The sequence below is a fragment of the Phaeobacter sp. S60 genome, assembly GCF_000826845.1.
GTDB lineage: Bacteria > Pseudomonadota > Alphaproteobacteria > Rhodobacterales > Rhodobacteraceae > Phaeobacter > Phaeobacter piscinae.
Genome location: NZ_JSWJ01000003.1, coordinates 1 through 56,434, shown reverse-complemented (window position 1 = coordinate 56,434; position 56,434 = coordinate 1). Strand labels below are relative to the sequence as shown.

At 59.8% G+C, this 56,434-nt stretch carries 55 protein-coding genes (1 of these 55 cut by a window edge); 32 read left to right on the top strand and 23 right to left on the bottom strand.

The window, feature by feature from the left end:
* The 4 genes from OO25_RS01820 to selD form a co-directional block, all read left to right on the top strand.
* Positions 1-303, top strand: partial view of a Na+/H+ antiporter subunit E gene (locus OO25_RS01820; protein ID WP_014879732.1) — the 3' portion only. It extends 195 nt beyond the left edge of the window; the window shows 303 of its 498 coding nt (coding positions 196-498); its start codon lies off the left edge, out of view; the stop codon is at positions 301-303.
* Positions 300-569 carry a K+/H+ antiporter subunit F gene (locus tag OO25_RS01815; RefSeq protein WP_014874349.1) on the top strand — a complete coding sequence of 90 codons (270 nt, stop codon included), beginning with the start codon at positions 300-302 and terminating at the stop codon, positions 567-569. Before OO25_RS01820 ends, OO25_RS01815 begins: the two co-directional genes overlap by 4 nt.
* Positions 570-578: 9 nt before the next feature.
* On the top strand, positions 579-959 hold the full coding sequence (locus tag OO25_RS01810) for a Na+/H+ antiporter subunit G (RefSeq protein WP_040173140.1): 381 nt from the start codon (positions 579-581) through the stop codon (positions 957-959).
* 89 nt (positions 960-1,048) lie between these two features.
* Positions 1,049-3,208: a selenide, water dikinase SelD gene (gene selD, locus OO25_RS01805; protein WP_040178199.1), complete on the top strand. Its 2,160-nt coding sequence runs from the start codon at positions 1,049-1,051 to the stop codon at positions 3,206-3,208.
* Between the two features lie 36 nt (positions 3,209-3,244).
* On the opposite strand, the gene mnmH is transcribed toward selD, so the two are convergent.
* Positions 3,245-4,306: a tRNA 2-selenouridine(34) synthase MnmH gene (mnmH, locus tag OO25_RS01800; protein ID WP_040178198.1), complete on the bottom strand. Its 1,062-nt coding sequence runs from the start codon at positions 4,304-4,306 to the stop codon at positions 3,245-3,247.
* 166 nt (positions 4,307-4,472) lie between these two features.
* Here mnmH and OO25_RS01795 point away from each other — a divergent pair, with 166 nt between their 5' ends.
* Positions 4,473-4,964, top strand: a complete 492-nt coding sequence (locus OO25_RS01795; RefSeq protein ID WP_040173130.1) for a MarR family winged helix-turn-helix transcriptional regulator — start codon at positions 4,473-4,475, stop codon at positions 4,962-4,964.
* Between the two features lie 101 nt (positions 4,965-5,065).
* Here OO25_RS01795 and OO25_RS01790 read toward each other — a convergent pair whose 3' ends face one another.
* On the bottom strand, positions 5,066-5,374 hold the full coding sequence (locus OO25_RS01790) for a DUF1992 domain-containing protein (protein ID WP_040178707.1): 309 nt from the start codon (positions 5,372-5,374) through the stop codon (positions 5,066-5,068).
* Positions 5,375-5,473: 99 nt separating this feature from the next.
* A complete protein-coding gene (locus OO25_RS01785; protein WP_040178197.1) occupies positions 5,474-7,051 on the bottom strand; it encodes a bifunctional UDP-sugar hydrolase/5'-nucleotidase in 1,578 nt (525 codons plus the stop codon).
* 152 nt (positions 7,052-7,203) lie between these two features.
* Here OO25_RS01785 and OO25_RS01780 point away from each other — a divergent pair, with 152 nt between their 5' ends.
* From OO25_RS01780 to arsC, 3 genes are read left to right on the top strand one after another with little or no spacing between them, the layout of a single operon-like run.
* A complete protein-coding gene (locus OO25_RS01780; protein WP_040178196.1) occupies positions 7,204-7,542 on the top strand; it encodes a DUF952 domain-containing protein in 339 nt (112 codons plus the stop codon).
* Positions 7,539-8,597, top strand: coding sequence for a quinone-dependent dihydroorotate dehydrogenase (locus tag OO25_RS01775; protein WP_040178195.1), 1,059 nt, complete (start codon positions 7,539-7,541; stop codon positions 8,595-8,597). The genes OO25_RS01780 and OO25_RS01775 overlap by 4 nt, the downstream gene beginning before the upstream one ends.
* On the top strand, positions 8,594-8,935 hold the full coding sequence (gene arsC / locus OO25_RS01770) for an arsenate reductase (glutaredoxin) (protein ID WP_040178193.1): 342 nt from the start codon (positions 8,594-8,596) through the stop codon (positions 8,933-8,935). The genes OO25_RS01775 and arsC overlap by 4 nt, the downstream gene beginning before the upstream one ends.
* Positions 8,936-8,969: 34 nt before the next feature.
* On the opposite strand, the gene OO25_RS01765 is transcribed toward arsC, so the two are convergent.
* From OO25_RS01765 to OO25_RS01755, 3 genes are read right to left on the bottom strand one after another with little or no spacing between them, the layout of a single operon-like run.
* Positions 8,970-10,301, bottom strand: a complete 1,332-nt coding sequence (locus OO25_RS01765; RefSeq protein WP_040178192.1) for an MATE family efflux transporter — start codon at positions 10,299-10,301, stop codon at positions 8,970-8,972.
* Between the two features lie 6 nt (positions 10,302-10,307).
* Positions 10,308-10,874, bottom strand: coding sequence for a PaaI family thioesterase (locus OO25_RS01760; RefSeq protein WP_040178191.1), 567 nt, complete (start codon positions 10,872-10,874; stop codon positions 10,308-10,310).
* Complete coding sequence (locus tag OO25_RS01755; RefSeq protein ID WP_040178706.1) at positions 10,871-11,293, bottom strand: PaaI family thioesterase; 423 nt, start codon at positions 11,291-11,293, stop codon at positions 10,871-10,873. The genes OO25_RS01760 and OO25_RS01755 overlap by 4 nt, the downstream gene beginning before the upstream one ends.
* A 116-nt stretch (positions 11,294-11,409) precedes the next feature.
* Between OO25_RS01755 and OO25_RS01750 the strand changes: the two genes are divergently transcribed.
* The 8 genes from OO25_RS01750 to OO25_RS01715 all read left to right on the top strand — a co-directional run bounded on the left by OO25_RS01750 (position 11,410) and on the right by OO25_RS01715 (position 20,358).
* Positions 11,410-11,787: a MerR family DNA-binding transcriptional regulator gene (locus OO25_RS01750; RefSeq protein ID WP_024097600.1), complete on the top strand. Its 378-nt coding sequence runs from the start codon at positions 11,410-11,412 to the stop codon at positions 11,785-11,787.
* Positions 11,788-12,161: 374 nt separating this feature from the next.
* Complete coding sequence (locus OO25_RS01745) at positions 12,162-12,563, top strand: MerR family DNA-binding transcriptional regulator (protein ID WP_014874336.1); 402 nt, start codon at positions 12,162-12,164, stop codon at positions 12,561-12,563.
* An 80-nt stretch (positions 12,564-12,643) separates the two neighbouring features.
* Entirely contained in the window at positions 12,644-14,425 is a 1,782-nt protein-coding gene (locus tag OO25_RS01740; protein ID WP_040173115.1) for an acyl-CoA dehydrogenase C-terminal domain-containing protein, read from the top strand.
* A 135-nt stretch (positions 14,426-14,560) separates the two neighbouring features.
* Entirely contained in the window at positions 14,561-14,773 is a 213-nt protein-coding gene (locus tag OO25_RS01735; protein WP_014874334.1) for a hypothetical protein, read from the top strand.
* Between the two features lie 66 nt (positions 14,774-14,839).
* Positions 14,840-15,991: an acyl-CoA dehydrogenase family protein gene (locus OO25_RS01730; protein WP_040178189.1), complete on the top strand. Its 1,152-nt coding sequence runs from the start codon at positions 14,840-14,842 to the stop codon at positions 15,989-15,991.
* 281 nt (positions 15,992-16,272) lie between these two features.
* Positions 16,273-16,911 carry a glutathione S-transferase family protein gene (locus tag OO25_RS01725; protein ID WP_040178187.1) on the top strand — a complete coding sequence of 213 codons (639 nt, stop codon included), beginning with the start codon at positions 16,273-16,275 and terminating at the stop codon, positions 16,909-16,911.
* 10 nt (positions 16,912-16,921) lie between these two features.
* Positions 16,922-18,133, top strand: a complete 1,212-nt coding sequence (locus OO25_RS01720) for an acetyl-CoA C-acetyltransferase (protein ID WP_040173105.1) — start codon at positions 16,922-16,924, stop codon at positions 18,131-18,133.
* Positions 18,134-18,156: 23 nt separating this feature from the next.
* Positions 18,157-20,358: a 3-hydroxyacyl-CoA dehydrogenase NAD-binding domain-containing protein gene (locus OO25_RS01715; RefSeq protein WP_040178186.1), complete on the top strand. Its 2,202-nt coding sequence runs from the start codon at positions 18,157-18,159 to the stop codon at positions 20,356-20,358.
* Positions 20,359-20,509: 151 nt separating this feature from the next.
* On the opposite strand, the gene OO25_RS01710 is transcribed toward OO25_RS01715, so the two are convergent.
* Complete coding sequence (locus tag OO25_RS01710; protein WP_040178185.1) at positions 20,510-21,199, bottom strand: Hint domain-containing protein; 690 nt, start codon at positions 21,197-21,199, stop codon at positions 20,510-20,512.
* 164 nt (positions 21,200-21,363) lie between these two features.
* Positions 21,364-22,029, bottom strand: coding sequence for a sulfotransferase family 2 domain-containing protein (locus tag OO25_RS01705; RefSeq protein ID WP_040178183.1), 666 nt, complete (start codon positions 22,027-22,029; stop codon positions 21,364-21,366).
* A gap of 169 nt (positions 22,030-22,198) precedes the next feature.
* Here OO25_RS01705 and OO25_RS01700 point away from each other — a divergent pair, with 169 nt between their 5' ends.
* Together OO25_RS01700 and OO25_RS01695 are read left to right on the top strand one after the other, a co-directional pair.
* Positions 22,199-23,827, top strand: a complete 1,629-nt coding sequence (locus tag OO25_RS01700; protein WP_040178705.1) for an AMP-binding protein — start codon at positions 22,199-22,201, stop codon at positions 23,825-23,827.
* A gap of 113 nt (positions 23,828-23,940) precedes the next feature.
* Positions 23,941-24,951, top strand: coding sequence for a hypothetical protein (locus tag OO25_RS01695; RefSeq protein WP_040173091.1), 1,011 nt, complete (start codon positions 23,941-23,943; stop codon positions 24,949-24,951).
* Between the two features lie 88 nt (positions 24,952-25,039).
* On the opposite strand, the gene OO25_RS01690 is transcribed toward OO25_RS01695, so the two are convergent.
* From OO25_RS01690 to OO25_RS01665, 6 genes are all read right to left on the bottom strand, one after another.
* A complete protein-coding gene (locus OO25_RS01690; protein ID WP_040178182.1) occupies positions 25,040-26,353 on the bottom strand; it encodes an SPOR domain-containing protein in 1,314 nt (437 codons plus the stop codon).
* Between the two features lie 207 nt (positions 26,354-26,560).
* Positions 26,561-27,193, bottom strand: coding sequence for a uracil phosphoribosyltransferase (upp, locus tag OO25_RS01685; RefSeq protein ID WP_040173087.1), 633 nt, complete (start codon positions 27,191-27,193; stop codon positions 26,561-26,563).
* Positions 27,194-27,334: 141 nt separating this feature from the next.
* Positions 27,335-28,555, bottom strand: coding sequence for a phosphopentomutase (locus tag OO25_RS01680; RefSeq protein WP_040178181.1), 1,221 nt, complete (start codon positions 28,553-28,555; stop codon positions 27,335-27,337).
* The gene (locus OO25_RS01675; RefSeq protein ID WP_040178180.1) at positions 28,555-29,865 is read right to left on the bottom strand and encodes a thymidine phosphorylase; all 1,311 of its coding nucleotides are present in this window, start codon (positions 29,863-29,865) and stop codon (positions 28,555-28,557) included. The genes OO25_RS01680 and OO25_RS01675 overlap by 1 nt, the downstream gene beginning before the upstream one ends.
* A 3-nt stretch (positions 29,866-29,868) precedes the next feature.
* The gene (locus OO25_RS01670; protein ID WP_040178179.1) at positions 29,869-30,261 is read right to left on the bottom strand and encodes a cytidine deaminase; all 393 of its coding nucleotides are present in this window, start codon (positions 30,259-30,261) and stop codon (positions 29,869-29,871) included.
* Between the two features lie 139 nt (positions 30,262-30,400).
* Positions 30,401-31,498, bottom strand: coding sequence for a cupin domain-containing protein (locus tag OO25_RS01665; protein WP_040178178.1), 1,098 nt, complete (start codon positions 31,496-31,498; stop codon positions 30,401-30,403).
* A gap of 151 nt (positions 31,499-31,649) precedes the next feature.
* On the opposite strand from OO25_RS01665, the gene OO25_RS01660 reads away from it, so the two are divergent.
* The 3 genes from OO25_RS01660 (at position 31,650) to OO25_RS01650 (ending at position 37,727) form a co-directional block, all read left to right on the top strand.
* A complete protein-coding gene (locus tag OO25_RS01660) occupies positions 31,650-33,938 on the top strand; it encodes an NADP-dependent malic enzyme (RefSeq protein ID WP_040173076.1) in 2,289 nt (762 codons plus the stop codon).
* A 312-nt stretch (positions 33,939-34,250) separates the two neighbouring features.
* Positions 34,251-36,140 (top strand): propionate-CoA ligase PrpE, encoded by a 1,890-nt coding sequence (gene prpE / locus OO25_RS01655; protein ID WP_040173074.1) that lies wholly within the window; start codon positions 34,251-34,253, stop codon positions 36,138-36,140.
* A gap of 144 nt (positions 36,141-36,284) precedes the next feature.
* A complete protein-coding gene (locus OO25_RS01650; protein ID WP_040178176.1) occupies positions 36,285-37,727 on the top strand; it encodes an amidase family protein in 1,443 nt (480 codons plus the stop codon).
* 358 nt (positions 37,728-38,085) lie between these two features.
* On the opposite strand, the gene OO25_RS01645 is transcribed toward OO25_RS01650, so the two are convergent.
* The gene (locus OO25_RS01645) at positions 38,086-38,847 is read right to left on the bottom strand and encodes an NAD kinase (protein ID WP_082035072.1); all 762 of its coding nucleotides are present in this window, start codon (positions 38,845-38,847) and stop codon (positions 38,086-38,088) included.
* 170 nt (positions 38,848-39,017) lie between these two features.
* On the opposite strand from OO25_RS01645, the gene glyA reads away from it, so the two are divergent.
* Positions 39,018-40,316 (top strand): serine hydroxymethyltransferase, encoded by a 1,299-nt coding sequence (glyA, locus tag OO25_RS01640; RefSeq protein WP_040178175.1) that lies wholly within the window; start codon positions 39,018-39,020, stop codon positions 40,314-40,316.
* Positions 40,317-40,394: 78 nt separating this feature from the next.
* On the opposite strand, the gene OO25_RS01635 is transcribed toward glyA, so the two are convergent.
* The 4 genes from OO25_RS01635 to OO25_RS01620 all read right to left on the bottom strand — a co-directional run bounded on the left by OO25_RS01635 (position 40,395) and on the right by OO25_RS01620 (position 42,552).
* The gene (locus OO25_RS01635) at positions 40,395-40,679 is read right to left on the bottom strand and encodes a hypothetical protein (protein WP_014874314.1); all 285 of its coding nucleotides are present in this window, start codon (positions 40,677-40,679) and stop codon (positions 40,395-40,397) included.
* Positions 40,680-40,756: 77 nt separating this feature from the next.
* The gene (locus OO25_RS01630; protein WP_040178704.1) at positions 40,757-41,434 is read right to left on the bottom strand and encodes a PspA/IM30 family protein; all 678 of its coding nucleotides are present in this window, start codon (positions 41,432-41,434) and stop codon (positions 40,757-40,759) included.
* A gap of 91 nt (positions 41,435-41,525) precedes the next feature.
* Positions 41,526-42,113: a TetR/AcrR family transcriptional regulator gene (locus OO25_RS01625; RefSeq protein WP_040178174.1), complete on the bottom strand. Its 588-nt coding sequence runs from the start codon at positions 42,111-42,113 to the stop codon at positions 41,526-41,528.
* 73 nt (positions 42,114-42,186) lie between these two features.
* Complete coding sequence (locus OO25_RS01620) at positions 42,187-42,552, bottom strand: hypothetical protein (protein ID WP_040178173.1); 366 nt, start codon at positions 42,550-42,552, stop codon at positions 42,187-42,189.
* 144 nt (positions 42,553-42,696) lie between these two features.
* Here OO25_RS01620 and OO25_RS01615 point away from each other — a divergent pair, with 144 nt between their 5' ends.
* The gene (locus OO25_RS01615) at positions 42,697-43,455 is read left to right on the top strand and encodes an alpha/beta fold hydrolase (protein ID WP_040178172.1); all 759 of its coding nucleotides are present in this window, start codon (positions 42,697-42,699) and stop codon (positions 43,453-43,455) included.
* 29 nt (positions 43,456-43,484) lie between these two features.
* Here OO25_RS01615 and OO25_RS01610 read toward each other — a convergent pair whose 3' ends face one another.
* Both OO25_RS01610 and OO25_RS01600 read right to left on the bottom strand, forming a co-directional pair.
* Positions 43,485-43,667: a hypothetical protein gene (locus OO25_RS01610; RefSeq protein ID WP_014874309.1), complete on the bottom strand. Its 183-nt coding sequence runs from the start codon at positions 43,665-43,667 to the stop codon at positions 43,485-43,487.
* A gap of 286 nt (positions 43,668-43,953) precedes the next feature.
* The gene (locus OO25_RS01600) at positions 43,954-45,327 is read right to left on the bottom strand and encodes a PAS domain-containing methyl-accepting chemotaxis protein (RefSeq protein ID WP_040178170.1); all 1,374 of its coding nucleotides are present in this window, start codon (positions 45,325-45,327) and stop codon (positions 43,954-43,956) included.
* Between the two features lie 455 nt (positions 45,328-45,782).
* Here OO25_RS01600 and OO25_RS01595 point away from each other — a divergent pair, with 455 nt between their 5' ends.
* The gene (locus OO25_RS01595) at positions 45,783-48,311 is read left to right on the top strand and encodes an ATP-binding protein (RefSeq protein WP_040178169.1); all 2,529 of its coding nucleotides are present in this window, start codon (positions 45,783-45,785) and stop codon (positions 48,309-48,311) included.
* Positions 48,312-48,341: 30 nt separating this feature from the next.
* Here the strand turns inward: OO25_RS01595 and OO25_RS01590 are convergent, their stop codons facing one another.
* Positions 48,342-49,322 (bottom strand): glycosyltransferase family 2 protein, encoded by a 981-nt coding sequence (locus OO25_RS01590; RefSeq protein WP_040178168.1) that lies wholly within the window; start codon positions 49,320-49,322, stop codon positions 48,342-48,344.
* Positions 49,323-49,876: 554 nt separating this feature from the next.
* Here OO25_RS01590 and OO25_RS01585 point away from each other — a divergent pair.
* Together OO25_RS01585 and OO25_RS01580 are read left to right on the top strand one after the other, a co-directional pair.
* Entirely contained in the window at positions 49,877-50,527 is a 651-nt protein-coding gene (locus OO25_RS01585) for an SOS response-associated peptidase (RefSeq protein ID WP_242406963.1), read from the top strand.
* Positions 50,528-50,936: 409 nt separating this feature from the next.
* On the top strand, positions 50,937-51,425 hold the full coding sequence (locus OO25_RS01580; protein WP_040178165.1) for a hypothetical protein: 489 nt from the start codon (positions 50,937-50,939) through the stop codon (positions 51,423-51,425).
* Between the two features lie 182 nt (positions 51,426-51,607).
* Here the strand turns inward: OO25_RS01580 and OO25_RS01575 are convergent, their stop codons facing one another.
* Positions 51,608-52,045 carry a helix-turn-helix domain-containing protein gene (locus OO25_RS01575; RefSeq protein ID WP_040178163.1) on the bottom strand — a complete coding sequence of 146 codons (438 nt, stop codon included), beginning with the start codon at positions 52,043-52,045 and terminating at the stop codon, positions 51,608-51,610.
* Between the two features lie 76 nt (positions 52,046-52,121).
* Between OO25_RS01575 and OO25_RS01570 the strand changes: the two genes are divergently transcribed.
* The 6 genes from OO25_RS01570 to OO25_RS01545 are packed head-to-tail and all read left to right on the top strand — an operon-like array spanning position 52,122 to position 56,226.
* Positions 52,122-52,511: a mercuric transporter MerT family protein gene (locus OO25_RS01570; protein ID WP_040178703.1), complete on the top strand. Its 390-nt coding sequence runs from the start codon at positions 52,122-52,124 to the stop codon at positions 52,509-52,511.
* 14 nt (positions 52,512-52,525) lie between these two features.
* Positions 52,526-52,822: a heavy-metal-associated domain-containing protein gene (locus OO25_RS01565; RefSeq protein WP_040178162.1), complete on the top strand. Its 297-nt coding sequence runs from the start codon at positions 52,526-52,528 to the stop codon at positions 52,820-52,822.
* On the top strand, positions 52,819-53,055 hold the full coding sequence (gene merF, locus OO25_RS01560; protein WP_242406962.1) for a mercury resistance system transport protein MerF: 237 nt from the start codon (positions 52,819-52,821) through the stop codon (positions 53,053-53,055). The genes OO25_RS01565 and merF overlap by 4 nt, the downstream gene beginning before the upstream one ends.
* On the top strand, positions 53,052-54,467 hold the full coding sequence (gene merA / locus OO25_RS01555) for a mercury(II) reductase (RefSeq protein ID WP_040178161.1): 1,416 nt from the start codon (positions 53,052-53,054) through the stop codon (positions 54,465-54,467). The genes merF and merA overlap by 4 nt, the downstream gene beginning before the upstream one ends.
* Before the next feature lie 4 nt (positions 54,468-54,471).
* On the top strand, positions 54,472-54,834 hold the full coding sequence (locus tag OO25_RS01550; RefSeq protein ID WP_040178160.1) for a hypothetical protein: 363 nt from the start codon (positions 54,472-54,474) through the stop codon (positions 54,832-54,834).
* A 45-nt stretch (positions 54,835-54,879) separates the two neighbouring features.
* A complete protein-coding gene (locus OO25_RS01545) occupies positions 54,880-56,226 on the top strand; it encodes an NAD(P)/FAD-dependent oxidoreductase (RefSeq protein ID WP_040178159.1) in 1,347 nt (448 codons plus the stop codon).
* Positions 56,227-56,434 lie beyond the last annotated feature (208 nt).

The following is a 56,434-nucleotide window of genomic DNA, read 5'->3' as shown; positions in this document are numbered from 1 at the left end:
TATGTCCTCATCGTGCTTTACGATATTGTGGTTGCCAATCTGGTGGTCGCCAAAATCGTGCTGTTCAAACCCAATTCCCGCCGTCACCCCAATTGGGTGACTGTGCCGCTGGAGCTGCGCACACCTGAGGCAATCACGGTATTGGCCGCAACAATCACAATGACCCCGGGCACCGTATCGGCGGACCTTTCGGCCGAGGGCCATGCGCTGCTGGTGCATTGCCTGGATGCGCCCGATCCGGAGGCGGTGCGCGACGACATCAAAGACCGCTACGAACGTCGCCTGAAGGAGATTTTCGAATGATCGAAACTGCTGCAATTTTTGCGTTCGTCTGCTTTGCATTGTCGCTGCTGATGAACCTCTGGAAGGTCGTCTCGGCCGAGGATGTTGCTGACCGGATCCTTGCTCTGGACACCATGTTCATCAACGCGATCGCGCTTATGGTGCTTTATGGCTTGGCGCTTGGGACTGAGATCTTCTTTGAGGCGGCAATGATCATCGCCATGCTGGGATTTGTCTCCACTGTGGCCTATGCGCGGTTCATCCTGCGCGGCAATATCATCGAGTGAGGAGAGACCATGGACCAATTCTTTGACATTGTCATTGCCGGGTTTCTCGTGATCGGCGGGGTGTTCGGCATCGTCGGCTCCTTTGGCCTGCTGAAACTCAACGACCGCATGTCGCGGCTGCATGCGCCAACGAAGGCAACAACGCTGGGCGTCGGCGGTGTGCTGCTGGCCTCAATGACCCATGCAGCGGTTTATGAGCACCACCTGTCGGTGCATGAACTCATGATCACGCTGTTCCTGTTCCTGACCGCCCCGATCACGGCAAATTTCATTGCCAAGGTGCATATCCACCGCCATGACACACCAGACAGCCTGCCGGACGCGGGCGAGGACAAGATCTGGGCAACCCATAAGAAGCCCGAGAACGAGGTGATCGGGCCTGAGGTCTGACCAAACACCCCCCGCCCCTTTCGGCGGGGGTCTTTCATCCGGGACGCAGCCTGTCCGGGTGACCCTGCGCAGCCCGGTGGACGACAACAATGCATGCAGCCCCCCTCCCCCTGACCAAAGACGTGGTGTTGATCGGCGGCGGGCACACGCATGCGCTGGTGCAGCGCAAATGGGGAATGCGCCCCCTGGCAGGCGCGCGTTTGACCGTGATCAACCCCGGCCCCACCGCGCCCTACTCCGGGATGCTGCCCGGCTTCGTCGCCGGGCACTATGATCGGGGCGCGCTGGACATTGATCTGGTGAAGCTGGCGCGCTTCGCAGGGGCGCGGCTTATTCTCGGGGCTGCGGAACACATCGATACACACGCCCGACAGGTACATGTCGCAGGCCGCCCGCCTATTGCCTACGACGTTGCAGCGATCAATCTCGGCATCACGTCCGCGATGCCGGACATGGCCGGTTTCAAGGACCACGCGATCCCGGCCAAGCCGCTGGGCCGCTTTGCCGCCAGCTGGGCTACATATCTGGAGGGAAATGGCCCGGCCCATGTTGCGGTGATCGGCGGTGGCGTGGCCGGGGTGGAACTGATCCTCGCCATGGCCCATGCCCTGCGCGCCCGCAGGCGACTGGCCCAGGCCACGCTGATTGACCGTGGCACCATCCTTGATGACGCAGGCAGCAAAGCTCAGGCCCGGCTGCGAAAAGCGCTGCATGATTTGGGTGTTACCGTGATTGAGCAGGCTACGATCACACAGATTGAAGCCGCCCATGTGGTGCTGGATGATGGCCGGGCCATCCGCTCCGATTTCACAACAGGCGCGGCGGGCGCGCGCCCGTATGCCTGGCTTTCCAATAGCGGTTTGGGCCTGCACCATGGTTTTGTCCGCGTGGACAGCGCCCTGCAAACCAGCCAGACAGGTGTCTTTGCCAGCGGCGACTGCGCCCACTTCAGCACGGATCCGCGCCCCAAGGCCGGGGTTTACGCGGTGCGTCAGGCGCCGGTGCTTTACCACAATCTGCGTGCCAGCCTGACCAAGGATCCGCTGCGCCAGTATCAACCGCAAAAGGACTATCTGAAACTGATCTCCATGGGCGACAAGAGTGCCGTGGGCGAACGGTTCGGCCAGACCTTCTCCGGCAGTTGGATCTGGCGGTGGAAAGACCACATTGATCAGACCTTCATGGCGCAGTTCCGCGACCTTCCGCAGATGGAAACCCCGGATTTGCCCCCGGAACACACCCATGACCTGCCCGAGGTACTTGGAGAAAAGCCGATGTGCGGTGGCTGCGGCGCGAAGGTTGGCGCTCGCGCGCTGAAGGCCACGCTCAGTTCAGCGCCAGAGGTGCGGCGCGCGGATATCACGCCCCTGCCCGGTGATGATGCAGCGCTGTTGATGACTGGTGGGCAGCAACAGGTTCTCAGCACCGATCACCTGCGGGCTTTTACTGCGGACCCTGTTGTGATGGCGCGGATCGCGGCGGTGCATGCGCTTGGCGATATCTGGGCCATGGGCGCCGCGCCGCAAGCCGCAACCGCCAATCTGATCCTGCCGAAACTGTCACCGGAGCTGCAGGCCCGGACCCTGCATGAAATCATGGTCGCCGCCGGTGAGATCATCCGCGACGCGGGGGCCGATATCGTTGGCGGCCACACCTCTGTCGGGGATGAGCTGACCATCGGGTTTAGTGTCACCGGGCTCTGTCACAGGCAGCCCATCACCCTGGCCGGCGCGCAGCCCGGAGATGCGCTGATCCTGACCAAACCGCTTGGCACCGGTGTGATCATGGCCGCTGAAATGACCGGGGCTGCTGATGGCGTGGTCGTGGCGGGGGCCCTGACCTCCATGAGCCAGCCGCAAGGTCGGGCTGCTGAGCTGCTGTGCGGTGCCCATGCGATGACGGATGTGACCGGGTTCGGGTTGCTGGGGCATCTCCTTGGGATATGTGAGGCATCCAAGCTCGGCGCTGAGCTTCGTCTTGATGCGATCCCCTATCTGCCCGGTGCGGCTGCCCTGTCGGCACGGGGGATCCGGTCCTCTCTGTTTGCGGAAAACGCCGCCCAGTTGCCGGAGATTTCCACCGGTGGCGTGCAGGATCTGTTGTTTGATCCGCAAACGGCCGGCGGCCTGCTGGCTGCGCTCCCCGTGAGGCAGGCAGAAGCCCTGTTGCCGCAACTGCGCACCCATGCCCCAAATGCCACCATCATCGGCCATATGTCAGATAAGGCAGGCGCGATTACCCTCGCCTAAGGTGGGTGTAGCGTTGCAGACCTCCGGCACGGGAGGTTATCCAAGCGACAATTGATCAAGTTCACCAAGCAGATCTGCGGCCAGCCGGTCCAGATCAGCCTCCCCAAGATCCCCGGCCCGAAGTGTCGCGACAACATCGGCACCAATGCTCCGGCGCGCAGTCTGATAGGCCGGATCGTAATGCTGCACCATCAACGCCTCCGTCAGCGCTGGTTTGTCGCCTGCATCAATCAACTGCAACCAGCCATCAACCACAGCGTTGGAGCGATGCGCCCGCAACCCATCCAACCGGACACGCAGCATGTCACCATTGGACAGGATGTCGTCGTACCCCGCCAACAGGTAGCGGCAGCGCGCAGCAATGGAGGCCTCAATCTCAATTCTCGGGGCGCGTTTCATTCCTGACCACAGTCGCGGCGGAATGATCCGCGCACCAATTTTGCTGGATTCTGCCTCCACCAGTACAGGGCGATCCGGTGTCATCCGCGCCAACTGGCCAGCTATTTCAGACTCGAACGCCTTCTGGCTCGGCTGCGGCGTCGGGTGATCGCCCAGCAGTGAGCCGCGATGATGCGCCAGCCCTTCCAGATCCAAAACCTGCCCACCAAGGGACTGAACCCGTTTCAGAATGTCGGTTTTCGCGGTGCCAGTATAGCCATCAAGCGCCACAAAACGATGCGGCAGTTCGGTAGTATATAGATAGTCATTCACCAGGCGGCGGTAACTTTGATAGCCGCCCTCAACCACATCGGCGCGCCAACCGATCTGTTGCAGCAACCAGGTAAAGCTGCCCGAGCGCTGACCACCCCGCCAGCAATAGACCAGTGGCCGCCAGGAACCGGAATGATGGCTTAGCCGCTGTTCAACATGATCAGCGGCATTGCGAAACACTTTGGCCGCACCCACTTTGCGCGCCAAAAACGGGTTTTGCTGAACGTAGATCGTTCCGACTTCAGCGCGTTCTTCATTGTCCAGAACCGGCAGGTTGATGGCACCCGGCCAGTGATCCTCGGCAAATTCGGCGGGACTCCGCACGTCAATGACACAATCGTAGTCCTGTTCAAGTATTTCGGATAGCGATGTAAAACGAATGGTCATATCCGATGATCTACAGCGCCACGGACGTAAGGAAAAGTCGCATTCCCTTCGCCCTGTAAACATTTTATTATGGTTCGAAGATTCGTTTGAAATTCTATCTTTTGTTCCACCGCACCCGGCCCTGCCGGATGTGCACGGGATCCTTTTGTCCAACGGGAGGTAGGACATGCCAGAGCCACCGGTAGATACCTTGCAGTTCCCGGGCCATCTGATCCGGCGATTGCACCAAATATCTGTAGCGCTGTTTGCGGACCATATGGCACGCAATGACATAGACCTGACCCCGGTTCAGTTTGCCGCTATCGAAGCCGTGGCCCATGAACCCGGTGTAGATCAGGCGACGATTGCCGCCCGCATAGCCTATGATCGGGCGACGCTTGGCAAGGTGATTGACAGGCTGGAAGCCAAGGCGCTGATCCAGCGCGATGTCTCAACGACGGATCGGCGCGCTCGGGTGGTGACGCTGACCGACAGCGGGCATTCTCTGCTGCGCCGCGCCCTGCCGATTGTTGAGGAATTGCAGACCGATATTCTGACCGGCCTCAGCCCCGCCGAGCAGGTGCAGATGACCACACTACTGACGAAGGCTACGCAGGTCGGCGACCGTTTGCGCCGCGCACCGCACCGGGCGCCGGCAGCCCCGCTGAAAGACGACTAACTAAACTCCCATAACGCCCAAGGGGCCGAATAATATCGGCAAATTACGAACGACTGGATGGCCCGACCGGCCCCTACCAGCAAATATCCACCGATGGAGCGTTATTTTCCATAAGCCTTACGTGCCAGATCAATACGGGCCTCAAGCATGGACATCTCTTTCATGATGTCCTGACGCTTTGTCCGGTCGCCTGTGTCGATCAGCTGCTGTCGCAGATCGGACAGCGTCCGGGACAAGCTGACAAATTCCGGCACCCCGCCACTCTCCTGAACCAAGCGATTGACCAGCGCGTTCTCCGGGTCATCGACGTGGCGCAACGGCTTGCCTGCCCCTGACAAATTGTCAAAAGCGCCATCGGCCTCCGCCTTCTCGATGCGGGCATTGATAAGGTCAATCAGCGGGTGGTCCATAACCGTCTTATGCCCCAACAAAGGCAAAAAACAAAGACCGCGCCAGATATATGGCGCGGTCCAGTTTACTTTGATAAGCAGCGCTGCCGCTGCCGTCACTCACTTCTGGCTGATGCGGCCGTCGGTGTAGGGTTTATAGGGCGAATTTTCGACCAGATATTCTGCCATCACGTCAGCCAGATCCGGGCCGAAGTCATAGGCGTTCTTGTCGTCACCCGCGAAGACCTTGTAACCGTCGCCGCCATTGCGAACGTAGTTGTTGGTGACAACCACATAGGTCTTGGCCGGATCAATCGGTGCGAAACTGTCACCTTCGCCAACCATGACATCCTGAATGCGGCCCTCATTAGGGGCAACCGTGGGATCCCAGGTGAACTTCAGACCAGCGACCTGCGGGAAGCGGCCCTTGATCTCTTCAACCTGACTTACCCCGTTCTCCAGCGCCGCAATCACCTCCTCACCGGTGATTTCAAAGGTCGAGAGCGTGTTCTGGAACGGCAGCACCGTCAGGACCTCGCCCATGGTGACCTCACCGGGTTCCAGGCTGGCGCGGATCCCGCCAGAGTTGGCGATGGCGATGCTGACACCCTGATCCTTCACCCGGTCAAGCATGGCATCAGCCACCAGATTGCCCATCTGACATTCCTGAACGCGGCAATTGTTGCGGTCGCCGTCAACCGCTTCTGCGCTCTCTGCAACAACCTTGTTGCGGATCTCATCCAGCGGTTTGGCCAGCTCAGCAATACGGGCAACGGTGCCTTCGTCCTCAGTAACGGTACCGTCCATAATCAGCGGCTCACCCACCGCCTCAATGACATTTCCGGCATCGTCGAAGGTCACGTTCAGTTCGCCCAGGAACTTGCCATAGGCATAGGCCTGCACGATGGCCACGTCATTCACCATGGTCGGATATGGGCCTGCCGCCTTGTCCGAGGTGTTGGAGAGATATGTATTGCTGTGGCCGCCGACGATTACATCAACCCCCGTGGTACCGGCCGCGACCCGCTGATCAACTGCATAGCCCGAATGGCTGAGCACGATGATCTTGTTCACGCCCTCGGCTGTCAGCCTATCGACTTCGCCCTGCACCGCATCTACCGGATTGGTAAAGGTGATGTTCTTGCCCGGGCTGGCCAGATCAGGCGTATCTTCAGGGGTGAGACCAATGAGACCAATCTTCTCACCACCGCGCTCGATCACGGTGGATTTCTTCAGCACATCCGCCAGTGCCGGCTCACCGCTGACATCCGCATTGGACATCAGAACCGGGAACTGAACAGAGTCCATAAAGCCGCGCAGCACCTCAGGCCCATCGTCGAACTCATGGTTGCCAACGGTCATACCGTCATAGCCCAGTTTGTTCATCATCTCGGCGGCAACTTTGCCCTTGTAGTAGGTATAATAGAGCGACCCCTGAAACTGGTCGCCCCCATCCACAAGAATGCTGTTGTTGCTGCGCGCGCGCGCATCTGCAAGCGCGGTCACCAGACGCGCGGATCCACCAAAGCACTTGCCTTCGGCATTGTCGCCTTCGCGGCAGCCGCTGTCATATTTGCTGATCGGCTCAAACCGCGAGTGGAAGTCATTGGTGTGCAGAATGGTCAGCTTGTAATCCGCTGCGGCGACCCCCGCCGTCAGGCCAAGCGCGGCAACAGACGTCAAAAAACGCGTCATCATGAAAACATACTCCCTTATTGTTCTATTGGGCGAATGGTGCGGGGAAACGCGGGCGCAGTCAAAGGGGAAAAATCCACCACCCCACTGCCCTTGCGTCAACAGGCACCATATTCGGCCTTGATTCAGCCGGACACGCAGGGCATCACCGCGCCATGCTGATCTATAAAATCTTCCGCACCGACGAATGGACCACCCTGCAGACAGAGGGCGAGACCCTCGGCGCCCCGATCGATCTCAGCGATGGCTACATTCATTTCTCCACCGCCAGCCAATCGCAGGAAACAGCGGCCAAACATTTCGCAGGCGCTGACGGACTGTGGCTGATCGCGGTAGAGGCCGATCACCTTGGCGATGACCTGCGCTGGGAGGTCTCGCGCGGCGGGGCCGAGTTCCCGCATCTCTATCGCAAGATGACCATGGAGGACGTGCTCTGGGCCAAGCCGCTGCCGCTGGTCGATGGCACCCATCAATTCCCGGAGGACATGGCGTGAGCCTGACCGAACGTCTCGCCCTTGCGGCGCTGCACCGCTGTGATCCAGAGGCCGCCCATGGCCTGTCGATCAAGGCGCTGAAAATGGGACTGACGCCAACGCCTGGCCCGGTCACATCTGCGCGGCTTACGACGCGGATCGCGGGCCTTGATCTGCCCAACCCGGTTGGGTTGGCTGCCGGCTTTGACAAAAACGCAGAGGCGCTGCGCCCGCTCAGCCAGGCCGGTTTCGGGTTCATTGAAGTGGGGGCCGCCACCCCCCGGCCCCAACCCGGCAACCCCAAGCCCCGCCTGTTCCGCCTGACCGAAGATCAGGCCGCGATCAACCGGTTCGGCTTCAACAATGAGGGCATGACCGTGATCGGCCAGCGCCTCGCGGCCCGTCCACAGGATGCTGTGATCGGCCTCAACCTTGGCGCCAACAAGGACAGCAGCGACCGCGCGGCAGATTTTGCCAAGGTGCTGGCCCATTGCGGCGCGCATCTGGATTTCGCCACGGTCAATGTCTCCTCTCCCAACACCGAAAAACTGCGCGACCTTCAGGGCAAGGCGGCGCTCTCGGCCCTGCTCAACGGCGTGATCGAGACCCGCGACGGGTTGGATCGGCGGGTGCCTGTGTTCCTGAAAATCGCCCCGGATCTTGATCGCGCCGGGATCGAAGATATCGCCGAAGTCGTTGTTGAAACCGGGATTGATGCGGTTATTGCCACCAACACCACGCTTGAGCGGACAGGGCTCAGCAGCGCCCATCGCGGCGAAGCGGGCGGGCTGTCTGGTGCGCCACTGTTTGAGAAATCCACCCGTGTTCTGGCGCAGCTGTCCGAGTTGCTGGATGGTCGTGTGCCGCTGGTGGGCGTTGGCGGCATCTCCAATGCCGAGCAGGCCTATGCCAAGATCTGCGCTGGCGCCTCGGCAGTGCAATTCTATACCGCCATGGTCTATGCAGGGCTGTCTCTGGCCGGTGACATCGCGCGGGGGCTGGATCAGCTGCTGGCGCGAGACGGGTTCTCCAACGTCGCTGAGGCCGTTGGCAGTAAAAGAGGAGACTGGCTATGATCACCTATTGGCACAACCCGCGCTGCTCCAAATCCCGTGCGGGCCTTGCCCTGCTGGAAGAACGCGGCGCGACGGTGACCGTGCGGCTTTATCTCAATGATGCCCCGTCAGAGGCTGAGCTGACTGCGGTTCAGGCCAAGCTTGGTGTTCGCGCAATCGATATGATGCGCAAGGGTGAGAAGATCTTCAAAGAGCTGAACCTCAGCACGACCGATGACGACACGCGCCTGGTTGCAGCGATGGCGGCCCACCCGATCCTGATTGAGCGTCCCATCGCAATCACCGAGGAAACCGCAATCATCGGTCGTCCAACCGAGAGTCTCACTGCGCTCCTCTGACCACCTGTTGGAGTTGTGAGAAAGGCCCGCCGCGCTAGCTGCCGACCTGCGCCTCCAGTCGTGGATAGCGCAGACCAAGCGTGGTGCCGCGCGCCAAATTCAGCACCATCAGCGCCGCCCAGAGCCCGTGGTTGCCCAGTGTTGGCACCAGAACAACAAGCGCAACGACGTAGATTGCCACTGATTGCAGCATCGCGATCCGCATATCTCGGGTCCAGGTGGCACCGATGTAAATGCCGTCAAACATATAGCTGGCGACGCTGATCAGCGGCAGGATGGCCGCCCAGATCAAATAATCACGCCCCGCCGCGCGCACCTCCTCAGACGTGGACATCACGTCAATCAGCCACCCACCGCCAAGCCAGAAGAGCAGCCCCAGCGCAATTGCGCCGCCAACGCCCCATTGGCTGGCCACAACCGCCGCGCGCCGCAGCTGCATCCGCGCCTTGGCCCCCACTGCGCTGCCGACCAGCGCCTCTGCGGAGAAGGCAAAACCGTCTAGCGCGAAGGCGGTGATTTCAACAAATTGCAGCAGCACCTGATTGGCCGCCAGCGTGACATCGCCCAGATCGGCCCCAATGAACAGGAAGGTGGTGAAAGATCCGGTCAGCAAGACAGAGCGGACCATGATGTCGCCATTCACCTGCATCATACGCTTGAGGCGAACCGGATCAAAGACCCGCGCCCAGTTGCGCCACTGACGTCCCGCAAAGGCATCACGACACAGCCAAAGCCCCAGCGCAAGGCCGCTCCACTCCGCAATAAGGGTCGCGGCGGCGACACCCTCAACGCCCCAGCCAAGGCTCAGCACAAACCACAGATCCAGAAGGATATTGAGGCCATTCATCCAGATCTGGAGCACAAAGACCCCGCGCGTCCGCTCCACCGCGATCAACCAGCCGGTCACCGCATAAAGCGCAATGGTCGCCGGTGCGCCCCAAATCCGGATTTCCAGATAGGCCCGCGCCAGCCCTTCGACCTCGGCACTGGCTGGCGCCAGCGCAAAGGCGCCCCAGAACACAGCAGCCTGTCCGACGATAAATACGGCGCCCGCAGCGAAGGCCAGTAGGATGCCCCGGGTCAGCAGCGCGCCTGTCTCGGCCCAGTCGCCAGCACCGCGCGCCTGCGCAGCGAGCCCTGTGGTGCCCATCCGTAGAAATCCGAAGATCCAGTAGATCGTCGCCAGAATGACCGCCCCGATGCCAACCGCGCCAATTGGCGCCGCCTGCCCCATCTGGCCAACCACGCCGGTATCCACCGCGCCCAGGATCGGGACGGTGGCATTCGACAGCACGATCGGCAGCGCGATTTTCAACACGCGCTTATGGGTGATCGGCTTGGCCCCTTCGGCGGCAACGCTTGTCATCTGTGCCTAGGCCTTATCGCCCGGCGCAGCATCCGCCACAAATTCCGGCGAGGCCGAGGAGTGCGTGGCCGCCTCCTGCGGCATCAGAAAGTGGCCCGTTGCCTGAGCAAAAAGCTTGTCCCGGTGATCCTGCCAAGCCGCCACATGGACCGAGGCATAGCGACGACCAGACCGCGACACCGTGGCCCGTGCATAGGCATCCCTCGGCAGGCCAGACCGCAGGTAGTCCACAGTGAAATCAATGGTCTTGGGCTGGCGCGGCAGCTTACCAGCGGCCAATTCCTCAACATCAAGACTGCCGCTTTCGATCCGCTCCCAGAGGTTAGCCCAGGTCAGCGTCATGACCGCTGTCATCTCCAGAAACGCGGCTGTCACGCCACCGTGAATGGCAGGCAGAAATGGGTTCCCAATCAGTTTGTGGTCAAAATTCAACTGGGCCGTCAGCTCATCCCCTCGGCGGTCAAATGTGATGTTGAGAAAGCGCGCATAGGGCACGGACGCCACAAGGGCGGCGAGCGCTGCATCGCGCCGCTGTTTCACCACTTGGACGGGTTCGGGACGGGGGCGGCTCAAAACTTGCTCTCCACTGTAAAGGCGCCAACAGCGGTCGCGACCGGGTTTGCCTCGTCCTCGTCCATGGCGGTGGCGCGCACAAAGGCGACATTGCGGGTCATGTGATGACAGGTGGCACGGGTCAGGATCCGTTGTCCGGGAGTTGCCGCGCGCATGTAATCAATGCGCAGATCAATGGTCGCAGTCCCCCCTGGCCCCGAAGGATGGCACATCACCGCAGCGCCGCAACAGGTATCCATCAGCGCCGATACAGCCCCCCCATGAATAACTCCAGTTTCCGGATCCCCAATCAGCTTCTCATCATAAGGCATGATAATCTCGGCGGTGCCCTCCCCCAGTTCCGTCAACCTCATCCCCAGCTCCTGCGCGTGAGGAATGGCTTCTATGAACTGTCGCGCAAATCGCGTCTTGTCGACCATGAGGCCCCCTGTTGTTTTGATTTCCTCTTTATCAGCCATACCTTGGCCGAAGAGCAAGCCCAGCGGTTGAACCCCCTGTCGGTTGCGCTTAGTTTGCGGGTAAGGGAGAATTGAGAATGACCGAACAGAAATTGTCATTCAAGGAGATGTGCAGCGAATTCGACGTGACCCCGCGCACGCTTCGCTACTATGAGTACATCGAATTGTTGCAGCCCGACCGTGAAGGTCGATCCCGCTTTTATGGCGCCCGTGAGCGCGCCCGGATGAAGCTGATCATGCGTGGACGTAAGTTCGGCTTTCAGCTGGAAGAGATCCGCCAATGGCTGCTGATCTATGAGAATGAGGGCGATGAGGCGCAAAACCGCGCGTTTGTCGAAATGGCCGACCGCCAGATGGGGGAGCTGCGCAAGCAGCGCGAGCAGCTGGACGAGGCCCTGCAGGAGCTTCACGACCTGCGCGCCACGACGCTGAGCCTGCTGTCGCAGGACGCCTGACCGTTGCCCCTGTTGGGGAACCTATCATCGGCTTACCACCCGAAACGCCCCGCCAGTTTGGGGGGGCGCTTTGTGATTCTACCCAAATCACCCCACGATTTTTGCGATCGCAGCGCGGCGACTTCAGTCAAATTAATCGAACATAGTAGACGCAAAATCCGCGCCGATTATGCCGGTAAAACTTCAAAATACCCCTATTTCACAGGGCAACCCGTTGCGGCACAAACGAGATAACGCTGCGTCACCCTACCGGATCCTACGTCACCTCCCGAAGTGACGCAGCGTTCAACTTACGTCAACGTCAACTAACTGTTGTAAACGCCGGGCAAGCTGCTCACCTTAGTCTCACAACCCAGCAGTTATGAGTTACGACGATGACCGATGAAACCAAGACCATCCGCCAGATGTGCGATGAGTTCGGCGTAACGCCGCGCACATTGCGGTTTTACGAAGCCAAAGAGCTGTTGTTTCCAATCCGCGAGGGTCAGAAACGCCTCTTCACCAAACGCGACCAGGCCCGGCTGAAGCTGATCCTGCGCGGCAAACGGTTTGGCTTCAGCCTCGAGGAAATCCGGCAACTTCTGAACCTCTATCATATGGGCGACCAGCAGCTGACACAGCTGACCCGCACCTATGACATCGCCTGCGAGCGTCTCGCCGATATGGAGCGCCAGCGCGATGAGCTGAACGAGGCGATTGACGACTTGAAAGAGCAACTGCGTTGGGGGGATCGCGTGATCGCCTCAATGACCGCCAAACAAGAAGCCGCGGAATAGATCCCGGCCCCATGCTTGCCTGTCCCGGTTGCGGGAGAGGCGATCCAGACAGACACCGCAGAACCACAGCGAGGACCGCGATGCCCAGTTATACCGCCCCGATCAAAGACACCCAGTTCATTCTGCACAATGTTCTGAAGATCTCTGAAAAAGCCATCCCCGGCTACGACGAGCTGGATGCCGATTTCACCAACGCCGTTCTGGAAGAGGCCGGCAAGATCTCCAGCGAAGTGCTGCACCCGCTGAACACCGTAGGTGACACCGAGGGCTGCCGCTTGGAAAACGGCGTGGTCTATACCCCCACCGGGTTCAAGGCCGCGTTTGAGCAAGTGAAGGAAGGCGGCTGGACCGGTCTCGACATGCCGGAGCAATACGGTGGCCAGAACATGCCCTATATCATGGGTACCGCCGTAGGCGAGATGTTCTCTGCCGCGAACCAGGCCTTCACCATGTATCAGGGTCTGACCCACGGGGCGGCGTCCGCAATCCTCGCTCATGGCACCGACGCGCAGAAAGACACCTACCTGCCGAAGATGGTTTCCTGCGAGTGGACAGGCACCATGAACCTGACCGAACCGCACTGCGGCACCGATCTGGGCCTGATGCGCACCAAGGCAGAACCGCAGGATGACGGCAGCTTCAAGATCACCGGCCAGAAGATTTTCATCTCCTCCGGCGATCACGACATGGCCGACAACATCATCCATCTGGTGCTGGCCAAGATCCCCGGCGGCCCCGAGGGCATCAAGGGCGTATCGCTGTTCATCGTTCCGAAATTCATCGTGAAGGACGATGGCTCGCTCGGCGATCGCAACGGCGTGTCGGTCGGTAAGATCGAAGAAAAGATGGGGATCCACGGCAACTCAACTTGTGTGATGAACTACGACAGCGCCACCGGCTACCTGCTCGGCAGCGAGCACAAGGGCATGCGCGCCATGTTCACCATGATGAACGAAGCCCGCCTCGGCGTGGGCATGCAAGGTCTGGCACAGGCCGAGGCCGCGTATCAAAATGCCCTGGAATACGCCAAGGACCGTCTGCAGGGGCGCGATGTCACCGGCGTGAAAAACCCGGATGGCCCGGCTGACCCGCTGATCGTGCACCCGGACATTCGCCGCAACCTGATGGATCAGAAAAGCTTCGCAGAAGGCGCCCGTGCCTTCATCCTTTGGGGCGCGCAGATGATCGACCAGGCGCACCGCGCCGAGGACAAGGACGCAGACGGGCTGATCTCGCTGCTCACACCAGTGATCAAAGGCTTCCTCACCGATCTGGGCTACGATATGACCGTTCAGGCCCAGCAGATCTACGGTGGCCACGGCTATATCGAAGAATGGGGTATGTCCCAGTACACCCGCGATGCCCGTATCGCGATGATCTATGAGGGCGCCAATGGCGTTCAGGCACTGGATCTGGTTGGCCGTAAGCTGGCACAGGACGGTGGCAAGCACGTCATGGCCTTCTTCGAGATGGTCAAAGGTTTCTGCAAGGAAAACGGCGATATCTCCGAGGCTTACAGCAAGGAGTTCATTGAACCTCTGAAAGCAGCGTCGAAGGATCTGCAGGCCGCTGGCATGTATTTCATGCAAAACGGCATGACCAATCCGAACAACGCGCTCTCCGGCTCTTATGACTTTATGCATATGTTTGGCCATGTCTGCCTCGGTCTGATGTGGGCTGAGATGGCGAAAGCCGCGCAGGCTGAGCTTGACGCCGGGTCTTCTGACGCCGCGTTCTACGAGACAAAAATCGCGACCGGGCGCTATTACATGGCACGCCGACTGCCTGCGACCGCGCTGCACCTCAGCCGCATTCAGACCGGTGGCGACACCGTTATGGCGCTGGACGCAGACCAGTTCTGAGCCGCGATTTACGCAGATCGGAGCCCTTTTGTCACAGGGGGCTCCGTGACCTGCCCCGGTTTTCTGACATCGGGGCCGACATAACAGACTGGCGCTCCGGACACGTTTCGGTGTGCCGCAATCGGAGGAGAGACCATGCCCAAACGCTTTCGCCTCACACGCCGCTTGCCGGTCGCTATGACCGAAGACGGCTACCGCCGGTTGCGAAAATTCTCGCAGGAGGCTGGCCTCGACGAAGGTGAGGCCCTGTCCTTTCTATTTGAGAATTTCGACAGCGTGACAGACAGCGACAACCTCACCCACCGGCTGCGGCTCTTCAATGCCGAGCTTGAGGACCGCAAACGATAGGTGGGCACGCGCCACCAGCAGACAACAGATGCCACAAGGCACGATACAGACACCAAGGGGAGCCCCATGAGCGCAGAGCAACACTCCAGCTGGATGACCGACGAGCACCAGATGCTGGCTGATATGACAGCGCAGTTCATCACGCGTGAATGGGCGCCAAAATTCGAGACCTGGCGCAAGCAGGGGATGATGGATCGCTCCACTTGGAATGAAGCCGGCGCGCTTGGCCTGCTCTGCCCCTCCGTACCGGAAGAATACGGCGGTGTCGGTGGTGATTTCGGCCATGAGGCCGCGATCCTGATCGAAGGCAGCCGCGCCAATCTCGCCAGCTGGGGACACGGCATCCACTCAGGCATCGTCGCGCATTACGTGTTGGCTTATGGCACCGAAGAGCAAAAAAAGCGCTGGCTCCCCAAGATGATCACCGGCGAGCTGGTCGGCGCCTTGGCAATGACAGAACCCTCCACCGGGTCGGATGTTCAGCGCATCAAGACCAAGGCCGTCAAAGACGGCAACGCCTATCGGCTGAGCGGTCAGAAAACCTTCATCACCAACGGCCAGCACGCCAACCTGATCCTGGTTGCCGCGAAAACCGACCCCTCGCAAGGATCCAAAGGCATCTCTCTGGTGGCTGTGGAAACCGATGGCGCTGATGGGTTCAGCCGTGGCCGCAACCTCGACAAGGTGGGCCTCCATGCCGCCGATACATCGGAACTGTTCTTTGACAATGTGGAAATCGCGCCAGAGAATATTCTGGGCGGGTCCGAGGGCCAGGGCTTCTACCAGATGATGCAGCAGCTGCCTCAGGAACGGCTGATCATTGCCTGTGGCGCAGTTGGCGCGATGGAAGGCGCCGTGGAACGCACCATCGCCTATTGCAAGGAGCGCGAAGCCTTCGGCGGTCCGCTCACCCAGTTTCAGAACACCCGGTTCAAGCTGGTCGAGTGCCAGACCAAAACCAAGGTCGCGCGGGCCTTCTTGGACGAATGTATGGTCGAACATCTCCAGGGCAAGCTGACCGTCGAGAAGGCCGCGATGGCGAAATTCTGGATCACGGACACACAGGGCGATGTGCTTGATGAGTGTGTTCAGCTGCACGGTGGCTATGGCTTTATGCAGGAGTATGCTGTGGCGGAGATGTGGGCAGATGCCCGCGTCCAGCGGATCTATGGCGGCACCAATGAAATCATGAAGGAACTGATTGCGAGGTCCCTGTGACACGGCAAACGGCAGGCCATACTGACAGTGCCGGATGCCTCCGGCGGGAGTATTTGGGGAAAGGTGACAGGATGAGACGCGCCTCCCCCCGAGCTCTCCGCCTAATGGGTCGGCGCGCCGTCACCTTTCACGAGCATCGGCTCTCCAGCCTGTCCCGCACTGCCATCGTCGCGTCACCACTGTTAACGCGGAGTGAACACTCCGTCATCTTTCCACAAATACTCCACGGGGGTGTGGGGGTGTGAAACCCCCACGCGCTCCGGCAACAGGAAGGACATGTCATGAGCATCAAACTCCATTGTTTTGGTGAGAGCGGCCATTCCTACAAGGCCGCGCTGGCGCTTGAACTCAGCGGGATCGCTTGGGAGCCGGTCTTTGTCGATTTCTTCAGCGGCACCACACGCGGCGAGGCCTTTCGCAGCGACGTAAATGACATGGGAGAATGCCCGGTTCTGGTCGACGGAGATCTGACGCTCAGCCAGTCTGGTGTGATCCAGCAGTATCTGTCAGATACCTATGGCAAATTCGGAGGCAAGACACCGGAAGAGGCGCGCGAGATATTGCGCTGGCAGCTGTGGGACAATCACAAACTGTCCTCCAACGCCGGGCTCTGCCGCTTCCTGATGAATTTCCTGCCCGCAGATAAACGCCCGCAGGAGGTAATCGCCTTCCTGCAAGGTCGGCTGAAGGCGGCTTATGCGATCCTGGACAAACACCTTGAGGGACGCAGCTGGATCGTGGGCGACGGCCTCACCAACGCCGATCTGACCTGCTGTTCTTATCTCTATTACCCAGAACCCTTCGGCTTCGAACGAGCCGAGTGGCCGAATATCGACGCTTGGCTGTCACGGCTGAGCGCACAACCGGGCTGGAAAGCCCCCTACGATCTAATGCCCGGCAACCCGTCGGACCGAGCCTGAGGAGACTGATATGACCGAAGCCTATATCTATGACGCCGTGCGCACGCCGCGCGGCAAGGGTCGCAAGGATGGGTCCTTGCATGAAGTGACAGCCGCGCGGCTGTCGGCAGTGGCTCTCAACGCTCTGAAAGACCGCAACAACCTCGAAGGTCACGCGGTTGAGGATGTGATCTGGGGCAATGTCACCCAAGTCGGTGAGCAAGGCGCCTGCCTGGCGCGAACCGCTGTTCTGGCGTCTGACTTGGATGAATCGATCCCCGGCGTTTCCATCAACCGCTTCTGCGCCTCCGGTCTGGAAGCGGTGAACATGGCCGCCAACCAGGTCCGCGGTCGCGCCGGTCACGCCTATATCGCGGGTGGCGTGGAATCCATGAGCCGCGTGCCTATGGGCATGGACGGTGGTGCCATCGCAGTTGATCCTGCTATCGCAATCGACAACTATTTCGTCCCACAGGGGATTTCAGCGGATATCATTGCCACCGAATACGGGTTCTCGCGTGATGACGCTGATGCAATGGCAATGGAATCCCAGCGCCGCGCCAAGGCTGCATGGGACGACAACCGGTTTGCTGGCAGCGTCGTACCTGTGCGTGACATCAACGGGCTGACCATCCTGGACCACGACGAATACATGCGCCCCGGCACCGATATGCAGTCGCTGGGCGGTCTGAACCCTGCGTTCCAGATGATGGGTGAGCAGATGCCCGGCTTCGACAAGATCGCAATGCTGAAGTATCCACATCTGGAGCGGATCAATCACATTCACCACGCCGGCAACTCCTCCGGTATCGTGGATGGCGCCGCTGCCGTGTTGATTGGCGACAAGGAATTCGGCGAGGCGATGGGCCTGAAGCCGCGCGCGCGCATCAAAGCAACAGCCAAGATCGGCACCGACCCCACCATCATGTTGACCGGTCCCGTGCCTGTTACGGAGAAAATCCTGCGCGACAATGGCATGGCAATTGGCGATATCGACCTGTTTGAGGTCAATGAGGCCTTTGCCAGTGTTGTGATGCGGTTTGAGCAGGCCTTTGGCGTGGACCACGACAAGGTGAACGTCAACGGAGGCTCCATCGCAATGGGCCACCCGCTGGGGGCCACCGGTGCGATGATCCTCGGCGCGCTGCTGGATGAGCTGGAGCGCAGCGACCGTGAAACCGGTCTGGCAACGCTCTGCATCGGGTCCGGCATGGGCGCGGCCACCATCATTGAACGCGTGTAACCCAGGCGGCAGGAGAAGAAGATATGTCTGATTTCACAATGAAAAAAGACGCCGACGGCGTCGCCATCATCACCTGGGACTGCCCCGGCAAGACTATGAACGTGCTCAACGGCCAAGCCATGATCGACCTCGACGGTCTGGTCGATGACGCGCTGGCCGATGACGCGGTCAAGGGCATCGTGATCACCTCTGGCAAGAAAGACTTTGCCGGTGGCATGGACCTTAATGTGCTGGCCAAGATGAAAGAAGATGCCGGTGACGAGCCCGCGCGGGGCCTGTTCGAAGGTATCATGAAAATGCACGAAGGTCTGCGCAAGATCGAGCGGGCCGGCATGGATCCCAAGACCAACAAGGGTGGCAAGCCGGTTGCAGCAGCCCTGCCCGGCACTGCCGTTGGCATCGGTCTGGAACTGCCGCTGTCCACGCATCGCATCTTTGCCGCCGACAATCCAAAGGCCAAGATCGGCCTGCCGGAGATCATGGTTGGCATTTTCCCCGGTGCTGGTGGCACCACCCGTCTGGTGCGCAAGATGGGCGCCATGGCAGCGGCTCCCTTCCTGCTGGAAGGCAAGCTGGTTGACCCCAAGAAAGCCAAGGGCGCTGGCATCATCGACGAGGTTGTCGAAGATCCGCTGGCCGCTGCGCGCGCCTGGGTTCTGGAGGCGAAAGACGCCGATATCGTCAAACCCTGGGATGCGAAGGGCTACAAGATGCCCGGTGGCGCGCCCTATCATCCTGCGGGCTTCATGACCTTCCTTGGTGCCGCTGCGATGGTGCATGGCAAGACCTTCGGCGCCTTCCCGGCGGCCAAGGCCCTGCTGAGTGCCGTCTACGAGGGCGCGCTCGTGCCCTTTGACACCGCGCTGAAGATCGAGGCGCGCTGGTTCACCCATGTGCTGATGAACCCCTCCTCCGAGGCGATGATCCGCTCGCTCTTCCTCAACAAGGAAGCGCTGGAAAAAGGCGCCGTGCGTCCTGCGGGCATCGAGGATCAGTCCGTGAAGAAAATCGGCGTTCTGGGTGCTGGCATGATGGGGGCAGGCATCGCGCTGGTCTCCGCTCAGGCGGGCATGGAGGTTGTGCTGGTTGACCGTGATCAGGACGCCGCCGACAAGGGCAAGGCCTATACCGAGAGCTATCTCGATAAGGGCATCAAGCGCGGCAAAGTCACCGCCGAGAAGAAAGAGGCGATGCTGTCACGTATCACCGCAACCCCGGATCTGGACACGCTCAAAGGCTGTGATCTGATCATTGAGGCGGTGTTTGAAGATCCCGGCGTCAAAGCCGAGATGACCAAAAAGGTCGAGGCGATCATCCCTGAGGATTGCATCTTCGCCTCCAACACCTCGACCCTGCCGATCACGGATCTGGCGGAGGCCTCGGTGCGCCCGGAACAGTTTATCGGCATTCACTTCTTCTCGCCGGTGGAAAAAATGTTCCTGGTGGAGATCATCAAAGGTGAGAAAACCGGTGACCGCGCGGTGGCCAAGGCGCTGGATTATGTGCGTCAGATCCGCAAGACACCGATCGTGGTCAATGATGCCCGGTTCTTCTACTGCAACCGCTGCATCATCCCTTACGTAAACGAAGGCGCACGGATGATCACCGAGGGCGTCGCCCCGGCGCTGATCGACAATGCTGCACGTCAGCTGGGCTTCCCCGTTGGGCCAATCCAACTGACCGATGAGACCTCGATCGATCTGGGCGCCAAAATTGCGCGCGCCACCAAGGCGGCGATGGGTGATGCCTATCCGGAGAGTGCAGCGGATGCCCTGATCTTCTGGATGGAAGAACAGGGCCGTCTGGGGCGCAAGTCCAACGCTGGTTTCTTTGACTATGATGACAAGGGCAAGCGTCAGGGCTACTGGAATGGCATGCAGGAGAAATACCCGCAGGCCGAAGAGCAGCCCGATTTGATCGAGGTGCAGGAACGCTTGATGTTCGCACAGGTTCTGGAAGCCGTGCGCGCATTGGAAGAGGGCGTTCTGATGGACATTCGCGAAGGCGACGTGGGCGCTATTCTGGCCTGGGGCTTTGCGCCGTGGTCCGGTGGTCCGCTGAGCTGGCTCGACATCATCGGCACGCCCTATGCGGCTGAGCGCTGCGATCAGTTGACCGCGAAATACGGTGAGCGCTTCACCTGCCCGCCGCTTCTGCGGGAGATGGCGGAGAAAGGTCAGACCTTCTATGGCCGCTTCAATCCTGAGGCCGAGAAAGCCGCCTGATCAGGCCACAGCAGTCCAATCGCATCTGAAAGCGGCGCCCTTGGGTGCCGCTTTTTCTCGTCAAGACATCCGATGAAGGGCATGTAAACACGAAAAAAGCCGCCTCCGGATCGGATGGCGGCCTTGGTCGACGCAGTCTGTGTTCGGCGGTTTAGACCATCGCGGCATATTCTGCCGCGCCATGACCACCCGGCCCCACCGGCAGGGGCGTGGCCCAGACGCTTTCCTCTGTGATCATATCGATCACCAGTTCTCGGGCTGTCTCGGGCTGCAGCACGCGATAAAGATCCGGCTGCGCGCTTGTGTCGAACGACAGCAGGTCACGCGGTGAGACGCTGAACCCCAGCAGGCCCGCCTCCAGATAGATGACTTCGTCCTGTGCAAAACGCGGTACGACGATCTCAAGCCGGGTCTCTGGTTCCGCGCGGCGGATCCCGCGATAGCCTTCCAGCGCGCAGGCTGGCACCACCACAAAGGGATCGCCCTGCCCGTCACAGGCCAGATCGCTTTCGATCAGAATTCCCTGGTTCGGCATCACCCAAAGCGGCGCGCGATTGTTCAGCGCATCCTGCGGAATATAGACCGGACATGTCAGTGGATTGGGGGCACCGCTGGTCAGCAACAGTGTCTCGCGGTGGATATCGACGATGGGCTGCATCCCATTGTCAAAGGTAAGGGCCATATCGCCCACGGCCAGGGCCTCAATCGGGCGCCAGCCAAGATGTGAGGCCACATGCGTGCCAGACAGGATCCCGCCCTGTCCGGCTGCGACCAACGGATACTCTGTCGCCAGAGCCTCGGCCATCGGAGAGAGCTTGCGTTTCAGCAGCCAATCCAGCATCGGTTTTCCCTTTCACCAAGGCAGCCATACGTTCTGCATGACCCGTCACGTTACCCGTCCGACAGGCGACAAGAGCCGACCTGCGGGAGAGCTGTTCACGATTTCGGATCAAAGCTGCGCCATTTTGGCTGAGGCTTCGAAAACCCCGTGATTCCATCTCTCGACTACTGGTCTATCGGTGAATCGTTAAAAGAGTATTCAAACTGGGCAAGATCCATTGCACAGGCCTCTGCCACCGCCATACGTGCCGCATCCGTATAGGCCGCTTGCCAGCCGCGCGGGCGATCAGAGACATTGGCCACGGGCAGGCGCAGCTCAAACCCCAGGTGATCGAACAGGGGTGTGGCGTCCTGCGCGAAATGCTCAAGCCGGATATAGCAGGCGCATTGTTCCACCCCGTCCGCACGCCGCATATAGGCGCGAGCCGGGGTGGCGCGAAACGCTGCCAGCATCTTGGGATGACAGGCAAAATCGACAAAATCCAGCGTCTTGGCCAGCGGCACTGACGGGTGATCAAAGCTCTGCGCACGCAGCCAGTGATAGAGGCTCAGCACCCGGTCAAAAGGGTTGCGCACCAGCGTGAAGGCAAAAAGGCGGCGCAGATCCGCCGCAGGTACCAGCCCGTCGATATCCGCCAATGTCGAATGCTTCCACAGCCGACCATGCGTTTTGACCCCTTTGAGACGGCGCCTGCGCCGGACTGCCTTAGGCGTATCGCCAAGCATCATATCATCCGCCATGGCCCGCGCCTCCAGCGCCAGCGACAACGCGGTGCCTCCGGTCTTCGGAATATGCACAAAGACGTAGGAACGGCCGGGTGACAGGATCATGGCGCCAAGCTAAGCGGTTTATTCGCCGAAGAAAACCCGGACTGACACGGTGTGGCAGCGTGGTCGCCCGCTGTCATTGAAAAACAAAACTGCCTTATGCCTTCCCTTGCTTGCAACTATGCGCAATATCTTGAACCAACGACGCATGAATCATCTTGAGGAGGCCGAAATGGGCTGGATGTCGGACGAGTCAGGACTGGAAAAAACAGCCGCCAACTATGTGCCGCTGACACCGTTGTCACATCTGCGTCGCGCCGCACATGTGTTTGCCGATGTGCCTGCCGTGGTCTACGGCACCCATCGCAAGACCTACGCGGCCTATTACGACCGCTGCACGCGGCTGGCCTCAGCTCTGGCCGGGATGGGCGTCCGCCCAGGTGACGTCGTCGCCACGCTGATTCCAAACCTGCCGGCCCAGGCCGAGGCGCATTTCGGGGTGCCTGCCTGTGGCGCTGTGTTGAATACCATCAACACACGCCTCGATGTCGGCACAGTCGCCTATATCTTCGATCATGGAGAGGCCAAGGTGGTGTTGGTCGACAGCCAATTCCTCACCCTCGCTGAGGAGGCGAAGGCCGCCTGCGATGGACCGGGACCGCTGATCATTGAGGTCCCGGATGATCAAGCCAGCTACCCCGCATCAGGCCGCTATCCCGTCTATGAGGATATTCTCGCCGCTGCGGCCCATGATTTCGACTGGATCATGCCGCAGGACGAATGGGAAAGCCTTGCGCTGAATTATACTTCCGGCACCACGGGTCGACCCAAAGGTGTCGTCTATCACCATCGCGGCGCATATCTCATGACCATGGGCACGGTGATTTCCTGGCGCATGGTGATGCAGCCGAAATACCTTGCCATTGTGCCCCTGTTTCATTGCAACGGCTGGAACCACACCTGGATGATGCCGGTTCTGGGGGGCACGCTGATCTGCTGTCGCGATATCACCGCGCCTGCGATCTACGATGCAATCGCCGACGAAGGCGCGACCCATTTCGGCGGCGCGCCCATCGTGCTCAATATGCTGGTGAACGCCGCCGAGGAAGACCGTCGCCAGTTCGATCACACGGTTGAGGTCTTTACCGCAGGCGCCCCGCCCGCCCCCGCGACACTGGAGAAAATCGAGGCTCTCGGCTTTCATGTCACACAGGTCTACGGGCTGACGGAAACATACGGCCATGTCACCGAATGCCTTTGGAAAGGCGACAGCTGGGATACGCTGGACCAGCAGGGCCGTGCCGCAATCAAGGCCCGTCAAGGCGTCGCCTTCCCGATGATGGATCATATCACGGTCATGTCCGATGACATGCAGCAGATCGCGATGAACGGCCAAGATCAGGGCGAGATCGTCATGCGCGGCAACTCGGTCATGAAAGGCTATCTGAAGAACCCCGATGCCACCGCCGAAGCCTTCCAAGGCGGATATTTCCACTCAGGTGATATCGCTGTGCAGCACCCGGATGGCTATATCCAGATCGCCGACCGGGCGAAGGATATCATCATCTCCGGGGGCGAGAATATCTCTTCGGTTGAGGTGGAGGGCGTGTTGATGGGGCACCCGGATGTAAACCTTGCAGCCGTGGTCGCCAAACCCGACGATAAGTGGGGCGAGGTGCCCTGCGCCTTTGTCGAACTGAAGCCAGGCGCTACCGTGGACCCTGCCGATCTGATCCGCTTTGCCCGCGAAACACTGGCAGGTTTCAAAGCCCCAAAACAGGTGATTTTTCAGGAGCTTCCGAAAACCTCGACCGGGAAAATCCAGAAATTTGAACTGCGCCAGCAGGCCAAGGCACTCTGACATGGGTTCATAAAGCACGCGCGGGCGGAACTGTCGCAAAGTCATTTGCTGATGCCCGGATCGCCGTGCTATTTGATCTGTGAACAATTAGCGGTAAGGGTGCATCGTTTTTCATGACGGCATTGCGGGAATATCAACGGCTTGAGGCTGCAGCCCTGTGGCGCGCAGCTCCTGATGCGCAGCGGCGCGATGTTATCGTTTCGGTCGGGGACGCAACCCTGACCATCGCCGATATGAATGACCGGCCGTTGGCGCATTGGTCCCTTGCAGCACTCGAACGCCAAAATCCCGGCAGTTTCCCGGCCCTCTTTCATCCCTACGGGGATCAGGGCGAGACGCTGGAGATTGCCGAAGATGAAACGGCGATGCTGGATGCGATCAACCGGTTGCAATCCGCACTCACCCGCGCGCGGGCCCGCCCGGGCCGCCTGCGCGCTGTTACGCTGCTCTCGACACTAGCCGTTGCCGCCGGGCTTGCCGTGTTCTGGCTGCCCAATGCGCTGCTGTCCCATACGGTCGATGTGGTGCCGGATATCAAGCGCAAGGCACTGGGGCAGGCCTTGCTCGGCCGGATCGAGCGGGTGTCGGGTCAGGCCTGCAGCACGCTGGAGACCGCGCCCATTCTGGACCGGCTGGCGGAACGGCTGGATGTACGCCAGCTGGTCATCCTGCGCAGCGGCGTGGCCAGCAGCCTCTATCTGCCTGGCGGTATCGTCCTGCTGAACCGTGATCTGGTCGAGGATCACGAAGATCCGGCTGTCGCAGCTGGCGCCGTTCTGGTTGAACGCGCCCGCGCTGTGGAACAGGATCCGCTGGCTGAACTGCTGGCCGCCGGGGGCATCCGGGCGACCTTCAGGATGCTGACAACCGGAGAGTTGACCCGCGCGACCTTGGACCGTTACGCAGAAACCGTCATCAGCGCGCCGCGCCCGACCCCGGATGAGGCCACGACGCTGGCAGAGTTCGCGCGCGCAGCGGTGCCCTCCAGCCCCTACGCCTATGCGCAGGACATAACCGGTGAAACCGTGCTTGGCCTGATTGAGGCCGACCCGATGGCCGGGCGCGAGTTACAGCCGGTGCTGAATGATCGTGACTGGGTTCAATTGCAGAGCATCTGCGGCTGAAGCGGCCCAAGTTGCTCCCAGGGGGATCCATAGACGTCGCAAACCACGCGCACTCAGCGTGCCGTGTGCCGGCCTGCTGATCTGCTGCCTACTTGCTCAACCGCGCCCCGGCAAAGCCTGCTGCGCGCACTTTGGACAGGGCCGACTGAGCCGCCTCCCCACCAGTGAATGGCCCGGCCAGCACCACCTGCAAGGTTTGTCCCTTGCGGTTGACCCGTCCCAGACGTACCGGCAGCCCCTTTTGGCGCAGCCGTTGCGCCACCGCCTCCGCCTGCGTCACATCGGCAAGGGTCGCGGCCCGCACATAGCGGGACGGCGCAACAGGCGCAGACATGGCAGCCTTGGCCTCTCGGCGCGGGGTGGTTCCCGCCAAAGGTTGCGAACGGGTGGACAGACGGGTGACGAGGATATCATCCTGCGCCACGGCATCGGTCCGCTGTCTTGCAGAGAGGGTCACAACAGGCCGGTCTACCGGGCGGCGGATCCCCTCGCGCGGGACGGTGCGTGTCCAGATTGCGGTCCCCTGCGGCCCCCGGTTCGGATTGTAACGCTCCTGACGGGCAACCCGCACGTATCCAGCAGGCACACCGCCATTGGCACGCGCCAGAACGCCGCCAAGCGACATTTCGGCCCGGCGCGGATTCAGGCGATCATCGCCCCAAGCTTGACGATAGCCCTCAGGCACCTTCAGACCACGGCTCAGCGCGCGTTCCTGATAGACATGTTTGGGAACCACGCGGGTGTTGGGGTCCAAAACAGACGACAAGCGGTTGCTGCCCCCCTGCGGGCCGCAGCGCACATTGCCAGTCTGATTGATATATTGCTGGCTCAGCGCTGAAGCACCGGGACAGCGGCCATAGCCCTGACTGATGACGGTGGGCGCGGCGGCGGGCGGGCGATAGGCGTCATCCAGCAGCGGGCGCTGTCGCGGCACAGGGCCGGTAGAGGCCGCAGTCCGCACCGGCTTGGCCTGCCGAACCGCGCTGCGCTGTGGCTTGGTGGTCGTGACACTGCGCGGCGCGGTCGATGCTGCGACCGGGGGCGTGCTCTGTTCTGCGACGGTGATCTCCGCGCCATTCGCGCGTTGGTCTGCTGGCAACGTGATCAACTCAGGTGCCGGTGTGGAGGTCGCCTTCGGCGCGCTTGGTGCGGCAGCCACTTGTGTCGGTTCAAAACCACACAGCTGCTTGCGGCTTCGGGTCACGCGCGGCACCCATGTGACAGTGCCGTCGATGCCCGCCCGGATGAAAACACACCCGCGACTGTCGACATATTGCTTGCCCTCAAAGGAGGCAGGCGGAAACTCGGCCGGGGCTTCGGTGGTGCGGGCTGATTGCGCATGCGCCCCGCCAAAGCTGGCCGCCGCGATCAAGGCACTTGCAATAATTCTAGTAAGCGTCATCCGAAAGCCCCACAATATATGGCGGCAGGATGCCTGAAAAGCGAATCTGAGTAAAGCAGGGTTTCCGCAAATTAGCGAAAGTTCCCAAAGGCATCAGCCCGCCCGATAGGCCCGGATCAGGCCGGGAGCCCCCCCGCAATGCAGCAAGGGCGCCCGCAATCGGACGCCCCTGTTTCTACACGCAGGACATGCCGAGACGGCAAATGGCTACTTGGTCCCGAACATCCGGTCGCCCGCGTCACCCAGTCCCGGCAGGATATACCCTTTCTCGTTCAGCTGACGATCGAGAGAGGCTGTCACAATCGGCACATCCGGGTGCTTTTCTTTCATCAGCTCCACCCCTTCGGGCGAGGCCAGCAGGCACAGGAAACGGATGTCATTGGCACCGGCTTCTTTCAGCAAATCAATCGCCGCCGCAGAGCTGTTGCCAGTGGCCAGCATCGGGTCAACCGCGATCACCAGACGATCCTTCAGCTCCTCCGGCGCCTTGAAATAATACTGAACCGGCTGCAACGTTTCCTCATCCCGGTAGAGGCCGACAAAGCCGACCCGCGCCGAGGGGATCAGCTCCAGAACGCCGTCCAGCATGCCATTGCCCGCCCGCAGGATCGACACCAGTGCCAGTTTCTTACCCGCAAGGATCGGCGCTTCCATTTCTTCCATCGGCGTGTCGATGGTGGTGGTGGTCAGCGGCATCTCGCGGGTGATCTCATAGGCAAGCAGCTGGGTGATCTCGCGCAGCAGGCGACGGAACCCGGCGGTTGAGGTGCCCTTGTCGCGCATCAGGGTCAGCTTGTGCTGCACCAGCGGGTGATCGACAACGGTCAGGTGATCGGACATTGGGCACTCCTTTCAGGAAAATTCAAACTCTCTTAGTCCTTGCACCGCAGGACAGGCAAGGCGGATTTGCCGCGTATTGGCGTAAAACCCCGCAAACACTACGGGGGATAACAGGCCAGGATCCTTCACCGGCTCGCTTCATTACGTCGTGAGCGCTGGTCGACCCGGCCCCTGCGCAGGCACGTTCAGATGCGCGGCAACCGTGGCCGCCACATCCGCGAAACCAATGGTACCCAGGGGGCCGACCCCGGCCCCGGCGATCAGCACCGGCACCTGTTCACGCGTGTGATCGGTCCCAGGCCAGCTGGGATCGTTGCCGTGGTCCGCAGTCAGGATCAGCAGGTCCCCGTCCCGCAGCTGAGACAGCAATCGGCCGATTTCTCCATCGAACCATTCCAGCGCCCTCGCGTAGCCCGAGATATCGCGCCGGTGCCCATAGAGACTGTCAAATTCCACAAAATTGGCGAAGGTAAGGCTCCCCTCCTCGGCCTCTGCCACCGCATCGAGGAGATGCTGCATCAGGGTCGCATCGTCGCCTTTCTTCAGCGTATCTATCCCCTGCATAGAGAAGATATCACCAATCTTCCCAATGGCATGCACCGGCTGGCCTGCGTCCTGCACCCAATTGGTCAGGATCGGCGCAGGTGGCATAATGGCATAGTCACGCCTGTTGGCGGTGCGCTGGAACCCGATCTCTGGTGTCCCGGTAAAGGGCCGCGCAATGACCCGACCCACTTTCATCTGATGCAGGTAAGGCGCTACCGCCTCGCAGAGCGCCAGCAACCGGTCCAGACCAAAGGTCTCCTCATGCGCTGCGATCTGGAACACGCTGTCAGCAGAGGTATAGCAGATCGGCAAACCCGACTGCATATGCGCGGCGCCATGTTGGGCAATGATCGCAGTGCCCGATGCATGACAATTGCCAAGGATCGCCTCGGTTCCTGCCGCCGCGCAGACATGTGCAACCAAGTCGTTCGGAAAGGCCGGTGTCTGATCCGGGAAGTAACACCAGTCCCATGGCACCGGCAGCCCGGCCAGTTCCCAATGACCTGATGGCGTGTCCTTGCCCCGGCTGATCTCGCGGGCCGCGCCCCAGCGCCCGGTGATCCCGGCGCCCCCAAGATCCGTACAAGGCACAGCGGACGTCAGGGCGACCGCAGCCCCCAGGCCCAACTGATCCAGATTGGGCAGGTGCAGGGGGCCACTGCGCCCCTCCTCCGCCTGTCCCGCTGCGCAGGCCTGGGCAATATGGGCCAGCGTGTTGGCGCCCAGATCAGGCAGATCGCCGTTGAAATAAGCCCCAGCATCCGGCGCACCGCCAATCCCGACCGAGTCCATCACCACAAGAAACGCGCGCGGCATTATGAAATCCTTTTGTAGATCAGGGGCGGCACCTCTGGCGCAGCCTCTGACAGCTGATAGGCCGCGCGCAGGCGCGCCTCGGCCAATTCCGCCGCCGCCTCATCCGCCGCGTGAACGATCCCCAGCTGGTCGCCTGCAGATAGTTCCTGGCCCAGCGGCGCCAGTTCCGACAGCCCAACGGCAGGGTCCACCACATCGCTTTCTATCATGCGCCCGCCGCCCAACTGGACCACCGCCAGACCTAGCGCTTCGCCATCAATGGCGCTGACATAGCCGGCCTGCTCCACTTTGATGCCGCGTTGCACCGGCGCGGTCGGCAGGATGCTCTGCCAGGTTTCGGCAAAATCACCCGGTCCCCCCATGGCGGCCACCATCCGGGCAAAGCGCTCAGCGACGGCTCCGCTGGCAATCGCCTTGCGGATCATCGCAGCCCCCACCTCGGCATCCGCCGCCAGCCCGCCATGGGCCAGCAACACACCACCTTGCGCCGCCGTCAGCTCCGCCAATGCGCCGCTTTGCCCCGACACGCCGGTCAGCACCCGCATGACCTCCGCCACCTCCAGCGCATTGCCCAAGGCAGGTGCCAGCGGCTGGTTCATATCAGTGATCAACGCCGAGGCTCGGCACCCTGCCGCATTCGCCGTCTCACTGAGACTGCGCGCGAGGGCCTCCGCCTCTTCCAGCGTCTTCATGAAGGCACCGGAGCCGATCTTCACATCCAGCACCAGCGCATCTGTGCTGGCGGCCAGTTTCTTCGACAGGATGGACGCGGTGATCAGATCGAGACTGTCCACGGTGGCCGTCACATCGCGGATCGCATATAGCCGCTTGTCCGCCGGAGCGATCTGCGCCGTGGCCCCGACGATGGCACAGCCCACGCTCTGCATCATGGCCACCAGGTCCTGTTCAGACACCTGGGTGCTGACGCCCGGAATGGCTTCCATCTTGTCGAGCGTGCCGCCGGTATGGCCCAGTCCCCGCCCCGAAATCATCGGAACATACGCCCCGCATTCCGCCAAGGCCGGAGCCAGCAGCAGCGACACACAATCGCCAACGCCGCCGGTGGAGTGTTTATCCAATACCGGCCCGTCCAGATCCCAGCGCAACACATCACCGCTGTCTCGCATTGCAAGCGTCAGCGCCCGGCGGGCCTCCACGCCCAATCCCCGCAGACACACCGCCATAGCAAAGGCGCCGGCCTGCGCATCGGACACCGTGCCATTGGCCAGCCCTTCAGCAAACCAGCGTAAATCTGCGTCACTCGGGGTGTCTCCCCGGCGCAGGCTTGCAATGATTGCGCGCGCATCCATAGCTTAACTCCGCTCCATGTGATCCGCGCCAAAGGCCCCCGGAAGCAGGTCACCAATGGTGGTCCCACGTTCCAGACCGTCGGTTGTGGCAAGTGTCACCTGCACGTCAGCGGCGCCAAACTCGGCCAGTTTCTGACGGCAGCCTCCGCAGGGCGGGATCGGTGCCGGGCAGTCGGCAATCACATAGGCAGCCTCCAGCCGCGTCTCACCGGCAGCCACCATGGCCGCAATTGCGCCCGCCTCAGCGCAGGTCCCCTCAGGGTAGGCAACATTTTCGACGTTGCAGCCAACATAGACGGTTCCGGACGCCGCTCTGATCGCCGCACCGACCTTGAAATTGGAATAGGGCGCGTGTGCGTTTGCACGAACGGCGGTGGCAGCGTCTTTGAGGTTCATGGCGATTCCCTGATTTTTTGATCATTTGGTCAGAATTGGTGACCCTAGCGGATTTTGCCGAGGGAGTGAAAGCCCCCCCGGCACATGCTGGTAACTGTAACACACCATCCGGCCCAAGCCGCCATCCGCAGATCGCGCCTCAGGCTGATGGGTCGCCCAATGTGGTGTTGAACACCCCGGGCAAGGTCACTTCAAGCAGCTCCACATCAGCCGAAGGCGCGCTCAACCGGGTCTTCATGCCCGGTGGAATGACGAATGCGTCGCCCTGTTCCAGCTGAAACGGCTCTCGTCCCTGCCCTTCGAGGGTCAGCGTGCCATTTATTACAAAGGTGAAGTGAATATCGGTGTCATGGGCCGCCCACTGCGGCGCGCCCTCGCCCCGGCGCACCACCTGCACCCCGGCCACGCCTTTGGTGTTCTCGGCAATCGAAGTGTCGCGGCAGATATACCCCGGCAGGCGGAACGGCGCCCATTCGGCACCCTCGGCCGTGTTGTAGACAAACCGCTGGCCCTGCCATTCGCGTTCTGGTCTCAGATGTGGTGTCGGCAGCGTCATCTCATGATCGATCTCGGTCACATGCTCAGCGGGCACGCCAATTTCGATCACCTGCACATTGTCGCTGGCTTCCAGCACCCGGTGACGGATCTCCGGTGGCTGAATGAAACAATCGCCCGCCGTCAGTCGCATCTTCTTGCCCTGATCCTCGTAGACAACATCAACCCAGCCATGGATGCAGAAGATCAGTTGAAAGCCGACCTTGTGAAAATGCACCATATCCGGCACCGGCCCCCCATCAGGGATACGAATATGGCTGGCAATGATTGACCCGCCCAGCCGGTCCGGCACCAGATCACGGTAGTGCATGCCAGCGCGCCCGATGATCCAGGGGGCCTGATCCTTCAGCCGACGCACCACGAAACTGTGAACCGTCTCCGGCATCACCAGTGGCGGGTTGCGCTCCTCAATCTCGATCTTGGTGCCATTGGGGGCGGTCAACCGGCGGGCGCCTTCTGCAAACCCGTCAGGATCGTCTGTCAGAATACGAATGGTGCCGGGGGCTTCACTCGCGCCCCGTTCGATCCGCAGCCGCAGACCATGGCCGGAGAACACCCCGATCGCCGGATCATCTGCCGGGTAGATGGAATCGAGCTTCATCCCAAGTGTTTTGGTATAAAATGGAATATCGTCCCGCAGCTCCTGCGTGGGCAATCGCAGCTCCGCAATCGTATCGGTCATTTGTCGCTCCCTTGACGTCTTTTTCACCACAGTGAGGCGAAGCGTGTTCAGGTGCAAGCACTTGCCCACCCCTGCTGCAGCAGCCATGAATAGCCTGTTTCCCTGACGTCAAAAGTCGTTTAACACTAAACTATAGTCTCTGGAGCGCCTGATGACCAAAAATCCGAAATCCGATACCCAAACCCTGCGCGACGCCGCATTGCATTACCACGCCTATCCCAATCCGGGGAAGCTGGAGATCCGCGCGACCAAGCCGATGGCCAATGGCCGGGATCTGGCGCGCGCATATTCGCCCGGCGTCGCCGAGGCCTGTATCGAAATCAAATCCGATCCGGCGGATGCGGCAAAATACACCTCACGCGGCAATCTGGTAGCGGTGGTGACCAATGGCACGGCGGTTCTGGGTCTGGGCAATATCGGTGCGCTGGCCTCCAAACCCGTGATGGAGGGCAAGGCCGTCCTGTTCAAAAAATTCGCCAGCATCGACTGTTTCGATATTGAGGTGAACGAGAGCGATCCAGAAAAGCTCGCCGATATTGTTTGTGCGCTGGAACCAACCTTCGGCGCGATCAACCTTGAAGACATCAAGGCCCCGGATTGCTTCATCGTTGAGAAGATCTGCCGCGAGCGGATGAACATCCCGGTTTTTCACGACGACCAGCACGGCACCGCGATTGTCGTGGGTGCTGCCGCCAAAAACGCGCTGCATGTGGCGGGAAAACGGTTTGAGGATATCAAAATCGTGTCCACCGGTGGTGGCGCTGCGGGCATTGCCTGCCTCAACATGCTGGTGAAACTGGGCGTGAAGCGCGAAAATATCTGGCTCTGCGACCTGCACGGTCTGGTCTATGAGGGCCGCACCGAGGATATGAACCCGCATAAGTCGGCCTTCGCACAGAACACCGATCTGCGCACATTGGATCAGGTCATTGACGGCGCGGACCTCTTTCTCGGCCTCTCTGGTCCGAATGTGCTGAAGCCGGAGATGGTCGCCAAGATGACCGACCGGCCGATCATTTTTGCCCTCGCCAACCCCAACCCGGAAATCCTGCCGGATGTGGCGCGCGAGGTCTCGCCCAATGCAATCATCGCCACCGGCCGCAGCGACTTTCCCAATCAGGTCAATAACGTCCTTTGCTTCCCGTTCATCTTCCGCGGGGCGCTGGATGTCGGCGCGACAGAGATCAACGACGAGATGCAAATCGCCTGCGTCGAGGGCATTGCCGAAATGGCCCGGATGACCACCTCTGCCGAAGCCGCCGCCGCCTATCAGGGCGAACAGCTGACCTTTGGCGCCGATTACCTCATCCCTAAACCATTCGATCCGCGCCTTGTTGGGGTGGTGTCATCCGCCGTGGCCAAGGCCGCGATGGAAAGTGGCGTTGCGCAACGCCCGATAGACGATCTTGCAGCCTATCGGGCCAAGCTGAACCAAACCGTGTTCAAATCCGCGCTCCTGATGAAACCGGTGTTTGAGGCGGCAAAGGCCGCCGCACGGCGCATCGTCTTCACCGAGGGCGAGGATGAGCGCGTGTTGCGCACCGCCCAGGGCATTCTGGAAGAAACCACCGAGACACCGATCCTCATCGGTCGCCCGGAGGTGATCGAAACCCGCTGCGAACGCCTTGGACTGCGCATTCGTCCCGGCACCGATTTCCAGATTGTGAACCCGGAAAACGATCCGCGCTACTATGATTACTGGACCAGCTATCACCGCGTCATGCAGCGCGAAGGCGTGACACCCGACTTGGCCAAGGCGATCATGCGGACCAACACCACCGCCATTGGTGCCATCATGGTCCATCGCGGAGAGGCCGACAGCATGATCTGTGGCACCTTTGGTGAATATCGCTGGCATATGAATTATGTGAACCAGGTCCTTGGCGGCGGCACCTACGAGCCACATGGTGCGTTGTCACTGGTGATCCTTGAGGATGGGCCGCTGTTCATCGGGGACACCCATGTGCGGATTGAACCCACCCCCGAACAGATTGCGCAGACCGTTATCGGTGCCGCGCGCCATGTCCGTCGTTTCGGTCTGGAGCCGAAAATTGCGCTTTGTTCGCAATCTCAGTTTGGCAATACCCGTTGCGATTCCGGTGCCCGCCTGCGCGCTGCGATCCAGATATTGGACGAGACGCCCCGCGATTTCATCTACGAGGGCGAGATGAACATCGACACCGCGCTGGACCCCGAACTGCGCGCACGCATTTTCCCGAACTCGCGGCTGGAGGGTGAAGCCAATGTGCTGATCTTTGCCCATGCCGATGCGGCGAGCGGCGTGCGCAATATCCTGAAAATGCGCGCCGGAGGGCTGGAGGTTGGGCCAATCCTGATGGGCATGGGCAACCGGGCGCATATCGTGTCCCCGTCGATCACCGCACGGGGGCTGCTGAACATGGCCGCCATCGCCGGGACACCAGTCACCCATTATAGCTGACATCAGCCATCCGACTTGCCGGTCACTTGTCAGCAACACGCGAAATGCCCGCAGGCGCACGTATAGAATCACTGCGCCTGCGACCTGACCTCTGCCAGTAGTCCAACGCGCGGTCACCAGCTAGACTTTGCAAACCCACCGCCATCTTGCTGTTAATTCCGCGAACGAGCCCTGTTTGCAAAACTTTGCAACATCGAACTGGCAAAAAATGCAAATTTCTTGCGCCAATCTGACGCGACGTCGCGCAGCGCGCTTGCCCGGTGACGGTCCATGCGCCTAACTCATTGCCAAGGATGAGTGAGGAGGAACCGCATGTCGTATTCAGAGGTCTATGAGGGCTGGAAGGCCAATCCGGAACAATTCTGGATGGAGGCAGCTGAGGCGATCAGCTGGGACAGCCCACCGAGCAAGGCCCTGACCGACAAGGGCGATGACCTCTATGAGTGGTTCGCCGATGCCAAGGTGAACACCTGCTACAACGCCGTTGACCGCCATGTCGAACAGGGGCGCGGCGAGCAAACAGCGATCATCTACGACAGCCCGATCACCCATACGAAGCGCGAAATCTCCTATGTCGAGCTGCGCAACCGTGTTGCCACATTGGCCGGCGCCCTGCGCGCCAAGGGCGTGGAGAAAGGCGACCGCGTCATCATCTACATGCCCATGATCCCCGAGGCACTGGAGGCCATGCTGGCCTGTGCCCGTCTGGGGGCTGTGCACTCTGTGGTCTTTGGTGGATTTGCGGCCAATGAACTGGCTGTGCGCATCGATGACGCCACGCCGAAGGCGATCATCGCCGCCTCCTGCGGGCTGGAGCCAGGGCGCACGGTGCATTACAAACCCCTTCTTGACGGCGCGATTGAGCTGGCAACCCACAAACCGGACTTCTGTGTGATCTTCCAGCGCGAGCAGGAAGTGGCAGAGCTGGTCGAAGGCCGCGATGTTAACTGGCACGGGTTCCAATATGGCGTCGAACCCGCAGAATGCGTCCCGGTTGAGGGCAACCACCCGGCCTACATCCTCTATACCTCTGGCACCACCGGTCAGCCCAAGGGCGTGATCCGCCACACCGCCGGGCAGTTGGTGGCGCTGAACTGGACGATGAAGAACATCTACAACGTCGATCCCGGCGATGTGTTCTGGGCAGCCTCAGATGTGGGCTGGGTGGTGGGCCACAGCTATATCTGTTACGGTCCGCTCATCCATGGCAACACCACCATCGTGTTCGAGGGAAAGCCCATCGGCACACCGGATGCGGGCACGTTCTGGCGAGTGATTTCCGAACATAACGTCAAGAGCTTCTTTACCGCCCCCACCGCGTTCCGGGCAGTGAAGCGCGAGGACCCCAAAGGCGAATACGTCAAGAAATACGACCTCAGCGGCCTCAAACAGGTCTATCTGGCCGGTGAGCGTGCGGATCCTGACACCATTACCTGGGCGCAGGAACAGCTGAAGGTGCCGGTAATTGACCATTGGTGGCAGACAGAAACCGGCTGGTCGATTGCCGCCAACCCGCTGGGGATTGAAGAGCTGCCAACCAAACTCGGCTCTCCCGCCGTGCCAATGCCGGGCTATGAGGTCGACATCCTTGACGAGGGCGGCCACCCTGTAGCCCCGGGCGAGCTGGGTGCCATTGCGGTAAAACTGCCACTGCCGCCCGGCACGCTGCCGACGCTGTGGAATGCCGAAGACCGGTTCAGGAAAAGCTACCTCACCACCTTCCCCGGATATTATGAAACCGGCGATGCCGGGATGAAGGATGAGGAGGGCTATCTCTACATCATGGCGCGCACGGATGACGTCATCAATGTCGCGGGCCACCGCCTGTCCACTGGCGCGATGGAGGAGGTTCTGGCAGGCCACCCGGATGTGGCCGAATGCGCGGTCATCGGCGTCAGCGACAGTCTGAAAGGGCAGATGCCCCTCGGCTTCCTCTGCCTCAATTCCGGTTGTGAGACCGCACATGACGAGGTTGTCGCGCAGGTGGTCAAGCTGGTGCGCGAGAAAATCGGACCGGTTGCCGCCTTTAAGCTGGCCTGCGTCGTGGACCGGCTGCCGAAGACCCGCTCCGGCAAGATCCTGCGGGGCACCATGGTAAACATCGCTGATGGCACCGATTGGAAAATGCCCGCGACCATCGACGATCCCGCTATTCTGGATGAGATCACCACTGCATTGCAGGGGCTTGGCTACGCGAAGTAGCGCGCACCCCGCCGTACTGGGCGCCACATTTGTTCTGATACTGAACAGTTGCCGGAAACCTGAACAGGTTTTCGGCTTTTTGCCGTGCGGTTTCCCTTGCAACTCGGATGCCCCCGCCTACCCTGACAGCAAGGAGGCATCTATATGACACAGAGCGACATCTGGCGATTGAGCGCGACAGAACTGAGCCAACGCACCATTGCGGGCGACCTGACGGCGGAGGCGGCGGTCACGGCCTCGCTCACGCGCATGGCGGCTGTTAATCCCGATCTGAATGCAGTGGTGGAGGATCTGAGCAGCGACGCCCTTGATCGCGCGCAACAGCTGGATAAAGCACGCGCCGGCGGCGCACCCTGTGGCCCGCTGCATGGCGTCCCTGTCACGATCAAGATTAACGTCGATCAGGCGGGGCATGCGACCTCCAATGGGGTCAGCGCACTGAAGGATTTGATTGCACCGGATGATGCCCCGGTGGTGAAGAACTTGCAGGACGCAGGTGCAGTGGTGATTGGGCGCACCAACACGCCTGAGTTCTCCTTCCGCGCCGATACAGATAACCCGCTGCATGGCCGCACCCATAACCCCTGGGGGCGGCATATCTCTCCCGGTGGCTCCTCCGGTGGAGCGGGCGCCGCTGTGATGGCGGGAATTGGCGCTTTGGCCCATGGCAATGATATTGGCGGCAGCTTGCGCTTCCCCGCCGCCGCCAATGGTGCGGTGACGGTAAAACCCGGCCTTGGCCGGGTGCCAGCATGGAATCCCAGCCAATCGGCGGAACGTGGCATTCTGGCGCAGAGCATGTCCGTCCAGGGGCTGATCACCCGCAGCGCCTGCGATTTGCACCTGTCGATGCCCAGCCTGATTGCGCCAGATCCGCGCGACCCGTTCCATGTGCCCATGCCCTGGCGTGGCGACACACCGGACGGCCCGATCCGCGTCGCCTTCTCCAAGGAGACCTACGGCTATGATCTGCACCCAGAGGTCGACGCCGCATTGGAAGATGCCCGTGCAGCCCTGTTGGATGCCGGTTATCAGGTCGAAGAAGTCACCCTCCCGGATGTCTTCGACGCAGGCCGCACCGGCTATCGCGCCCTGATGGGGGAGGTCTATGCCCTGATGAAGGGCGACGTTGATGCAGCTGGCTCACAAACCGTGCGCGATATCTTTGAAGTCTATTTTCAGGAATTCCCCCCCTTCGCCGGGGTGGAGCTTCTGCAGATGATGGCCAAGCGCACACAATACGCGCGAGACTGGTCACTGTTCATGCAGCGCTACCCGCTTGTCCTGACCCCTTTCCTGCCACAACCCTTCTTCAGACCCGATCGCGATACCGAAGGGGCGGCGGGTGTGCATGAGGTGCTGGGGTGTGCAGTCTATTCCTATGCGATGAATTTTCTGGGCCTGCCCGCCGCCTCAGTGCCAAGCCGCCTTGCCGAGTTGCCATCCGGGCCACAGCCGATCAATGTGCAGATCGCAGCCCCCCGGTGGCGCGAGGATATGGCCGTGGATGCCTGTATCGCAATCGAGGATCGCATTGGCCGCATGTGCGACCCGCTGTGGCAACGGATGTCGGATACAAGCGGGTGACGCAGAGAAATCCGGGGCTCGGTATGCGCCGAACCCCGGATATTCCGATACCACCGGATACTCGTTCACGAAAATAATCACACGAAGGATGCGGGACCATCGCCCCGGCGTTTCCCGCCTTCGAGGACCCAAACGCGCGCAGATGGCAACCACCGCACAGTCCGGCTAACGCAAAGTTTAGGTGCTTAAATAAGGGGCCGATGGCCATCCCGGTAGATCGTGCGCCCCTCGTCGGGGACGCTATGCCCTTTGGCTGTCACCGCTGGCATCGGCCTTATGTAGAGTTCGATTATCGCACAAAATCGCCAGACTTGCGTTCACAAACGCGTGATACAACCTTAAGGTGCGATTCTTCCCGTTAGGTGAATTGTTCCGAGATCAACCGCTCTTCCAGTCCGTGGCCGGGATCAAACAGGATCTTGTGGCGGATCTTGGTCTGGGTTGCGATCTCCACCCAGCGAATATTGGCAAAGGAGACAGAGTCCGCATCAGCCATCACCGGTCGCTTCTCCGGCTCCAGCACGTCAAACCGCACGGTGGCATTGCTGGGCAGCAACGCGCCACGCCAGCGGCGCGGGCGGAACGCAGCAATGGCGGTCAGCGCCAGTACGTCGGATCCGATCGGCAGGATCGGACCATGGGCGGAATAGTTATAGGCGGTGGATCCCGCAGGCGTCGAGACCAGCGCCCCGTCACAGACCAGTTCCGCCATGCGCTGCCGCCCGTCGACAGAGATTTTCAGCTTCGCCGCCTGCGGCCCGGCCCGTAGCAAGGACACTTCGTTGATGGCAAGCGCCCGGTGGCTGCGCCCCTCACCATCCATGGCCACCATAGACAGCGGGTTGATGATTTCCTCTTCTGCAGCCTGCAACCGCGCCAGCAGCCCGCTGGCGCTATACTCGTTCATCAAAAAGCCGATGGTGCCCCGGTTCATGCCATAGACCGGCGCGGGCAGGTCAATCGTCTCATGCAGTGTGTCCAGCATGAAGCCATCACCGCCTAAGGCGACGATCACATCCGCGTCTTCCTTCGGCACAGTGCCGTATCGTCTTACCATTTCGGCTTGTGCTGACTGCGCCACCGGAGCCCGGCTGGCCAGAAAGGCGATTCTCATGGTCATCAAATCTGTTTCCGGTGTTACGCAATTCGTTCCGAAACAATCACAGCTTTCCCAAGATTGCCAGTCTTGCCGCTCTCAGCAAGGAATTCGTCGTATTCCGGGCTTTCAGGGCTGTGGTGTTTCCGATAGGAAATCTCACAAATGGAACGCCAACTCATGGAGCCAGCAGCATGACCGAGACCACTTCCCGCGACCCCGGTTTTTTCACCCAATCCCTCGCCGAGCGCGATCCGGAGCTGTTCGGCTCAGTCACGGATGAACTTGGTCGTCAGCGCGACGAGATCGAACTGATCGCGTCGGAAAACATCGTCTCCGCCGCCGTAATGGAGGCCCAGGGCACTGTCCTGACCAACAAATACGCCGAGGGCTACCCGGGTCGTCGCTACTACGGCGGCTGCCAATACGTTGATGTTGCAGAGAACCTTGCCATCGACCGCGCCAAGCAGCTGTTTGGGTGTGAATTCGCAAACGTGCAGCCCAACTCCGGCTCGCAGGCCAACCAGGGTGTGTTCCAGGCGTTGATCAAACCCGGCGACACCATCCTTGGTATGGATCTGGCCTCCGGCGGTCACCTCACTCACGGTGCGCGCCCCAACCAGTCCGGCAAATGGTTCAACGCGGTTCACTACGGTGTGCGCGAAGACGACTGCCTGATTGACTACGATCAGGTTGAGGCCCTCGCGGTTGAGCATCAGCCCAAGCTGATCATCGCCGGTGGCTCCGCCATCCCGCGCGTCATCGACTTTGCCCGCTTCCGCGAAATCGCTGATAAGGTTGGCGCCTATCTGCATGTCGACATGGCGCATTTCGCCGGTCTGGTCGCCGCAGGTGAGCACCCCTCCCCCTTCCCGCATGCCCATGTTGCCACCACCACCACGCATAAAACCCTGCGCGGCCCGCGCGGTGGCATGATCCTGACCAACGATGCCGATATCGCAAAGAAAGTGAACTCCGCGATCTTCCCCGGTATCCAGGGTGGCCCGCTGATGCATGTGATCGCCGCCAAGGCAGTGGCCTTTGGCGAGGCGCTGCGTCCTGAGTTCAAAGACTATCAGAAGCAGGTGCGTGCCAATGCCGTGGCCCTCGCGGATCAGCTGATCAAAGGCGGTCTGGATATCGTCACCGGCGGCACCGACACCCATGTCATGCTGGTCGACCTGCGCCCCAAAGGCGTGACCGGCAACATCGTGGACAAGGCTCTGGGCCGCGCCCATATCACCACCAACAAGAACGGCATCCCGTTCGACCCGGAAAAGCCGACTGTGACCTCGGGCATCCGCCTTGGCACCCCGGCGGGCACCACCCGTGGCTTTGGAGAGGCAGAATTCCGCGAGATCGCGGATCTGATCATCGAAGTTGTCGACGGTCTGGCCGCCAATGGCGAAGATGGCAATGCTGCGGTCGAGGCTTCGGTACGTGAGAAAGTGGCCGCCCTCTGCGCCCGTTTCCCGCTCTACCCGAACCACTAAGCCGTTCGAATGAAAAAAGAACCGCCGCGTACCCTTGGTGCGCGGCGGTTGTCTTTTGGGCTGTGACTGCCTACCGGATCAGAGCGGTTTGGTCTCAGCCAACGCCTCTTCCAGCATCTTCTCATTGCGCGCCTCTTCGATGCGGCGGATACGGTCCTCGCTTGAACGGATGTCAAAGCGGTATTTCACAACGTTGATCAGGCTCAGTGTCAGCAGCATGATGCCCATACCCCAGAAGCCTTTGGTTGCCAGCGGCACCTCGGTCGAAAGCCAGAGCGAAATCCCCAGCATCCCGTAAGCCACGGCCACACCGGCCACATTGAGGGTGATGATCAGGTTGTTGTCGTTGCGTGCGTTGGTCATGGGTCTCTCCCGGTTGATGGTCTTGATTTTTCAAATACTTAAGAAAGCTGCGCCAATTTCTGGGCGCTGGCGATGTGTCAGCTTTTCGGCGTCAGCCGCGCCAGAACATCCGCAGCCGTACTGCGTGTCGGGGCGCCGAACCCGGCATCCGCCAGATCGTCTGCCACCGTGCCATGGCTCAGCCCGGTTTCGATGTCCTTCAGGATTTCGCTATGCTCAAACAGATCCTCGGCAGACATCACGCGATTGATCAGCGCCTCCGCCTCCCCCAGCGTGTCGCCGGAGGTTTCGCCCCGCGCCATGCCACTATCCGCGCCTTGCGCCCTGCGGGTGGCCCGTGCTGCAACCGCGCCCTGTTTCAGATCCATCAGGCGGCGATGACAGGCCTCGACGGATTGGCGCAGCTGCAGGCTGCGCTGCTCCAGCATATCGACGGTGCGGCGACGCATGGCTTGCTCGTTTTCCAGCTCGGCAATGGCGGTGGCCGCAGCCTGCGCCAGATCCTGGCGATCCTCTGCAAGTGCCGCGCGGGCCCGCTCCATCAGATCGTTGATCCGCGTTGTGACCGCCTCCAGTTGACGGGTCTCCATACGGGATTTCTGGATCAAACCGGCCAGCGCCTGTTTGGCGCGGGTCAGATCGGCCTCGCCGGTGCGGATCTTCTGATCAATCAGCTCAATCGCATAGGTGTCGCTCAACCGCTCTTCAGCGCGGGCATCAATGCCCCGGATCAAGGTCTTAATCGTTGCAAACATGGTTTCCTCCATATCATGAACATCGTTCACAATACGGGTATAGAAACATTCTGAACGCCGTTCAAGTAATATTTTGAACGATGTTCAAAAATCACGTAAGCCGCGACAACACCTCGGAAATCATGCGCTCAATTTGGTCAACCGGCACGCCGGAGATCCGGTTTTCCAGTCCCAACAAAACGATTCCATGCACGGCCGAGAACAACGCCCGCACCATAAGCACCAAATCCTGGGGTGTTTTGTCGGGAAAAATCTCCGCAACCGGCGCCGCAATGTTTGAAAACAGATCCTCCAGCGCGGCGCGGTACCAGTCAGGGACCTCCGTCTCCTCCGCCTGCACATCGAACAAGGCGCGCCACAGCCGGGTATTTTCGGCGGCGAATCCCAGATACGCATTGCTCATCAGGATCAGCCGTTCGGTCGGCGCCGCAGCTTCCGCCCCGTTGAGAGACTGCCGCACAGCCTGCCCCAACGCCTGAAAGGTCTGCCCGTTCACCGCCATCACAATGGCATTCATATCGTCAAAGGCATTGTAAATGGCGCCCACCGCGCAGCCCGCGTCCGTCGCAAGATCACGCGCCCGCAGTGCCCCTGCCCCATCACGGCGAATGCGGATCTCAGCCGCTGTCACCAGTTTTTCACGCAACTCTTGCTTGCGGATTTCGGCCTTGTTTGCCATTTGCTCTGCCCTTCAGTCTTGAACCACGTTCAAGATACCGGGCCGCGCCCGCAAGGGAAAGGGGTGTCACGCCTTAGACAAACCCCCGCCAGCGCAGCACCACCACGAGCAATATCGCAACCACGATGAACGAGAAGGCCATTGTGGCGACGATATCCAGTAGCCGTCCGCGACGGCGGTCTGCCAGGTCGATGGACTTCAGGTGCTTGATCACCTCTCGCGCCGCGCGCTGCAACGGATCATGCTCAACCGTCAGCCGCAGCTTCGGGTGCGCCAGCAAATGCTGCGCCTCGGCAAGCCGCATCCCCTGACGGTAGATCCGGCGTGGCAACCGGCGTCGCGCGTGTTTCAGGGCGGAGGCAAGATCGCCGCCGGCCTGTTCGCGGTCTTTCAGCAGTTCCTGAACCTGTTCGATATCGCTGAGAAGTGTATCTGCCATGGATGGTCCGGGATCTGAAAAACTAACGGCACAGTAACGGCGCTTTGCGGTGCGCTCAATGCCCAGCCGGAGATATCAAACACAACAGCAATCCCCCGCGCAAAGGGGCTGGCGAGCGGACGATGCCGACGTTATCACGGGGATATGCTGAACACGATCCGCCATGGCGCCCCGACCGACAAACCCACTTTGATGATCGCGCATGGGCTTTATGGCTCTGCCCGCAACTGGGGCGCAATTGCCAAGCGGCTTTGCGATGAGCGTGAGGTCATCGCAATCGATATGCGCAACCATGGCAGCAGTCCCTGGACCGAGACCCACAGTTACCAAGATATGGCCGATGATCTGGCGGAAGTAATCGCAGCGCATGGCGGGCCTGTTGATATGATTGGCCATTCTATGGGGGGCAAGGCAGCGATGACGCTCGCCCTCAACCACCCCCAGGCGCTGCGCCGCCTGCTGGTCGCGGATATTGCACCGGTGGCCTATACGCACAGCCAGATCCAGTACATCCATGCAATGCGTCAGGTTGATCTTGCCAAGGTCGAACGCCGCTCCGACGCCGAGGCGCAGCTGGCCAACCTCGGCGTTGAGAAAGCCCTACAGAGTTTCTTCACGCAGTCCCTTGATCTGCCAAACAGGCGCTGGCGCCTGAACCTGGACACCCTGGAACGCGACATGCCTCACATCATGGGGTTTCCCGAAACCGAAGCGCAATGGGACGGCAGCACGCTGTTTCTGTCCGGCGCGGCATCAGATTATGTCCTGCCGGAACATCGCCCTTTGATCAAGGCGCGGTTCAGCCGGTCCCATTTCGCCAAACTTCCTGATTGCGGACATTGGCTCCACGCCGAAAATCCCCGCGCCTTTGTGGCGACGGCCCGCGGGTTCTTCGACGCGTGAACGGCCCCCAGCCCAGGACGCGGGGGTGATCAGCCCTGATACAGCCGTCGGGCCACCAGATAGGACACCGGCAGTCCGGCAACGGCGCCAACAGCGGCCGCCATCAGAATAGCCGGAACAGAGACATGCCCGGCCACCAGAACCGCGATCACAGCGGCCCCAGCAAGGCTGCTGCCGATCAGGGAATAGAGGATGGATGCTAGGCGGATCATGGCGGTCACTCCGGTCACGGGTTGGCAAGATTTGGTTATCTGTCACCATAAATCATGGTGTCGGAAGGCCGGTCTTTGATCCTGATCAGTTTCAGGGCAGCACAGCGCCGAAATGGCCCTTGGTCAGCTCCCCCTTGAAAACGTGGCGATCAAAATACCAACCGCCGCAGCTGCTGGTGCAGTGCGGCGGCCATGTGCTGAGGGCGTTTGGTACAGATTTTTCCCCATATCGTTCTTCTGTATGGGAGAGACGGCGCCTCAGATGGACCGCCTTTTGATGCCTCATTCAGCCGGTTGCACGGACACCATAGCCCTGCGCTCCAGTGCCGCCGCTTCCGAATGACACGATGTTCTGGGTGCCTGATCCGGTTTTGAAGATGGAAATCTGGCGGGTCAACTCATTGGCGTCATTGGAGAGCGTCTGGCTGGCCGCAGTTGCCTCTTCGACCATGGCTGCATTGTGCTGGGTCACCTGATCCAACTGGCTGACACCGGTGTTGATCTCCACAAGGGTCACCGATTGTTCCGCCGCACCGGTTGCAATCTGGCTGACATGGCCGGAAATCGTGCTGACGCTGCCAATGATCTTCTGCAGTTCCTCACCCGCGCGGCTTACCAGCTTCACACCGTTGCCGACATATTGCGAACTCTCGTTGATCAACTGCTTGATCTCACCCGCCGCGTCAGAGGATCGCTGCGCCAGCGCACGCACTTCGGAGGCAACAACCGCGAAACCGCGCCCCGCCTCGCCTGCCCGCGCGGCCTCAACACCTGCATTCAACGCCAGCAGATTGGTTTGAAAGGCGATATCATCGATCACCGAGATGATCTGCGAGATCTTGCCGGAGGATTCCTCGATCTGCGACATCGCCGTCACCGCGTTGCTCACAACTTCACCGCTTTCCTCCGCGGTTGCGCGCGCATTGCTGACGATGTCCTCAACCTCACGGGCGCCATCGGCGGCAGAACGCACTGTGGAGGTCAGCTCCTCAATTGCAGCGGCGGTTTCTTCCAGTGTGGCGGCCTGGGTTTCGGTACGATGCGACAGCTCACTAGAGGACTGGCTGATTTCAGATGCCGTACTGCCGACCGCATCGGCGACCGCCTTCACCGTTTCAACAGCGCCATTCAAGGTATCCTGCGCGTTGTTGAACGCCTCGCAGAGTACCCGCATATCCGGCAGGTCAGAGGGCTGTACCCGGTAGCTCAGATCCCCCTCACTCAGGGCTTCCAACCCTTTGGAGATTTCTTCAACACTGTTCTGTCGGGCGGTGATGTCGGTGGCCAGTTTGATCACCCGGATCGTATTGCCCTCGCCATCCAGAACCGGAGCATAAGTGGCTTGGATCCAGATCGTCTCCCCCGCTTTTGATACGCGCGGATATTGATCGGTGAAAAATTTCCCCGCCGCCAGATCCGCCCAGAACGATTTATAGGCGTCGCTGCGGGCATAATCGGGATCGACGAACATCGAGTGATGCTTACCTTGGATTTCCTCAAGCTGGTATCCGACCGCGCCCAGGAAATTCGCATTGGCCTCCAGAATCGTTCCGTCGGGTTCGAATTGGATCATGGCCTGAGTTCGATCGATCATATCCATGATCGATCGTTCCATTGTCGATTCAGCTTGCTGTTTCTTTGCATCACGTTTGAAAAACATCGTTACCCTCGGCCATACATTGAAAGTTGATCTAAAAATCAATATCGGAGGTTCCTTGCCCAAATGTTAACTTTGAAAAATGCGTCGCGTCAGGGGCCGGAGAGCAGCACCTCCCCTGTCTCACTCATAATTTCATTATTGCCTACAATAACTTAGTTACCCTTCAAAGTGTTCACTATAGATCACAAAGACACGCATTTACGCTAGCGTTCGTTAATACGTTCAACTCAAGATGGTACCCCTTCCGTTGGCAGCCACCTAAAAACCTGCTCAATTTTAGGTTAATCCGAGATACAACCGGCGAAACTCTCCAAACAGACCCCCCAGCAGGTTAGTGCCTGTGAGAAAATCCTCTCAAAGTGGAAAAGTTCGAGCATCATTAATATTGGTTGAACAGTTTTGCGACAGGAATGACTGTGTATCTTGAGTAGACGAAAATCACCGGTGTAGCTTTGATGAGAATTCGGCCTAAGGCGTGGATAAAGGCGCTGAACAATCGGACCTATCTGCCGACGCTGGTCGCCCTCGTGGTGATCGTTGCTGCGGGCATATCTGCCGAATCTCAGAATGACACCATTTATGACCAGAAACTGCGCGCCGATGTCCAATATGAGGCGGGGCTGATCCGCGCACGGATCGAGGGCAATCTATCGGCCGATATTCAGTTGGTTCGCGGTCTCAGGGCAGTTCTGTCGACAGAGCCAGATATGACCCAGCAGCGGTTTGCTCAACTGGCTTCTCATATCCTGGCGGCAGAAGATAGTTTGCGAAACATTGCGGCAGCGCCCGATCTTATCATCAAGCTGATGTATCCCATAGAAGGCAACGAGGCGGCGATCGGGTTGGATTACCGCAAGAACGACGCGCAACGCGCCGCAGCCCTACTGGCGCGAGACAGCGGTGACCTCGTTCTGGCAGGTCCGGTCGATCTGATGCAGGGCGGCCAGGGCATGATCGCCCGTTTTCCAATCTTCGTCGGGCCGCCAGAAAGCAAATCATTCTGGGGCATTCTTTCTTCCGTGATCGATATCGACGCCATCTATTCTCAGGGTGGGTTAACCCACCCTGATCTAATGATCGACGTAGCCCTCGTCGGCAACGATGGAAAAGGCGCGAACGGCGCGCAGTTCTACGGCAGTCCGGATATTCTGCGGGACGACCCGGTGCTGATGGACATTGTGCTGCCGGTGGGAACCTGGCAACTCGCCGCGCGCCCCAAAGGTGGCTGGCCCAACCGTGCCGACAACAAATGGCAACTGCGATTTACAATCTTTCTTGCCGGTACCTTCATTCTCTTTCCAACGGCCCTGGCCGGCCGATTGTCAGCAGCAAGGCGGACGGTGATTCAGACACTCAAACGGCGCGAACGTCAGCTGGAAGCGATGTCCCGCCGCTTGGAAATGGCTGTTGAAACCTCCAAGATCGGCATCTGGGAGATGAGGGACAGTTCTGACATTGCGATTTGGGATCGTAGAATGCGGGAACTGTATGGTGATCCAGTCGGTTCTAGCGAGGTACCGCTCTCTGTCTGGAAATCTCTGGTACATCCCAATGACCGCGATCGCGTCATCAACGGTTTTCAGGAGGCGCTGCACCACGTTCGCAACTACTCTATCGATTTTCGGATCAGACTGGAGAACGGCACCCATAAAAACATCCGCGCGATGGGCTGCTCGTTTCGCGATTCAAGGGGGCGCAACCGGATGATCGGCGTCGAATGGGATGTGACTCGCGACGTCGACCTCAACAATGAACTAAAGCGTACCAACCAGCAGTTGACTCACCGCAACGCCCAGCTGACCTATGCAAAACAGGCGGCCGAAAAGGCTGATCAGGCAAAGACCGAGTTTCTTGCCAATATGAGCCATGAGATCCGTACACCGATGAACGGCATCATCGGCATGTCCGATATCCTCGCTGAAAGCCCCCTCTCGGCGGAGCAAGAGCAATGCGTTGACACCATCCGGGACTCCTCTGTTGCTTTGCTGAAGATCATCAATGACATTCTGGATCTCTCCCGGCTGGAGGCAGGCAAGATGGAAATCAGCACCGTTGATTTCAATCTGCGCAAATGCGTCGATGGTGCCGTCGACGTTCTTCGCCCGAAGCTGCGTGAAAAAGGACTGAGCTTCACGCAAACATACGCTCATGAACTGCCCGAACAGGTTCATGGTGACGATGGACGCCTGCGCCAGATCCTCGTCAATCTGCTCAGCAACGCTGTGAAGTTCACTCAAGAGGGCAGCATCGCCCTTCATGTCGGTTGCGATGGCAATGACCACCACCATCTGTTCATTGATGTCGTGGACACCGGTATCGGCATCTCTGAAGATCAGGCCAAACATGTGTTTGAGCGGTTTTCACAGGCTGATGCTGCCACTACGCGCCATTATGGTGGTACTGGCTTGGGGCTGACCATTTCAAATATTCTGGCACAGCGCATGGGCGGCGGCATTAGCCTGCAATCAAACGAAGGAGAGGGCTCCCGCTTCCGGCTCGAAATTCGCCTGTCCGCCGCCCGCTCCACGCACGAGATACCGACGCAGATCAACCCGATACCCTCCCAGTTACTGCCCGGACCAGGTGTACTGCTACTTGCGGATGACAACCGAACCAATCGCCTGTTGATCCGAAAGCTTCTCGCCAACACTCCGCTCAAAGTGATCGAGGCTGAGAACGGGCGCGAAGCGGTAGATATGTGCCGTGACCATCAACCGGCCATCATCCTTATGGATATGTCCATGCCAGAAGTCGACGGACTCACGGCAACCCGCCAGATCCGGGCCAGCGACATGGCGCAGCCCGCGATCATCGCCCTGACAGCCAACGCCTTCGAAAGTGACCGCCGCGCCTGTCTCGACGCCGGCATGGATCGCTTTTTGCAAAAACCGATCCGTAAACCGCTTCTTCTGGAGACCATCGCCTCTGTTCAGGCCGAACGCGCGGCGCCGCCGGATCAGACAAAAGACGGCACCAATTCCTGATCCCCTTTAGGGGCCAGCCACCTGACACGTTCAGTCTCTTGTGGCCAGACCAGGATTTTCCAGACAATAAGTATAGAGGTCGCGGTACGCAGTAGCAGGATCTTCCATCAGCGCGTCAAACCGGCTGCGGTGCAATTCGATCGCCTGGTGTCGCAGAGCTAGCAACCGACCACCTGACGCGGCATCAAGTTCCTGCATCCGACCACGAATTGCATCGGTTCTTGCGGCCAGAAACAGATCTTCCTGACTATTGTGATTGCGCCGCGTCCAGTATTTTCGATCAATGGCGCGATTGGCCTGATGCGCGCTGCCACGGTACGACTTCAGAACAAAACTCGCCGCGTCCTTTGTGTTATAGTGATTAATCTGCGCCAACGCCCGCTGGCCAGGATCTTTGGCCCGAAAATTACGATGCTCGTAGGCGCTGAGCGGCAGGCCGGAGCCGTTACAGATGCGGATCTGATCGTCCGGGATTAGTTGCCCCTGTGGCCGGTGGACACCACATCGCGTATATGCACTTGGATCGAACATTGCCTTAAATGGCGTCAGGTGCGTTTTGACGCGCGCCTCATCCTCGGACATCGTGAAGGTTTCAACCACCAGATCCTGCGAGATCCGCGTCTTGCCTGAACCTCCAAAGTGCTTCCAGTTCAACATGATCTGATTGCACTCTGGCATCGCGTCAATGAGGTCCTGCACGGTTCCGCCATCCGCATGGACGACCAGAAACTCGTCAAGATCCAGCGCCAATACCCAGTGTGCATCTCGAAACGCCGCCTGCTTTGCGGCTCGCTTGTAGGCCTTCACCTGATGCCGCCCGCGCTCTGCACGGTTGTAAAAATAAGCAATCTCGCCCATGTCCCTCAGGGTTTTCAAGGTCTCATGGGTAAAGTCATCTGAATCGTTCTGATAGATGATGATGGTCTCAAAACCGATCATCTTGTGATAGGCGACCCACTCCAGAATGGTCGGCCCCTCGTTCTTGGCAGTTGCCACCAATGTGTAGCGCATTCACTGCTCCCGATACAACGCCTTCCAAAACTGGTGCGGACGGCGCGCACCCAATATTCATTCTATTTCAATGCCTTAAGATTGCAGGCGCGGAAATCATGCGGATTACCCATAAAGTTACGCCGATCTCATCTACAACAAGAGCCGCCATTGTGTTGATTCTCTAGATCAGCACGGCATTCGAAGCAAGAAGCAAGTTAACAGCAACTCCGGTCCTGCTCTTTTTGCTCTCCTAGCTCCATGACGCATCATCGGTCTAGCCAAGGCGTATGTCTTCAATCTGCCCCAGACGGCCACAGATCAGGCATCCCGCACGGGCCCAAAGAGGTGCGTAATCCACCCTGTAGGGCACCTCTATCGTACCGACATGACCGCAGACACACCACATATGCATAACGTTTGGCATCTGAACATCCTCATGCAAGATGAGAACACAATGCGAACATATTGCAAAGTTCAAGCGTTTGCCTATCGTGTTGTAGTTGAACCATTTGCTAAGAGGTAGATCAACCATGTGCGGGAGATTGGGCAGGCCAGATCTTACGTGGCGGCAGATGTACGAGCTGGAGCGCCGTTTTCTCGGACCACCTATACCCGTTCGCGATCCTAATGCTGTTGAGCTATCTGCGAGCTGGAATGTAAAGCCCACCCAACTGGTGGACATCGCCTATCTGAATGCCGACCAGCTGTTCAGCACGACAGCCCGCTGGTGGTTCGTGCCTAGCTGGCATCGGGGCGATGTAAAGGACTGGAAACGCACCACCTTCAACGCGAAGATTGAGACAGCGGCAAGCCTGCCGAGTTTTCGCAACGCGTGGAAGTCACAGCGCTGCATCATCCCGGCGGCCGGTTACTATGAATGGACTGGACCTAAGGGGAACAAACAACCCTGGTGGATCACCACCGATAGCAACGCCCCTGCTCTGTTCTTTGCCGGGCTCTATTCACGCCTAAACGATGATCTGCACACATGCACTATTCTGACGCGATCAGCATTGCCGCAGATCAGCGAGATACACGCACGTTCACCGGTGATCCTCGCCGATGATCAGATCCACCCGTGGCTGTCAGGAAACCTTGTGAGCGACGAAGAACAACACCTCGGAACCATTTGGAACGGGCGCATGAGAGCGCACAAGGTTGCCCCCTTTGGACGCGATGACGATGGTCCGGAGCTGATCGAGCCATTCGCAACGCTGTTCTAGCAGACGCCCGGTCTCAGCCCAATCACGACATTCAGGCAGGGCGCAGCGCAGGGGCCGCTGCGAGCGCGAAAGGTCTCCTGAAAGCGGACCTTCAAGCCTGTACAATTGATCCAGGCGATACTGCGATCAGTGTAGACGTCAGCGACGCGCAGATAGTGACCTTTGCAAAATGTGGGGTCCGGTCCAAACCTGCCATTGATGACTTGCTAGAATGTTGCAACGCTGCTTCCGGATAGCTGCCATTGGCGAATGAGAGCATCCACGGTTCCAAAACGAGCCGCAACGCCTCGCTCAAGCCTAGCATGTCGAATGAGGGGGTCTTGAAATCAGACAAACCTGACCCGATCTTGAATCATAGAATAGCGCTTCAAAATGACTTTGTAAGATTGCATTCAGAAGGAAACTACATTTGGAATTTGTTGTGCAAAATGCTTTTGATATCCTTTCGATCCTGATTTCCGCCGGCGCATTGCTCTATGCAGCACTTGCCTTCCGCACATCAAAGCAAGCCATCAAAGCAGCACGAGATTCGGATATCACGGCTTTGCAAGTAAAGGCTCAGGACAGCATCTTAGATGCGAAGCGTAGCATGCTGATACTTCAAGAAGCCTGCCTTCAAACCCGACAGGAATGGGATCGTCACAAGACCCAGCACTTTCCTGCTTTAGGCAGAAATCTGGCGCGCTCGATGTTTGCTGAACCAAAGGAAACGCAACACATCGGCACAATTGAGTGTACAGGCTTGAAAACGCTCGAAGAACTACTCGCATCAACACCCGAGCCTGATGCGTTGTCACCTTCAGAACTGCATCGATTCATTGCAAGAGCACATTCTGCGTCCACTCAAATCGAACGGCTTAAACTGGACCTTGAAGGGCCAAAACCGCTGCGACACTGATCCGGCCCATTGCTGCCATTTGGGTCTTAGAGATTTGCTGCGCAACGACATGCAGAAAGCCGACGTTCCCGAGAGGGTGGCAAACATTCTGATCATTCGGAACCCGTTCTGACAATCTTCCAAAGTTTGCGGCACTTTCAAACGCTGAAAACACCCTTCCTTCAGGTCTCGTCCAGTGCGGGTCAATCTGCCTTGGCCACAGCACTATCTGACAGCACATTAAGGAGTGGGCATTCCGGTGCATCCGAACCGCTGCACTTCGCAATCGTTTCTGCCAGGATTACCTCGATGTTTTGCAGATCCTTTATCTTCGCCCGCACGACATTTAGGTGGTCTCGCCCACGTTTCTCGACTTCGCCGCAGGTATGGCTGCCGCGATCGACCATGCTGAGCAGCCCTCGGATTTCTTCCATGGTAAAACCCAGTTCTCGCGCTCGCATGATAAAGCTCAGCCGCTCAACATGCGCAGTTCCGTAACGGCGGTGCCCGGCGGGACTGCGCGGTGGGTCCGGCATCAGACCGACCCCCTCATAATAGCGGATGGTCTCAAGGTTGCAGCCGGTCAACTTCGCAAGATCGGAACGCTTTAGGGCACTCGCAACTCCGTGATCGCTCGACATGAAGTTTCTCCTTGATCCTGTAGTTGCTACAGACCCTATCTTGCCTGTCATGACGAAGGCAACCATGAGCACCGCGATGACAGATCACACTCCTGCTACCCCGACCGAGCATGAGGATCGTTCCGGCTGGCTGGCCACCGGCGCCGGTGTGTTCGGAGCATTGGCCATGTCATCTTGCTGCATTCTGCCGTTGGTATTGGTCAGCTTCGGCGTTACCGGTGTCTTCATCGGTCAACTTACTGCGCTTTATGCCTATAAATGGGTGACCTTCAGCCTCGCAACGCTCGCGCTCGCCTATGGGTTTTGGAAAGCCTATCGTCCGGTGCCGAAGGATGCTTGCACAGACGGCACCTGCGCGCGTCCGGTCGACCGCGGGCTGATGCGTGGCGTGCTCTGGGGCGCTTTGATTATCGTGCTTCTTGCGCTTGTCTTTCCAATATTCTCGCCCTTCCTTTTGACATTCTGACCATGAGGTCTCCTATGAAGCTGCTCATCTCTACCGCTGCGCTTATCCTCTCTGCCAGCGCAACATTTGCCGCAGAAGCGACTACGCGCATTGCTGTTGAGGGGCTCACTTGCCCCTCTTGCAGCTATATCGTCGCCACTGCCATGAAGCGCTTGGACAGCGTCGAAGTGCATGAGTTTATCGCAGGCGAGGCAGAAAATGGCCTCTATGTTCTGCGCTACGATGATGCGCTGACAGACCCGCAGGCCATTGTCGCCGCTGTGACGGCCGTCGGCTATCGCGCTGCCTTGGAAGCAGAGAGCGGATCGTGAGCGGCGTGGAGGGTTCCGACACCCAGAGTGGCCTGCTCAAGTTCGGGCTCATTGGCACGGTCATCGTCGCCCTTTGCTGTTTCACGCCAGTGCTGGTGATACTGTTCGGCGCTGTTGGGTTGTCGGCGCTGCTGGGCTGGCTCGATTACGTGCTGTTGCCCGCGCTCGCCATCTTTATCGGCATCACAATTTACGCGCTTTGGAAGCGCCGCGATTCAGAGAGATCATCATGAAAGACACTAAATCTCCCCAGAGGAAATTCTATGATCTTGCCGTGATCGGCGCCGGTTCCGCAGGCTTTTCTGCCGCCATCACTGCGGCGGAGACTGGCGCGCGGGTAGCGCTTATCGGCGCGGGCACCATTGGCGGCACCTGTGTCAACGTGGGCTGCGTGCCGTCCAAGGCGTTGATCCGCGCGGTTGAGAGCCTGCATCATGGGGGTGCTGCGGCTCGGTTTGATGGCATAGAGGCCGAGGCCCGCGTGACCGACTGGGCGGCGACTGTCGCGCAAAAGCAAGCGCTGGTGGAAGAATTGCGTGCGGCGAAATATACAGATGTTCTGCCCCGGCATGAGAATGTCGACTACGTCGAAGGCCGCGCGACATTCGATGATGATGGCAAGTTGACGGTCGATGGCAGCCTCTTCCCGGCAACAAAGGTCATCATTGCCACCGGCTCCCGCCCCCATGTGCCTGCAATCCCGGGGATTGAGGATGTCGACACGCTCGACAGCACAACCGCACTGGAATTGACTGCTCTGCCTGCTTCCATGATCGTCCTCGGAGCAGGCTATATCGGCGTAGAACTGGCGCAGCTTTTTGCCCGGGCTGGCGTTGCCGTGACGCTGGTCAGCCGCCGAGGTGTCTTGCCCGAGGCAGAACCGGAGGTGTCAGAGGCGCTGGCAGGTTACTTGGGTGATGAGGGCATCCGTGTGGCGCGCGCTGATGGCTATGACCGCGTTTCGAACGGTGACAACCATATCACGCTGCATCTCTCGGATGGCCAAGCACTGAGATCGGAACGGCTCGTGCTCGCAACCGGCCGTGTGCCAAACAGTGACGGGCTGAACCTCGAGGCTGCTGGAGTTGCGGTCGATGCGCGGGGCGGCATTCAAACCGATCCTCAGATGCGCACCAGCAATCAAAACATCTGGGCGGCGGGCGATGTCACGGGCCGTGACCAGTTTGTCTATATGGCCGCCTATGGCGCCAAGATCACGGCGCGCAATGCGGTGGCGGGTGAGAGCCGCAGCTATGACAATGCCACCATGCCTTGGGTCGTGTTTTCCGATCCGCAGGTGGCAGGCGTCGGGCTCAGCGAAGCGCAGGCCCATGCCGCGGGCCATGAAGTGCTGACCTCCGTTCTGCCGCTGGATGCCGTGCCACGGGCCTTAGCAGCCCGCGATACGCGTGGCCTCATCAAGCTGGTGGCCGAAGCCGGAAGCAAACGGTTGCTCGGGGCACAGATTTTGGCGCCGGAGGGGGCCGACAGCATCCAGACAGCAGCGATGGCCCTAAATGCCGGGCTGACCTACGAAGAGCTTGGCGACACGATCATGCCCTATCTGACCACAGTCGAAGGACTGAAACTGGCGGCACAGACTTTCGAGAAGGACGTGGCCGCCCTGTCTTGTTGCGCGGGGTAATGACATGGCAGATCCCTCCACCCACGATTGGCTAAACACCCGGCTTGGCAGCCTGCTCGCATGGGGCCTTCCCATCGGCGCGATGCTTCTTGCAATCCCGCTTGCCGATGGCCCCAAAACCGCAATCTGGGTCGCAGCACTTGCTTGGATGGGCATCGCCTGCCTGCGCAATGCCCGACGCTGTGGCCGGGTGCATTGCCGCTACACCGGGCCGTTCCTGCTGGCCATGACGCTGCCGGTGTTGGCTTATGGTGTAGGCGCGCTGCCACTGGGCAGCGACGGTTGGCGCTGGCTTGGGCTCACGATCGGCGTCGGCGCGACCGGGATCTGGTGGCTCAGCGAACGAATACTCGGCCGATATCGTTGAACTTGAAACAAGCGCCTCCCGACCTCTCGACTACAAGGACACTTCATGACCGAAACACTTGATCTGATCGTCATCGGCGCCGGCATGGCCGGGATTAACGCGGCGAAAAAGGCAGCCGGGGCTGGATGGTCCGTCGTCATTGTGGACGAACTGCCCTACGGCGGCACCTGTGCGCTGCGGGGCTGTGATCCAAAGAAGATGCTGCGGGCCGGGGCTGAGGCGATCGACGCAGCTCGCTTACTCGAGGGTAAGGGCGTTGCAGGTGAAATGCGGATCGACTGGCCAGCGCTTATGAAACACAAGGGCAGCTTCACCGATCCGGTGCCGGAAAACATGGAAGACGGGCTGAGGAAGGCCGGAGTGAAAACGCTGCATGGGTCGGCGCGTTTTACCGCAGAAGATCGGATTGAGCTCGAAGGCCATGGGGAGTTCACCTTCAAGCATGCCTTGATCGCAACAGGTGCCAAACCGCGACCTCTGGACTTTCCCGGTGCCGATCGGCTCATCGACAGCACCGAATTTCTGAACCTGCCGAACCTGCCCGAACGCATCGTATTTGTGGGTGGCGGCTACATTTCTTTCGAGTTTGCCCACATCGCCGCCCGAGCAGGTGCCAAGGTCACCATCCTTGATCATGGCAAGGAGCAGCTGAAGATGTTCGACCCCGATCTTGTCGATATGCTGCTTGAGCGGAGCCGTGCTGTCGGTATTGAGATCATCGCCAATGCCGCGCCCAACCGAATTGAAACTGCGGGTGACGTGGAGCGCGTCACCTATAGCGTCGATGGCAAATCACATGTCAAAGAGGCTGACCTTGTTGTCCATGGTGCGGGGCGCGTGCCTGCCGTCGAATGCTTAGATTTAAGCGCTGCGGGCATTGAGACTGAGCATGGCGGCGTCAAAGTCGAGGCATGGCTACAATCCACATCCAACCCTCGCGTATATGCCGCTGGTGATGCCGCGGCCTCCCCGGGGAAACCTTTGACCCCGGTGGCTGTTTTCGAAGGCAAGATTGCCGTGTCCAACATGTTGAAGAACAAACAAACCGCACCTGACTACACGGGCGTGCCCAGTGTGGCGTTTACCATTCCGGAACTCGCCCGTGTCGGTATGTTGGAGGAAGAAGCACGTGAGACTGGCGATGTAGGGGTATCATTTACAGATACATCCGATTGGTTCTCCCAGAAACGATTGGGAGAGACCCATGCAGGTGCCAAAATCATCTCGGACGAGAATGGTAAAATCTTAGGCGCGCATATGTTTGGTCCCGAATACGCAGAACTTATCAACATCTTTTCGCTGGCAATCAAACTTGGGCTTACGGTTGACCAGGTAAAAACGATGCCGGCAGCCTACCCCACGGGGGCGTCGGATATCGGTTCCATGTTCTAAGAACGCGCGAGTCCAGGGAACCAAACTGGGCGTATTTGAACATCGGCTGGGCTGATTTCCGGTTCGCGATGCGAGGCCATAATTGGGGAGTTCAACTGCGTCTGGCGAGCGTCTGCTTTTGGTGCCGCCGTCAGCTTTCTTGGGACCGCAGCGAAGGTCGGCTCTCCGCCCATACGTAGAATTCCAATGTCCGCTTCGGGCTGACTTG

What these genes read in the sequence shown, in the direction of transcription:
- OO25_RS01625 (WP_040178174.1), bottom strand. Translation starts at nt 42,113, where the DNA reads ATGGCAAACAAGGCCGAAATCCGCAAGCAAGAGTTGCGTGAAAAACTG.
- OO25_RS01590 (WP_040178168.1), bottom strand. Translation starts at nt 49,322, where the DNA reads ATGCGCTACACATTGGTGGCAACTGCCAAGAACGAGGGGCCGACCATT.
- OO25_RS01585 (WP_242406963.1), top strand. Translation starts at nt 49,877, where the DNA reads ATGTACGAGCTGGAGCGCCGTTTTCTCGGACCACCTATACCCGTTCGC.
- OO25_RS01715 (WP_040178186.1), top strand. Translation starts at nt 18,157, where the DNA reads ATGTCTGATTTCACAATGAAAAAAGACGCCGACGGCGTCGCCATCATC.
- OO25_RS01575 (WP_040178163.1), bottom strand. Translation starts at nt 52,045, where the DNA reads ATGTCGAGCGATCACGGAGTTGCGAGTGCCCTAAAGCGTTCCGATCTT.
- merA (WP_040178161.1), top strand. Translation starts at nt 53,052, where the DNA reads ATGAAAGACACTAAATCTCCCCAGAGGAAATTCTATGATCTTGCCGTG.
- arsC (WP_040178193.1), top strand. Translation starts at nt 8,594, where the DNA reads ATGATCACCTATTGGCACAACCCGCGCTGCTCCAAATCCCGTGCGGGC.
- OO25_RS01630 (WP_040178704.1), bottom strand. Translation starts at nt 41,434, where the DNA reads ATGTTTGCAACGATTAAGACCTTGATCCGGGGCATTGATGCCCGCGCT.
- OO25_RS01790 (WP_040178707.1), bottom strand. Translation starts at nt 5,374, where the DNA reads ATGGACCACCCGCTGATTGACCTTATCAATGCCCGCATCGAGAAGGCG.
- OO25_RS01765 (WP_040178192.1), bottom strand. Translation starts at nt 10,301, where the DNA reads ATGACAAGCGTTGCCGCCGAAGGGGCCAAGCCGATCACCCATAAGCGC.
- glyA (WP_040178175.1), top strand. Translation starts at nt 39,018, where the DNA reads ATGACCGAGACCACTTCCCGCGACCCCGGTTTTTTCACCCAATCCCTC.
- OO25_RS01725 (WP_040178187.1), top strand. Translation starts at nt 16,273, where the DNA reads ATGAGCATCAAACTCCATTGTTTTGGTGAGAGCGGCCATTCCTACAAG.
- mnmH (WP_040178198.1), bottom strand. Translation starts at nt 4,306, where the DNA reads ATGACCATTCGTTTTACATCGCTATCCGAAATACTTGAACAGGACTAC.
- OO25_RS01565 (WP_040178162.1), top strand. Translation starts at nt 52,526, where the DNA reads ATGAAGCTGCTCATCTCTACCGCTGCGCTTATCCTCTCTGCCAGCGCA.
- OO25_RS01780 (WP_040178196.1), top strand. Translation starts at nt 7,204, where the DNA reads ATGCTGATCTATAAAATCTTCCGCACCGACGAATGGACCACCCTGCAG.
- OO25_RS01735 (WP_014874334.1), top strand. Translation starts at nt 14,561, where the DNA reads ATGCCCAAACGCTTTCGCCTCACACGCCGCTTGCCGGTCGCTATGACC.
- OO25_RS01730 (WP_040178189.1), top strand. Translation starts at nt 14,840, where the DNA reads ATGAGCGCAGAGCAACACTCCAGCTGGATGACCGACGAGCACCAGATG.
- OO25_RS01695 (WP_040173091.1), top strand. Translation starts at nt 23,941, where the DNA reads ATGACGGCATTGCGGGAATATCAACGGCTTGAGGCTGCAGCCCTGTGG.
- OO25_RS01675 (WP_040178180.1), bottom strand. Translation starts at nt 29,865, where the DNA reads ATGGATGCGCGCGCAATCATTGCAAGCCTGCGCCGGGGAGACACCCCG.
- OO25_RS01595 (WP_040178169.1), top strand. Translation starts at nt 45,783, where the DNA reads ATGAGAATTCGGCCTAAGGCGTGGATAAAGGCGCTGAACAATCGGACC.
- OO25_RS01815 (WP_014874349.1), top strand. Translation starts at nt 300, where the DNA reads ATGATCGAAACTGCTGCAATTTTTGCGTTCGTCTGCTTTGCATTGTCG.
- OO25_RS01660 (WP_040173076.1), top strand. Translation starts at nt 31,650, where the DNA reads ATGACCAAAAATCCGAAATCCGATACCCAAACCCTGCGCGACGCCGCA.
- OO25_RS01645 (WP_082035072.1), bottom strand. Translation starts at nt 38,847, where the DNA reads ATGACCATGAGAATCGCCTTTCTGGCCAGCCGGGCTCCGGTGGCGCAG.
- prpE (WP_040173074.1), top strand. Translation starts at nt 34,251, where the DNA reads ATGTCGTATTCAGAGGTCTATGAGGGCTGGAAGGCCAATCCGGAACAA.
- OO25_RS01635 (WP_014874314.1), bottom strand. Translation starts at nt 40,679, where the DNA reads ATGACCAACGCACGCAACGACAACAACCTGATCATCACCCTCAATGTG.
- OO25_RS01570 (WP_040178703.1), top strand. Translation starts at nt 52,122, where the DNA reads ATGACAGATCACACTCCTGCTACCCCGACCGAGCATGAGGATCGTTCC.
- OO25_RS01700 (WP_040178705.1), top strand. Translation starts at nt 22,199, where the DNA reads ATGGGCTGGATGTCGGACGAGTCAGGACTGGAAAAAACAGCCGCCAAC.
- OO25_RS01810 (WP_040173140.1), top strand. Translation starts at nt 579, where the DNA reads ATGGACCAATTCTTTGACATTGTCATTGCCGGGTTTCTCGTGATCGGC.
- OO25_RS01740 (WP_040173115.1), top strand. Translation starts at nt 12,644, where the DNA reads ATGCCCAGTTATACCGCCCCGATCAAAGACACCCAGTTCATTCTGCAC.
- OO25_RS01785 (WP_040178197.1), bottom strand. Translation starts at nt 7,051, where the DNA reads ATGATGACGCGTTTTTTGACGTCTGTTGCCGCGCTTGGCCTGACGGCG.
- OO25_RS01745 (WP_014874336.1), top strand. Translation starts at nt 12,162, where the DNA reads ATGACCGATGAAACCAAGACCATCCGCCAGATGTGCGATGAGTTCGGC.
- OO25_RS01550 (WP_040178160.1), top strand. Translation starts at nt 54,472, where the DNA reads ATGGCAGATCCCTCCACCCACGATTGGCTAAACACCCGGCTTGGCAGC.
- OO25_RS01750 (WP_024097600.1), top strand. Translation starts at nt 11,410, where the DNA reads ATGACCGAACAGAAATTGTCATTCAAGGAGATGTGCAGCGAATTCGAC.
- OO25_RS01615 (WP_040178172.1), top strand. Translation starts at nt 42,697, where the DNA reads ATGCTGAACACGATCCGCCATGGCGCCCCGACCGACAAACCCACTTTG.
- OO25_RS01755 (WP_040178706.1), bottom strand. Translation starts at nt 11,293, where the DNA reads ATGGTCGACAAGACGCGATTTGCGCGACAGTTCATAGAAGCCATTCCT.
- OO25_RS01650 (WP_040178176.1), top strand. Translation starts at nt 36,285, where the DNA reads ATGACACAGAGCGACATCTGGCGATTGAGCGCGACAGAACTGAGCCAA.
- OO25_RS01705 (WP_040178183.1), bottom strand. Translation starts at nt 22,029, where the DNA reads ATGATCCTGTCACCCGGCCGTTCCTACGTCTTTGTGCATATTCCGAAG.
- OO25_RS01670 (WP_040178179.1), bottom strand. Translation starts at nt 30,261, where the DNA reads ATGAACCTCAAAGACGCTGCCACCGCCGTTCGTGCAAACGCACACGCG.
- OO25_RS01600 (WP_040178170.1), bottom strand. Translation starts at nt 45,327, where the DNA reads ATGTTTTTCAAACGTGATGCAAAGAAACAGCAAGCTGAATCGACAATG.
- OO25_RS01795 (WP_040173130.1), top strand. Translation starts at nt 4,473, where the DNA reads ATGCCAGAGCCACCGGTAGATACCTTGCAGTTCCCGGGCCATCTGATC.
- OO25_RS01665 (WP_040178178.1), bottom strand. Translation starts at nt 31,498, where the DNA reads ATGACCGATACGATTGCGGAGCTGCGATTGCCCACGCAGGAGCTGCGG.
- OO25_RS01620 (WP_040178173.1), bottom strand. Translation starts at nt 42,552, where the DNA reads ATGGCAGATACACTTCTCAGCGATATCGAACAGGTTCAGGAACTGCTG.
- OO25_RS01680 (WP_040178181.1), bottom strand. Translation starts at nt 28,555, where the DNA reads ATGCCGCGCGCGTTTCTTGTGGTGATGGACTCGGTCGGGATTGGCGGT.
- OO25_RS01690 (WP_040178182.1), bottom strand. Translation starts at nt 26,353, where the DNA reads ATGACGCTTACTAGAATTATTGCAAGTGCCTTGATCGCGGCGGCCAGC.
- OO25_RS01545 (WP_040178159.1), top strand. Translation starts at nt 54,880, where the DNA reads ATGACCGAAACACTTGATCTGATCGTCATCGGCGCCGGCATGGCCGGG.
- OO25_RS01610 (WP_014874309.1), bottom strand. Translation starts at nt 43,667, where the DNA reads ATGATCCGCCTAGCATCCATCCTCTATTCCCTGATCGGCAGCAGCCTT.
- OO25_RS01710 (WP_040178185.1), bottom strand. Translation starts at nt 21,199, where the DNA reads ATGCTGGATTGGCTGCTGAAACGCAAGCTCTCTCCGATGGCCGAGGCT.
- OO25_RS01720 (WP_040173105.1), top strand. Translation starts at nt 16,922, where the DNA reads ATGACCGAAGCCTATATCTATGACGCCGTGCGCACGCCGCGCGGCAAG.
- selD (WP_040178199.1), top strand. Translation starts at nt 1,049, where the DNA reads ATGCATGCAGCCCCCCTCCCCCTGACCAAAGACGTGGTGTTGATCGGC.
- upp (WP_040173087.1), bottom strand. Translation starts at nt 27,193, where the DNA reads ATGTCCGATCACCTGACCGTTGTCGATCACCCGCTGGTGCAGCACAAG.